Annotated in this window: 59 protein-coding genes and 1 tRNA gene (2 of these 60 cut by a window edge); 32 read left to right on the top strand and 28 right to left on the bottom strand. The window is 67.0% G+C overall.

The window, feature by feature from the left end:
* Positions 1-765, top strand: partial view of a dihydroorotase gene (locus tag QTH97_RS09525; protein WP_286567878.1) — the 3' portion only. Its footprint begins 510 nt before the window's first position; 765 of the gene's 1,275 nt are visible here — the last part of the coding sequence; its start codon lies off the left edge, out of view; its stop codon occupies positions 763-765.
* A 38-nt stretch (positions 766-803) separates the two neighbouring features.
* The gene (locus tag QTH97_RS09520) at positions 804-1,547 is read left to right on the top strand and encodes a lysophospholipid acyltransferase family protein (protein WP_286567877.1); all 744 of its coding nucleotides are present in this window, start codon (positions 804-806) and stop codon (positions 1,545-1,547) included.
* Positions 1,548-1,820: 273 nt separating this feature from the next.
* Here QTH97_RS09520 and QTH97_RS09515 read toward each other — a convergent pair whose 3' ends face one another.
* The 12 genes from QTH97_RS09515 to QTH97_RS09460 all read right to left on the bottom strand — a co-directional run bounded on the left by QTH97_RS09515 (position 1,821) and on the right by QTH97_RS09460 (position 15,271).
* Complete coding sequence (locus tag QTH97_RS09515) at positions 1,821-2,885, bottom strand: NUDIX domain-containing protein (protein WP_286567876.1); 1,065 nt, start codon at positions 2,883-2,885, stop codon at positions 1,821-1,823.
* Positions 2,886-2,956: 71 nt separating this feature from the next.
* Positions 2,957-3,493, bottom strand: a complete 537-nt coding sequence (locus QTH97_RS09510) for an Rrf2 family transcriptional regulator (protein WP_286567875.1) — start codon at positions 3,491-3,493, stop codon at positions 2,957-2,959.
* Positions 3,494-3,603: 110 nt separating this feature from the next.
* The gene (locus QTH97_RS09505; RefSeq protein ID WP_286567874.1) at positions 3,604-3,954 is read right to left on the bottom strand and encodes a hypothetical protein; all 351 of its coding nucleotides are present in this window, start codon (positions 3,952-3,954) and stop codon (positions 3,604-3,606) included.
* Between the two features lie 101 nt (positions 3,955-4,055).
* Complete coding sequence (locus QTH97_RS09500) at positions 4,056-5,072, bottom strand: Bug family tripartite tricarboxylate transporter substrate binding protein (protein ID WP_286567873.1); 1,017 nt, start codon at positions 5,070-5,072, stop codon at positions 4,056-4,058.
* A gap of 96 nt (positions 5,073-5,168) precedes the next feature.
* Positions 5,169-5,243, bottom strand: a tRNA-Arg gene (locus QTH97_RS09495).
* A 24-nt stretch (positions 5,244-5,267) separates the two neighbouring features.
* Positions 5,268-9,332 carry a translocation/assembly module TamB domain-containing protein gene (locus tag QTH97_RS09490; RefSeq protein ID WP_286567872.1) on the bottom strand — a complete coding sequence of 1,355 codons (4,065 nt, stop codon included), beginning with the start codon at positions 9,330-9,332 and terminating at the stop codon, positions 5,268-5,270.
* Positions 9,333-9,337: 5 nt separating this feature from the next.
* Positions 9,338-11,230 carry an autotransporter assembly complex protein TamA gene (locus tag QTH97_RS09485; protein ID WP_286567871.1) on the bottom strand — a complete coding sequence of 631 codons (1,893 nt, stop codon included), beginning with the start codon at positions 11,228-11,230 and terminating at the stop codon, positions 9,338-9,340.
* 64 nt (positions 11,231-11,294) lie between these two features.
* Entirely contained in the window at positions 11,295-12,164 is an 870-nt protein-coding gene (locus tag QTH97_RS09480; RefSeq protein WP_286567870.1) for a 2OG-Fe(II) oxygenase, read from the bottom strand.
* Positions 12,165-12,375: 211 nt separating this feature from the next.
* Positions 12,376-13,563, bottom strand: coding sequence for a vWA domain-containing protein (locus tag QTH97_RS09475; RefSeq protein WP_286567869.1), 1,188 nt, complete (start codon positions 13,561-13,563; stop codon positions 12,376-12,378).
* 6 nt (positions 13,564-13,569) lie between these two features.
* Positions 13,570-14,184 carry a GNAT family N-acetyltransferase gene (locus tag QTH97_RS09470; RefSeq protein WP_286567868.1) on the bottom strand — a complete coding sequence of 205 codons (615 nt, stop codon included), beginning with the start codon at positions 14,182-14,184 and terminating at the stop codon, positions 13,570-13,572.
* Positions 14,185-14,186: 2 nt separating this feature from the next.
* Positions 14,187-14,432, bottom strand: a complete 246-nt coding sequence (locus QTH97_RS09465) for a hypothetical protein (protein WP_286567867.1) — start codon at positions 14,430-14,432, stop codon at positions 14,187-14,189.
* On the bottom strand, positions 14,429-15,271 hold the full coding sequence (locus QTH97_RS09460) for an AAA family ATPase (RefSeq protein ID WP_286567866.1): 843 nt from the start codon (positions 15,269-15,271) through the stop codon (positions 14,429-14,431). Before QTH97_RS09460 ends, QTH97_RS09465 begins: the two co-directional genes overlap by 4 nt.
* A 150-nt stretch (positions 15,272-15,421) precedes the next feature.
* Between QTH97_RS09460 and QTH97_RS09455 the strand changes: the two genes are divergently transcribed.
* Positions 15,422-16,105 carry a c-type cytochrome gene (locus QTH97_RS09455; protein WP_286567865.1) on the top strand — a complete coding sequence of 228 codons (684 nt, stop codon included), beginning with the start codon at positions 15,422-15,424 and terminating at the stop codon, positions 16,103-16,105.
* Positions 16,106-16,177: 72 nt separating this feature from the next.
* On the opposite strand, the gene pcaG is transcribed toward QTH97_RS09455, so the two are convergent.
* Together pcaG and pcaH are read right to left on the bottom strand one after the other, a co-directional pair.
* Positions 16,178-16,783: a protocatechuate 3,4-dioxygenase subunit alpha gene (gene pcaG / locus QTH97_RS09450; protein ID WP_444813408.1), complete on the bottom strand. Its 606-nt coding sequence runs from the start codon at positions 16,781-16,783 to the stop codon at positions 16,178-16,180.
* A 14-nt stretch (positions 16,784-16,797) separates the two neighbouring features.
* A complete protein-coding gene (gene pcaH / locus QTH97_RS09445; RefSeq protein ID WP_286567864.1) occupies positions 16,798-17,529 on the bottom strand; it encodes a protocatechuate 3,4-dioxygenase subunit beta in 732 nt (243 codons plus the stop codon).
* A 102-nt stretch (positions 17,530-17,631) separates the two neighbouring features.
* Here pcaH and QTH97_RS09440 point away from each other — a divergent pair, with 102 nt between their 5' ends.
* Entirely contained in the window at positions 17,632-18,591 is a 960-nt protein-coding gene (locus QTH97_RS09440; protein ID WP_286567863.1) for a LysR substrate-binding domain-containing protein, read from the top strand.
* Here the strand turns inward: QTH97_RS09440 and QTH97_RS09435 are convergent.
* Positions 18,567-19,001, bottom strand: a complete 435-nt coding sequence (locus tag QTH97_RS09435; RefSeq protein ID WP_286567862.1) for a DUF1841 family protein — start codon at positions 18,999-19,001, stop codon at positions 18,567-18,569. The two genes, QTH97_RS09440 and QTH97_RS09435, sit on opposite strands and share 25 nt — an antisense overlap.
* A 61-nt stretch (positions 19,002-19,062) precedes the next feature.
* Here QTH97_RS09435 and QTH97_RS09430 point away from each other — a divergent pair, with 61 nt between their 5' ends.
* From QTH97_RS09430 to QTH97_RS09365, 14 genes are all read left to right on the top strand, one after another.
* Positions 19,063-20,013 carry a LysR family transcriptional regulator gene (locus tag QTH97_RS09430; RefSeq protein ID WP_286567861.1) on the top strand — a complete coding sequence of 317 codons (951 nt, stop codon included), beginning with the start codon at positions 19,063-19,065 and terminating at the stop codon, positions 20,011-20,013.
* Positions 20,014-20,088: 75 nt separating this feature from the next.
* Entirely contained in the window at positions 20,089-20,460 is a 372-nt protein-coding gene (locus tag QTH97_RS09425; RefSeq protein WP_286567860.1) for a hypothetical protein, read from the top strand.
* Between the two features lie 177 nt (positions 20,461-20,637).
* Positions 20,638-21,147, top strand: a complete 510-nt coding sequence (locus QTH97_RS09420) for a cupin domain-containing protein (RefSeq protein ID WP_286567859.1) — start codon at positions 20,638-20,640, stop codon at positions 21,145-21,147.
* 18 nt (positions 21,148-21,165) lie between these two features.
* Positions 21,166-22,173, top strand: a complete 1,008-nt coding sequence (locus QTH97_RS09415; protein ID WP_286567858.1) for a hydroxyquinol 1,2-dioxygenase — start codon at positions 21,166-21,168, stop codon at positions 22,171-22,173.
* A 144-nt stretch (positions 22,174-22,317) separates the two neighbouring features.
* A complete protein-coding gene (locus QTH97_RS09410) occupies positions 22,318-22,782 on the top strand; it encodes a nuclear transport factor 2 family protein (RefSeq protein WP_286567857.1) in 465 nt (154 codons plus the stop codon).
* A gap of 56 nt (positions 22,783-22,838) precedes the next feature.
* Complete coding sequence (locus tag QTH97_RS09405; RefSeq protein WP_286567966.1) at positions 22,839-24,302, top strand: aldehyde dehydrogenase family protein; 1,464 nt, start codon at positions 22,839-22,841, stop codon at positions 24,300-24,302.
* 5 nt (positions 24,303-24,307) lie between these two features.
* Positions 24,308-25,375: a maleylacetate reductase gene (locus QTH97_RS09400; protein ID WP_286567856.1), complete on the top strand. Its 1,068-nt coding sequence runs from the start codon at positions 24,308-24,310 to the stop codon at positions 25,373-25,375.
* A gap of 51 nt (positions 25,376-25,426) precedes the next feature.
* The gene (locus QTH97_RS09395) at positions 25,427-26,686 is read left to right on the top strand and encodes an ABC transporter substrate-binding protein (protein ID WP_286567855.1); all 1,260 of its coding nucleotides are present in this window, start codon (positions 25,427-25,429) and stop codon (positions 26,684-26,686) included.
* Between the two features lie 5 nt (positions 26,687-26,691).
* Positions 26,692-27,411, top strand: coding sequence for an ABC transporter ATP-binding protein (locus QTH97_RS09390; RefSeq protein ID WP_286567965.1), 720 nt, complete (start codon positions 26,692-26,694; stop codon positions 27,409-27,411).
* Positions 27,408-28,109: an ABC transporter ATP-binding protein gene (locus QTH97_RS09385; RefSeq protein WP_286567854.1), complete on the top strand. Its 702-nt coding sequence runs from the start codon at positions 27,408-27,410 to the stop codon at positions 28,107-28,109. The genes QTH97_RS09390 and QTH97_RS09385 overlap by 4 nt, the downstream gene beginning before the upstream one ends.
* 23 nt (positions 28,110-28,132) lie before the next feature.
* Entirely contained in the window at positions 28,133-28,993 is an 861-nt protein-coding gene (locus QTH97_RS09380; RefSeq protein WP_286567853.1) for a branched-chain amino acid ABC transporter permease, read from the top strand.
* 12 nt (positions 28,994-29,005) lie between these two features.
* On the top strand, positions 29,006-30,091 hold the full coding sequence (locus QTH97_RS09375; protein ID WP_286567852.1) for a branched-chain amino acid ABC transporter permease: 1,086 nt from the start codon (positions 29,006-29,008) through the stop codon (positions 30,089-30,091).
* Complete coding sequence (locus QTH97_RS09370) at positions 30,075-30,944, top strand: intradiol ring-cleavage dioxygenase (protein ID WP_286567851.1); 870 nt, start codon at positions 30,075-30,077, stop codon at positions 30,942-30,944. Before QTH97_RS09375 ends, QTH97_RS09370 begins: the two co-directional genes overlap by 17 nt.
* A 30-nt stretch (positions 30,945-30,974) precedes the next feature.
* A complete protein-coding gene (locus QTH97_RS09365) occupies positions 30,975-31,742 on the top strand; it encodes a class I SAM-dependent methyltransferase (RefSeq protein ID WP_286567850.1) in 768 nt (255 codons plus the stop codon).
* 5 nt (positions 31,743-31,747) lie between these two features.
* Here QTH97_RS09365 and QTH97_RS09360 read toward each other — a convergent pair whose 3' ends face one another.
* The 10 genes from QTH97_RS09360 to QTH97_RS09315 form a co-directional block, all read right to left on the bottom strand.
* The gene (locus tag QTH97_RS09360) at positions 31,748-32,038 is read right to left on the bottom strand and encodes a GYD domain-containing protein (protein ID WP_286567849.1); all 291 of its coding nucleotides are present in this window, start codon (positions 32,036-32,038) and stop codon (positions 31,748-31,750) included.
* Between the two features lie 61 nt (positions 32,039-32,099).
* The gene (gene rbsK / locus QTH97_RS09355; RefSeq protein ID WP_286567848.1) at positions 32,100-33,038 is read right to left on the bottom strand and encodes a ribokinase; all 939 of its coding nucleotides are present in this window, start codon (positions 33,036-33,038) and stop codon (positions 32,100-32,102) included.
* Between the two features lie 17 nt (positions 33,039-33,055).
* On the bottom strand, positions 33,056-33,505 hold the full coding sequence (gene rpiB, locus QTH97_RS09350; protein WP_286567847.1) for a ribose 5-phosphate isomerase B: 450 nt from the start codon (positions 33,503-33,505) through the stop codon (positions 33,056-33,058).
* A 26-nt stretch (positions 33,506-33,531) separates the two neighbouring features.
* Entirely contained in the window at positions 33,532-34,323 is a 792-nt protein-coding gene (locus QTH97_RS09345) for a transporter substrate-binding domain-containing protein (protein WP_286567846.1), read from the bottom strand.
* A gap of 37 nt (positions 34,324-34,360) precedes the next feature.
* Positions 34,361-35,122: an amino acid ABC transporter ATP-binding protein gene (locus tag QTH97_RS09340; RefSeq protein ID WP_286567845.1), complete on the bottom strand. Its 762-nt coding sequence runs from the start codon at positions 35,120-35,122 to the stop codon at positions 34,361-34,363.
* The gene (locus QTH97_RS09335; protein WP_286567844.1) at positions 35,097-35,798 is read right to left on the bottom strand and encodes an amino acid ABC transporter permease; all 702 of its coding nucleotides are present in this window, start codon (positions 35,796-35,798) and stop codon (positions 35,097-35,099) included. Before QTH97_RS09335 ends, QTH97_RS09340 begins: the two co-directional genes overlap by 26 nt.
* A complete protein-coding gene (locus QTH97_RS09330; protein ID WP_286567843.1) occupies positions 35,798-36,478 on the bottom strand; it encodes an amino acid ABC transporter permease in 681 nt (226 codons plus the stop codon). The genes QTH97_RS09335 and QTH97_RS09330 overlap by 1 nt, the downstream gene beginning before the upstream one ends.
* On the bottom strand, positions 36,475-37,230 hold the full coding sequence (locus tag QTH97_RS09325) for a FadR/GntR family transcriptional regulator (protein WP_286567842.1): 756 nt from the start codon (positions 37,228-37,230) through the stop codon (positions 36,475-36,477). The genes QTH97_RS09330 and QTH97_RS09325 overlap by 4 nt, the downstream gene beginning before the upstream one ends.
* A 97-nt stretch (positions 37,231-37,327) precedes the next feature.
* The gene (dhaK, locus tag QTH97_RS09320) at positions 37,328-38,314 is read right to left on the bottom strand and encodes a dihydroxyacetone kinase subunit DhaK (protein ID WP_286567841.1); all 987 of its coding nucleotides are present in this window, start codon (positions 38,312-38,314) and stop codon (positions 37,328-37,330) included.
* A 61-nt stretch (positions 38,315-38,375) separates the two neighbouring features.
* A complete protein-coding gene (locus QTH97_RS09315; protein WP_286567840.1) occupies positions 38,376-39,407 on the bottom strand; it encodes a LacI family DNA-binding transcriptional regulator in 1,032 nt (343 codons plus the stop codon).
* A 279-nt stretch (positions 39,408-39,686) separates the two neighbouring features.
* On the opposite strand from QTH97_RS09315, the gene QTH97_RS09310 reads away from it, so the two are divergent.
* The 9 genes from QTH97_RS09310 to QTH97_RS09270 all read left to right on the top strand — a co-directional run bounded on the left by QTH97_RS09310 (position 39,687) and on the right by QTH97_RS09270 (position 47,400).
* Positions 39,687-41,024: an ABC transporter substrate-binding protein gene (locus tag QTH97_RS09310; RefSeq protein WP_286567839.1), complete on the top strand. Its 1,338-nt coding sequence runs from the start codon at positions 39,687-39,689 to the stop codon at positions 41,022-41,024.
* A 16-nt stretch (positions 41,025-41,040) separates the two neighbouring features.
* Entirely contained in the window at positions 41,041-42,000 is a 960-nt protein-coding gene (locus QTH97_RS09305; RefSeq protein WP_286567838.1) for a carbohydrate ABC transporter permease, read from the top strand.
* Positions 41,997-42,944, top strand: a complete 948-nt coding sequence (locus QTH97_RS09300) for a carbohydrate ABC transporter permease (RefSeq protein WP_286567837.1) — start codon at positions 41,997-41,999, stop codon at positions 42,942-42,944. Before QTH97_RS09305 ends, QTH97_RS09300 begins: the two co-directional genes overlap by 4 nt.
* Positions 42,941-43,120, top strand: coding sequence for a hypothetical protein (locus tag QTH97_RS09295; protein WP_286567836.1), 180 nt, complete (start codon positions 42,941-42,943; stop codon positions 43,118-43,120). Before QTH97_RS09300 ends, QTH97_RS09295 begins: the two co-directional genes overlap by 4 nt.
* A gap of 9 nt (positions 43,121-43,129) precedes the next feature.
* Positions 43,130-44,242: an ABC transporter ATP-binding protein gene (locus tag QTH97_RS09290; RefSeq protein WP_286567835.1), complete on the top strand. Its 1,113-nt coding sequence runs from the start codon at positions 43,130-43,132 to the stop codon at positions 44,240-44,242.
* Entirely contained in the window at positions 44,229-45,242 is a 1,014-nt protein-coding gene (locus QTH97_RS09285; protein WP_286567834.1) for an ABC transporter ATP-binding protein, read from the top strand. Before QTH97_RS09290 ends, QTH97_RS09285 begins: the two co-directional genes overlap by 14 nt.
* Positions 45,239-45,871 carry a dihydroxyacetone kinase subunit DhaL gene (gene dhaL, locus QTH97_RS09280; protein WP_286567833.1) on the top strand — a complete coding sequence of 211 codons (633 nt, stop codon included), beginning with the start codon at positions 45,239-45,241 and terminating at the stop codon, positions 45,869-45,871. The genes QTH97_RS09285 and dhaL overlap by 4 nt, the downstream gene beginning before the upstream one ends.
* Entirely contained in the window at positions 45,868-46,851 is a 984-nt protein-coding gene (gene dhaK, locus QTH97_RS09275; protein WP_286567832.1) for a dihydroxyacetone kinase subunit DhaK, read from the top strand. Before dhaL ends, dhaK (QTH97_RS09275) begins: the two co-directional genes overlap by 4 nt.
* 87 nt (positions 46,852-46,938) lie before the next feature.
* Entirely contained in the window at positions 46,939-47,400 is a 462-nt protein-coding gene (locus QTH97_RS09270) for a DUF6790 family protein (protein ID WP_286567831.1), read from the top strand.
* A 7-nt stretch (positions 47,401-47,407) separates the two neighbouring features.
* Here QTH97_RS09270 and QTH97_RS09265 read toward each other — a convergent pair whose 3' ends face one another.
* Both QTH97_RS09265 and QTH97_RS09260 read right to left on the bottom strand, forming a co-directional pair.
* Positions 47,408-48,007, bottom strand: coding sequence for an NADPH-dependent F420 reductase (locus QTH97_RS09265; RefSeq protein ID WP_444813407.1), 600 nt, complete (start codon positions 48,005-48,007; stop codon positions 47,408-47,410).
* A gap of 27 nt (positions 48,008-48,034) precedes the next feature.
* Entirely contained in the window at positions 48,035-48,808 is a 774-nt protein-coding gene (locus tag QTH97_RS09260; RefSeq protein WP_286567830.1) for a 3-oxoacyl-ACP reductase family protein, read from the bottom strand.
* Positions 48,809-48,922: 114 nt separating this feature from the next.
* Here QTH97_RS09260 and QTH97_RS09255 point away from each other — a divergent pair, with 114 nt between their 5' ends.
* Complete coding sequence (locus QTH97_RS09255) at positions 48,923-49,846, top strand: LysR family transcriptional regulator (protein ID WP_286567829.1); 924 nt, start codon at positions 48,923-48,925, stop codon at positions 49,844-49,846.
* A gap of 94 nt (positions 49,847-49,940) precedes the next feature.
* Complete coding sequence (locus QTH97_RS09250) at positions 49,941-50,954, top strand: Bug family tripartite tricarboxylate transporter substrate binding protein (protein ID WP_286567828.1); 1,014 nt, start codon at positions 49,941-49,943, stop codon at positions 50,952-50,954.
* Between the two features lie 24 nt (positions 50,955-50,978).
* On the opposite strand, the gene QTH97_RS09245 is transcribed toward QTH97_RS09250, so the two are convergent.
* Positions 50,979-51,764, bottom strand: coding sequence for an IclR family transcriptional regulator domain-containing protein (locus QTH97_RS09245; RefSeq protein WP_286567827.1), 786 nt, complete (start codon positions 51,762-51,764; stop codon positions 50,979-50,981).
* A gap of 136 nt (positions 51,765-51,900) precedes the next feature.
* On the opposite strand from QTH97_RS09245, the gene QTH97_RS09240 reads away from it, so the two are divergent.
* From QTH97_RS09240 to pcaF, 3 genes are all read left to right on the top strand, one after another.
* The gene (locus QTH97_RS09240) at positions 51,901-52,596 is read left to right on the top strand and encodes a 3-oxoacid CoA-transferase subunit A (RefSeq protein ID WP_286567826.1); all 696 of its coding nucleotides are present in this window, start codon (positions 51,901-51,903) and stop codon (positions 52,594-52,596) included.
* 162 nt (positions 52,597-52,758) lie between these two features.
* Positions 52,759-53,406 carry a 3-oxoacid CoA-transferase subunit B gene (locus tag QTH97_RS09235; RefSeq protein WP_286567825.1) on the top strand — a complete coding sequence of 216 codons (648 nt, stop codon included), beginning with the start codon at positions 52,759-52,761 and terminating at the stop codon, positions 53,404-53,406.
* Between the two features lie 29 nt (positions 53,407-53,435).
* On the top strand, positions 53,436-54,006 hold the 5' portion of the coding sequence (gene pcaF, locus QTH97_RS09230) for a 3-oxoadipyl-CoA thiolase (RefSeq protein ID WP_286567824.1). 635 nt of this gene lie beyond the right edge of the window; the window shows 571 of its 1,206 coding nt (coding positions 1-571); it begins with the start codon at positions 53,436-53,438; its stop codon lies off the right edge, out of view.

Raw genomic sequence — 54,006 nt, 5'->3', positions numbered from 1 at the left:
GCCAGCACCTTCGGCTACACGGTGTGGCTGCGCCCGCAGGAGCGCGACCTGGGCAAAGGCGTCGCCGCCAGCGGCCCGCTCGCCACACGGCTGGGGCTCGCGGGCGTGCCGGCCGCGGCCGAGACGATCGCGGTCTTCACCATCATCGAACTCATGCGCAGCACCGGCGCGCGCGTGCACCTGTGCCGCCTGTCGAGCGCGGCGGGCGTGGCGCAAGTCCGCGCGGCCAAGGCCGAGGGCTTGCCGCTGACCTGCGACGTCAGCATCAACTCGCTGCACCTCGTGGACACCGACATCGGCTACTTCGACAGCCGTGCGCGCCTGAATCCGCCGCTGCGCCAGCAGCGCGACCGCGACGCGCTGTCTGCCGGGCTGGCGGACGGCACCATCGATGCGCTGGTGTCCGACCATACGCCGGTGGAGGCTGACGCCAAGACACTGCCCTTTGCCGAAGCCGAAGCCGGCGCGACCGGACTCGAACTCCTGCTGCCGCTCGCCTTGCAGTGGGGCGAGCAGAGCGGTGCGGGCCTCGCGCGCGCCATCGAGGTCGTGAGCGCTGCCCCTGCGAAGCTGCTCGGTGCCCAGGGCGTGGGCCGGCTTGCGAAGGGCGGTGCGGCGGATCTCTGCGTCGTCGATCCGGCCCTCGAATGGCAGGTGCAGCCCGACACGCTCCGGAGCCAGGGCAAGCACACGCCCTTCGGCGGCTACGCCATGCACGGCCGCGCCCGTTTCACGCTGGTAGGCGGACGCATCGTCCACGGCTAGCGCGGGCAGGCCAACGGGCAAATCGAGAAACCGACTGCATGCACGCCCTGTCCGCGAGCCTGAAGCTGTTGCGCGCGACTGTGCATGTGTTTGCAGGATGGTGGACCATCCGCGCGAAGTTCCCGCGCATGTCGCCGCCGGAGCGCGAGGAGTGCGTGCAACAGTGGTCCGAGCGCATGCTCAACCTGATGGGGATCAGCCTGACGGTGCAGGGCACGCCGCCCGACCGCGGTCCGCTGCTCCTTGTGTGCAACCACCTGTCGTGGCTGGACATCCTCACGATCCATGCGGCGCGCCATGTGCGCTTCGTCTCCAAGTCGGTGGTGCGGCACTGGCCGGTGATCGGCACCTTGTCGACCGGCGCCGGGACTCTCTATATAGAGCGTGAGCGGCGCCGCGACGCCGTGCGCGTGGTGCATCACATGACCGAGGCGCTGCGCGAGGGCGATGTGATGGCGGTCTTTCCCGAAGGCACGACCGGCGACGGCCACGGCTTGCTGCCTTTCCATGCCAATTTGCTGCAGGCGGCCATCTCATCCGGCGCGCCGGTTCAGCCGGCCGCGCTGCGCTTTGCGGACGCCGCAACGGGTGAAACGAGTCATGCGCCGCGTTACATCGGCGACGACAACCTGCTGGCCTCGGTATGGAACACGGTGAAGGCGCCACCGCTCCTGGCGATCGTGCGATTCGGCGAGCCCCAGTCCTCGCAGGGACGCGATCGCCGCACGTGGGCGAAGAGCCTGCATGCCGACGTCCAGGCGCTGCGCCGCGAACTCAAGTAATCCGGAGAGCCCAAAAAAACAGCGCCCCGAAAGGCGCTGTGTAACGGCGCCGGGTAGCGCCGGGAGGAGGAATCGTTGCTCCGTCGTTGCTCAGAGGACGCCGAAGACCTTCAGGCCGATGATCACCACGAGCGGAACGCCGCAGAGCCAAAGGATGATGCTTTTCATGGTGGGTCTCCGGTTGGTGTGTGTGAACTCACCTTAGTCAAGCGCCGTGGCGCCCGATGCCGGAGAAGGCAAGGGGACGGCGTGGTCCCCTGCCTACAGGCTGTCTCAGCGCTGGAGCAGTCCGAGATAGTGGTCGAGCATCTGGAAATGATCGTCCAGGAAGCGGTCTTCGCGACCACACAGATCGGAAACGGGTGTCCATTCGGCTGCTGCGGCATCGTCGTCCGCCTGCAGGCCAGGGAGGTCGCGCTCGCCCAGATCGAAGAAATGGCCGTGCGTGATGGTGCGTCCGCGCGCGCTGCGATCGGGCTGGTCGAACACGTCCGTGGCTTTCAGGCAGGCGCGCAGGGCGTCGGGCGGCAGCGCGAGGTGCGTTTCTTCCTCCAACTCGCGAAGGGCAGCCTGCAGCGTGGTTTCGCGCTGCTCGAGGAAGCCGCCCGGAACAGCCAGGAGGCCCTTGCCCGGCGTCTGTCCGCGCCGGATCAGCAACACCCTGTCCCGGCATTTCACGACGCAATCGACCGTGACCAGCACCGGCGGATAGGGCGCCGCGGCCCAGGAGGCCTCGTACTGCCTGAGCAGTTCGGCCTCCTGCGCGAGCGGCTCGAACTGGGGCAACGCGCTCCACCCGCGGAGAAACTCGACGGTGCCCGCCGGCAATTCGCCGGCAAGTTCGGTCAGGGCCGCTGCCGGCGCAGCGAAGAGTGCATCGCGCATCGCACTCGCGCGACGCAGCGGCACGCCGTCGGCGGCGAGCAGCGTCCAGTCCGGGAAGGCACGGAGATATTCCCGCGTCGCATCCCTGAAATGGCCGACGAGTGCGATCGAGCGCGAAGAGGGCGCGGCATGGTCGCCGGCCCACGCGTGCGCGACCTCGCGACGCACGGCGTCGACCCACCGCGTTTCGTCGAAATAGTCGCGGACCGGCGCAAAGCTCAAGCGCAGGCGATCGGCCTCGGGCACCGCGTTGCGGATCATTTCCGCCCGTTGCTGCCAGTTGAAGGGATGCTTGGGCGAAAGCGCCTGGAAGGCCGACCCGATCACCACCACCACGCGCGGCGCCGCCTCGAGTGCAAGCTTCAGCAATGACAGGTGCCCATTGTGAAAGGGCTGGAAACGACCGATGAGAACCGCGAGGCCGTGCGGTGGCGGGGTGTTGCGGGCGGTCATGCAGGGGTGCGTGTGCGGATGTTCAAGTCCACACGATACGCGCCCCGGCGCGCCGGAAACCCTTGCAGCGCTCAGGAACGCTTGGCCAGCATCGCCCCCAGGGCAAAGACGGAGTTCGGGGCGTTCACCCGAAGCGGCGGCCGGGTGGCCGGAGCGACGGCGGGCGCGCGCAGCGGCCGTTCGCGCTCGATCAGCATGCCCATCGCGATCTGCTCGTCGACCAGGCTCTGGAGCGTGACCGATTCCAGGAACTCGATCGCCCGGCGATTGACCGAGGCCCAGAGCTCGTCCGTGGTGCAGCGCTTCACGGCGCCCGGGACGTCGTCCAGCGGCCTGGACGCCTGATCGACGTCGCCGTCGATGGCCAGGACGATGTGCGCCACGGTGATATCGGCGGCCTTCCGGCCCAGCGAGTAGCCGCCGCCCGGCCCGCGCGTCGATTCGACCAGCTTGTCGCGGCGCAGCTTGGCGAAGAGTTGTTCCAGGTGCGACAGCGAAATACGCTGGCGCTGGCTGATGGAGGAGAGATTGACCGGGCCGGTACGGCCCCGGAGTGCCACATCGATCATGGCGGTGACGGCGAAGCGGCCCTTGGTGGTTAGACGCATCGGAGATTCTTTCAATTGGGACAGGGGGCGCATCGGGGCGCGCGGACGCGGCGATGCAGAGCGCTCGCATCGAGAGGCGGGGAGCCGAAGGGCTCTCGAGGCGGCGAGCCTTAGAGAATGAAGGCGTGGTCGCGCGGAGGCCGCTTGGGCTGCGCGAGGAAGGGTGAGGGCGTGGCGCTCATGGCCGGCTGCGGTACCGGCTGGGAGGCATGGATCGCGATAAAGGCGTGAAACCCGCCCGCTGCGGCCTCGGTGCAGCCGGAACTGACTTCGTCCTGCGCCGCCGATGCGTCCTCGGCGTCGTCCAGCGGCGTATCGCTGCTGGGCGACAAGTCGTGCTGTACCTGCGCCAGGCTGGCGCTGCAGTGATCGAGCGCATGCGTCGAACTGTGGGCAACGGCCGCGAAACCGAAGCAAGACAGTACGAAAGCGATGAAAGAGGCGGCGAGCCAGCGGGGCATGTGCCGACGATTTTAGGGCATGGCCCGTCCAGGCAACCGAAGAACGGCTCAGGAGCTTCCCGGAGCCGGAAAGGAATTCCCGCGCCTGCCGTGAATTGCGGTCAGTCCGGCTTGATGTTGGCCCGCGCGATCACCTTTTTCCAGCGCGCCTGTTCCGACGCGATGAACTGGGCAAACTGCTCCGGCGTTCCGCCGATGGCTTCGGCGGCGTCACCGCGAAGCCGCTCCATCGCAGCGGGCGAGCGGACGGCCTTCATCGTTTCGGCGGAAAGCTTCGCCACGTTCGCCGGCGCCATGCTCGCCGGGGCGAGCATCCCGTACCACTGCGTCATCTCGAAGCCGGGGAAGCCTTGTTCCGCCACGGTGGGGACATCGGGCAACTGCGGCAGCCGTTGGGCCGAACCGGTCGCGACGCAGCGCACCTTGCCCGACTTGATGAAGGGAATGATGGCCGCCGCCCCGATCGCCGAGGCATCCAGCCGGCCGGACAGCAGGTCGGTCAGCATGGGGCCCGTGCCCCGGTAGGGAACATGCAGCATGAAGATGCCCGAGGTCATCTTCAGATACTCGAAGGCAAGGTGGCCGGCGCTGCCGTTGCCTGCGGAGCCATAGCTCAGCTTGCCGGGCTTGGACTTGGCGTAGGCGATCAACTCGGTGAGATTCCTGGCCGGCACGTCGGGATGCACCACATACAGGCTCGGTACCTTCGCGAGCAGGCTGACGGGCTTGAAGTCCTTGTTGGGGTCGTACGGCAGCTTGTCGAAGATGTACGGATTGACCGCCAGCGTGCCGATGTGGCCGAGGATGATGGTGTGCTGGTCGTCGCTGCGTGCGACCTCCGCCATCGCGATGTTGCCCGCGGCGCCCGGCTTGTTGTCGACGTAGACGCTCTGGCCGAGGGTGTTGGACAGCTCTGCGGCGGTGGAGCGGGCGACGATCTCGGAGCTTCCGCCGGGGGCGAAGGGGACCACGAAACGCACGGACTTGGTCGGCCAGGTGGCCTGGGCCGATGCCAGTGTCGGGAGGAGCCCGGCAAGGCCGAAGGCGCCTCCGGCCTGGACGAGCCGACGTCGCGTGAAGCGGGCGCCGGTCAGTGAATCGTCGGGAACTGCGTGCATCGTCGTGTCTCCATGGCCCGCGTGAGATCGTCGTCTCTGCTTCAGGCTGGGGTGCGGGGTTTCTGCTGCTCGGTCAGACGCCGTGAATCGGGTCCTTGGTGCCCTCGACAGGAATCGAACCTGTATCTGAGTCTTAGGAGGACCCCGTTCTATCCATTGAACTACGAGGACGAGAGCGGCCGCAACTTTACCAGTTCAGTTGAAGTGCATCGTGTAGATGAGGTCGACGCCGCTGGGCTGGCCGGCCTGGGCGCGCAAGGTGAGGCGGCGGGTCAGGTCGTAGAAGATGAACAGCGTGCCCAAGGTGCCGGCCAGGCTGCGCTCGTAGGTGATGTAGAAGTCTCTCGCGAGGCGCTTGCCGACGGTGACGGCCGAGTCGCGCACTTCGCCGCTGCCACCCGGTCCCCTGAAACCGATTTCGTCGAGTCCGAAGCGGCTCGCCAGCCCGCCGCCGGTGCCGCCGCTGCCCAGGCCGCCGAGCAGCGCCAGCGCGGCCTGTTGCAGGATGATCGATTCGCCGCCACTGGTGGCCGATGCGCGGCCGAGCATGAGCCATGAGAGCGTTTCCTGGTCGGAGAGCTGCGGCGACGAGTACAGCCGCACGCGCGGCGATTGCGCGGTGCCGGTGATCGCGACGCCGGCCCGCTGGCTGATGTTGGGGCGGATCGCCAGGATGTCGAGCTGCGGGTTGTCGAAGGGGCCGTTGAAGCGGGCGATGCCGGTCTCGATGGTGAGCTGCTGCCCGTAGGCGCGGTACTGGCCGCTGACAGTGCGAACCTCGCCGGTGAGTCGGGGCGGCGCATTCAGCGCGGTGCTTCGGATGTCGAGCTTGCCTTCGAGCCGCGTGATGACGCCGCGACCCTGCACGGCGAAGTCGTTGCCGAGGTCGAAATTCACTGCGATGTCCGGCGGTTTCGCGGTCTGGGCCTTCGCCACTTCCGCCTGATTGGCCGCTGCGCTGCGCTCTGCTTCCTCGGCGGCCTCGCGGTCGATGGCGGCCGAGCGCACCACCACGTCGCTGCCAAGGCTGGGGGCGGTCTGCTCGGGCAGGATGATGACGGCGCGATCGGTTCGGAGGTCGCCGCGCACGGTGAACTGGCCGCTTTCGAGCCGTGCCTGTACGTCGCCCGAAAGCGTGACCTGGCGGTCGGCGCGCACGAGCACGCGCAGCGCGCGAAGCTGGGCCTGCACGGACATGCGGATTCCGGTGCCGGCGCCGGGGGCTGGGGCCGAACCCCAGGAGAGATCCCCGCGTGCGGAGACCGTGCCGCCGTCCCTCGACGCCTCGCTGGCGGCGGTGCTCAGATTGCCGCTCTGGCCCGGGATGCGGGTCTGGCTGCCGGCGCCGCCCTTGAGGGTGAATTCGCTGATCTCGACACGGTTGCCTTCGAGCTTGGCCCGCAGGCGCCCGTCGCGGAGGTCCAGGCCCTCGACCAGCGCGCGCACGGCGAGCTGGTCGGCGTTCAGCGTGCCGCTCCAGCGCGGCTCGGTGCGGCTGCCTGACAGCGTGGCATCGGTCTGCAGCGTGCCGGCGATTCGCCAGCCGGGCGGCGCGAGCATCGACCAGACGCCCAGGTTGGGCATGCGGGCCACGACGTGGCCGGCCAGCGGCGCATCGGACGCCCATTGCCAGCCGCCCTGGCGTTGCTGCACGCGCGTGCTGGCGTCGATGCGGATTTCGCCGGCGCGGTCGCTGTCCCAGGCGAGATTGGCGCGCACCGTGTCGCCTTCGGCATCGACCTTCAGTTCGGCCAGGCGCAAGCCGGCAGGGGTGCTGGCGCCGGGGCCGGCCGCGTCCATGGTGCGTTCGCTGGCCGTGCCGGTGCCGTGGCTGGTGATGCGCGTGACCAGCGCGGCTTCGCCGGCCTGCACGCGGAGGTCGCCGCTCTTGCGCGTGAGGCGGGCGCCGGCGCGCAGGGTGTCGCCGGCGTCGATGTCCCAGTCGCCGTCGAACACCAGGTCGCCGCTGAAGCCGACCTGGGCGAGCGCGTTGCCTTCACCGAAGGCTTCGGCCCACGCCATGGGCAAGCCTTGCATCCGGCCCTTCGACTGGACGCGGTATGCGGGGTTGGGCTCCGCGCCGCTGCGGCCGAAGCGCAGCGGCTCCCAGTCGACCTGGACCGTGCCGGGCAGTGGACCGCGCAGCGTGGCGGCCGCAGCGGAGGCTTCGACCTCGAGCCGTGGACTGGCGCCGGGGATGTTGCGGATCTTGGCACTGACGGCGCGGCTCAGTTCCACGGTCCAGGGGCCGGGGCGCGTGCTGTCGTGCGCCTGAAGGTGGAGGCTGGCGAGCGCGGCGCGCCACTGGTTCTCGCGTTCGATGCCGCCGCTGCCGCGCGTGTCGAGGGTGACCTTCCGCGTGCCGCTCGTCGCCTCGCCCTTCAGCGCCAGGGTGGCCTGCCCCAGGCTGCCCGACAACTCCGCGCGCACGCCGTTGAAGGCAATGGCGGTGGCACTCTCGGCGGCGGTGGCGGGCGGAAGCCGCAGGTCCAGCTTGGGCACGGTCAATGTCGCCTGGAGCGTCGGCTCGGCGGCGCCTCGCGCGGGTGGTTCGTTCGCGTTCTGGATGCGGCGCTGGACGGCCTGCCATCCGCCTTGCCAGGTGGCGTCGAGCCGCGCGTTGCCCTGCACGGTCGCGCCACCGAACGGGTTGCCCAACTCGGGCAGGGCTTCGATCCACGCCTGCATCGCGCCGGCGTCGTCGACCTGGGCCCGGATCTGCCCGTTGCCGGTGGCGGGCGCGATCCGTCCCTGGACCTGCACCGTGCCGCCCGGCACGACGAGGTTCAGGTTGCCGTTGCCGGCCTGTTCGTCGACAAGCACCTGCAGCCGTCCGTCGAGGCTGGCGCGCTGCGCCTCGATGCGCAGGGTGCGCAGGTCGAGCACCTTGTCTTTCCACTGGCCCTGCGCCTGGGCGCGTTCCAGCCGGAGTCCGTGCGACTCCCGGCTGCCGGCGCCGCCCTCCGCCCGCAGAGCGACATCGAAGCGCAGTGCCTCGCCTTGCTGGTCTGCCTTCACGGTGCCGGTCACCGGTGCGCCGGCGAGCTGCGTGTGCAGCGCGCCGAGCTGCACGCGGCGCACGGTGGCGCGCGCTTGCCAGGGGGCGGGCGCCGGGCTCCAGTTGCCTTCGGCCTCGATGCGTCCGCCGCCCAGATGGACGGTGGCCCCGGGCAGCGTCCAGTTCGTGCCGTCGAAAGTAGCGCGCGCCTCGACCTGCTCGACCGGCAGCTTTCCGGTGTCCCACGGGCCGGGCAGCGCGTTGCGGATGTCGGCGCTTGCCTTCCAGCCCAGTGCGCCGACCGTGGTGTCGGGGCCGGCTTCGATCTCGCCGGTGAGCTGCGTGGCCGGCGCTTCGGGCCAGAGGCGGGCGAGGTCGACGTTCTCGAGTTCGGCCTTGGCGTCGATCACGGGCTGCGCTTGCCATGGCGCGATGTTCGCCTGCACTTGCGCGCGCATCGGCGGTTCTGCGCTTTGCTCGACGGGCTGCAGGTGCGCAGCCACGGCAATGCGCGCATCGGCGCCCGCCAGGTTGCCTTTCACGCTGGCTTCGGCCAGCACGTCGATGTTGCGGTCCGTGGCGAGCGTCGCGCGCACGCGGCCGTTCATGGACGCGTCGATCGCCATCGGCGCCGGGCCCTGCAGCTTGAGCTTCGCGCCGTAGTGGCCGTCGGCGATGTCCACGCCCTCGATGTCGAGCAGGTGGTGCGAGTCGGCATAGCGGTAGCTGCCGGCGAGCATCGTCGCCTGCAAGGCCGGTGGACCGGCCCACCGCAGGTCGTCGATGCGGAACGGGACTTCGATCTCCACCGGCAGCACGATCTGCTCCAGCGGCTCGACCGGCTTGTCCTCGTGCTCGCCGCGTTGCTCGATCAGCACCTGGCCTGCGTGCACCTCGCCGAGTACGACCCTGCGCCGCAGCAATGGCGCGAGTTGCCAGCCGATGCGGACGTCGGTCACCTCGACCGCGAGGCTCTCGCTCTGCCATCGCAGCCAGCCGATGCGTCCGCCCGCGCGCAGCGAGCCGGAGACGTCGCGGCTCTCCAGCGTCTGGCTGGCGGGCAGATAGCGCGCGGTGCGCGCGAGGGCAAATGCCAGCGATTCGTTCGTACCCAGCCACCACCACGCGCCCGCCGCGAGCGCGAGCACCAGGATCACCAGTCCCGTCACGCCCCACGCGAAGGCCCGCAATGCGCGGCGGCCGAACGAGCGGCGAACCGGCGGCGCAGCGGGAGTCGGCTCGGTGGAAGCTTCCGTCGCCATGGGGATCAGAAGGTGAAGCCCAGGCGCAGGTGCAGCCTGAACCTCTGGACGTCAATGCCATAGGCCACATCGATCTGGACCGGCCCGATCGGACTGCGCCAGCGCGCACCGACGCCCACGCCCACCTTGGTCTCCATTTCGTTTGGATGGTCAGCCACCGCGCCGGCGTCGATGAAGACGGCACTCTCCCAGTCGGTCAGTTTTCCGTCGTAGACGATGGGGCGCTGCCATTCGATGCTGGCGACGCCGAGATAGCGCCCGGCGACGACGGTCCGATCGGGCCTCACGTCGCCGATCGAGCGATAGGCGTAGCCCCGGACCGTGGTGTCGCCGCCCGTGAGGAAATCCAAGGTGGCGGGAATCTGCGCGGTGTCGCTGGCGACCACCGCGCCGAGTTCGCCGCGCAACTGGATTCGACCGCTGCGCGCCTGCGAGCGATCGGCGTTTTCGACCATGCCGAAGGGAACGAACCCGACCCAGCGCAGATAGGTGCGTGTGAAGGGAGCGCGTTCGCCCGTCAGCGTGTAGCCCGCGCCCAGCTCCAGCGAAACGCCCTGGCCGCGGGTCGGTGCGGCGGCATTGTCGAAGTAGCGCCCGGTCCAGCCCCAGTTGATGCTCAGCGCCGAGGCCGAGGGCGGCGGATCGAACCCGTGGTTCTGGGCGTAGTCGTACTGCAGGAAATAACTGCGGTCGATATGGTCGCTGGCCTGGCTGCGGCCGCCGCGCAGGCGTCCGCTGTCGACCGTGTAGCTGCCCGAGACCTCGCTCTTGAGCTGCGCCGATCCGAACGAGCGCCAGCCGTTGTCGTCGGGGATGGCCGCCCATTCGGTGCCGATCGTCTGCTTGTCCCGGTCGAGGTAGAGGCCGGACACCGCGCGCCAGCCCAGGACCGGCATGCTGTTGTGGATGTGGTCCAGCGAAAGCCGTAGGCCGCTGTCGGTCGTGAAGCCCACGCCGCCCACGATCTTCTGCAGCGGTGCCTCCCGCACTTGCGCGATCACGGGTGCCAGGAGCGGGTCGGTGCCGTTGGTGTCGAGCGTGAGGAACACCGACTCGAAGTAGCCGCTGCCCGCCAGGCGCTGCTGCGCATCGAGCAACTGCTGCCGGTCGTAGTCGGCGCCGGAGGGAACGCGTGCGAGCCGGCGCACGCTGTCCGCGTCGAAGCGCTCGTTGCCTTGCACCATGACCGGACCGAAGCGGTAGGCCGGGCCGGAATCCAGGGTGACGCCCAGCCTTGCCTCGCTGCGATCGGCATCGATCTCGGCGCGGCTCGTGAGAATGCTGCCGGTGGCGTATCGCCTCGCCGTCAGGTTGCGCAGGGCGGCGGCCTTGGCATTGTCCCAGGCCTGCTGGTTGAAAGGCTGTCCGGCGCGCATCGGCCATTCGACGCGGATCGCATCGCGCCGAGGCTCGGCCGCCTTGTCCTCCGCGATGGGTCCGCTGAAGTCGATCTGCACGTTGCTCACACGCGTGAGTTCGCCGGGCACGACCGTGATCTTCACTTCGCGCGGCGCTTTTCCACCCGGCGTTTCGATCATTTCGAGCGTGAGGGTGGGCGTGAAGTAGCCAACGGTGTTGAGTAATTCGCGTGCGTTGGCCTCGGCGGCGACCATGAGCCGCGACAGCTCGATGGCGCCGAGGTCGTCGAGTTGGCGGTAGCGCTGGATTTCGAGGTTGTGCACGAGGTAGTCGCGCACCGACTCGGGGGCCTGCACGTCGACGGTGAACGCGTCGCCGCCCTTGGACTCGCGGGTTCCCCCGGCCACCGGGCTCGCGGCCGTGTCCGTCTCGGCCGCTTCCTTCGAGGGCAGCAGGCTGCAACCCTGCAAAAGAAGGATGCCTGCAAATAACAACGCCGGCATCCAAGCCGGCGTGAGTAGAGGGACCAACCCAAGCATGCGGGCATTTTGACAGACCCGCTTCCGCTTCCTCCCCCCGGCCTCCCGGGCGGCCCCGATGCGTTCAGCGCCCGGTGAGCCTTCGGCCCAGCGCCCAGATCACCGGCGGCACGATCATGCGGGCAAAGGTCTTGACCTGGTCGACCCGCGCCGGGCGCATGAACATCGATGCCGACTCGTCGCCATGCTGTTTTCCGGCGAGCGGGCTGGTGTAGTAGTACGCAGCCACCGAACGGCGGGGGCGGCCGTCGGGCGTCTGCAGGGGCTTGGTGTGTCCGTGGTAGCTCGCGGGGCCGTGCGGCATCAGGACGGTCCGGCCGAACTCGGGCTGGATGCTGGTCACGCAGTGATTGACCTTCTTGTCCCACAGCTCCAGCGCCGAACCCCATTCCGGATCCCATCCCTTGTTCAGGTAGGTGATGAACACCATTTCGTTCTTCAGCCCCAGGTGGCGGTGGCGGTTGAAGTCGCGGTGCACCGCAAAGGTCGCGCCGTTGCGGCTCTCGTGCAACCCGCCACCGAAGAGCTTGGGGTCCGGCAGGAGGTAGGGCACATCGGTGACGCAGGAGAGCCAATCGGTGAACCAGCCCGAATTGACGATGTTGAAGTAGAGCTGCATGGCCGAGCCCAGCGGCACACCGAGGACCGAGCGCCGCGTGGATTCGTACTTGCTCTTGATGTCCGCCCAGCCGGAGGCGGGAACCATGTCGAATTCCTCGGCGACCAGTTCCAGCAGCGCCGGATGAAAGATCCCTTCGAGCACCAGATGCGGAAATGGCTTGGCGTCGAGAAGCTGGTGTCTCAGGCGCTGGCGGAATTCGGGAGCAAAGAGCCTCCTGTCGACCAGTTCGTCGACGGGCAGGCGCACGCCGCGGATGCTCAGGAAGTCGGGCGGGGTTCTGAAAGAAGGCGTCGGGCTGGAATCTGCAGGCACGGGTTGTTCATGAACCGGGGGCTCTATCGCAAAGGACAGTAGGGCAGACACGGCAACACCTCCTCTGGGATTCAGGTGAACGTACTTTTTATGAATCCTTAAGTGTTAAATGTAATGGCAAAAGCGCGCCGTGTGACAAACTTTTGTCCTTTACTTCGATTTGTAAGCCGTTTGCTCCCCCCGATGTAGGAGGAGACGCTACCCGACTGCGCTATTTGGAGAGCAGCCGCATCGCGTCTTCCAGTCCGCGGAGAGTGAGCGGATACATGCGGTGCGATACGAGTTGTTGCATCACCGCGATGCTCTGGCGGTATTGCCAGACACCCTGGGGCTCGGGGTTGATCCAGGCGAATTTCGGGAAGGCGTGCGTGAGGCGCTGGATCCACTCGGCGCCGGCCTCCTCGTTGTTGTATTCGACACTGCCGCCCGGCTGCAGGATCTCGTAGGGGCTCATCGTCGCGTCGCCCACGAAGATCAGCTTGTAATCCTTGTTGTACTTGCGAATGATGTCCCAGGTCGCGAACTTCTCGGAGTAGCGGCGGCGGTTGTTCTTCCACATGAAGTCGTAGACGCAGTTGTGGAAGTAATAGAACTCCAGGTGCTTGAACTCGGTCTTGACGGCCGAGAACAGTTCCTCGACGCGCTGGATGTGTTCGTCCATCGTGCCGCCGACGTCCATCAGCAGCAGTACCTTCACGTTGTTGTGGCGCTCCGGCACCATCTTGATGTCGAGGTAGCCGGCGTTGGCCGCGGTCGAGCGGATGGTGTCATCGAGATCCAACTCCTCCTCGTGCCCCTCGCGCGCGAACTTGCGCAGACGCCGTAGCGCGATCTTGATGTTGCGGGTGCCGAGTTCCTGGCTGTCGTCGTAGTCCTTGTAGGCCCGCTGGTCCCAGACCTTGACCGCGCTCTTGTTCTTGCCGGCGCCGCCGATGCGCACGCCCTGCGGGTTGTAACCGCCATGACCGAAGGGCGAGGTGCCGCCCGTGCCGATCCACTTGTTGCCGCCCTCGTGCCGCTCCTTCTGCTCCTCGAAGCGCTTCTTGAGCGTTTCCATGAGCTCGTCCCAGCCCATCTTCTCGATCTTGGCCTTTTCCTCGGCCGTGAACTCGCGCTCCAGTGTCTTGCGCAGCCAGTCGAGCGGCACTTCCTTGGTGAAGTCGGCCAGCATCTCGACGCCCTTGAAGTAGGCGGCAAAGGCACGGTCGAACTTGTCGTAGTGCTTCTCGTCCTTCACCAGCGCGGTGCGCGACAGGTAATAGAAGTCGTCGAGGCTGAAGGCGCCATCGGAATTGGGGCCGACGACATCGGCCTGCAAGGCTTCGAGCAGGGTCAGGTATTCCTTGACCGATACCGGCAGCTTCGCGGAACGCAGGGTGTAGAAGAAGTCGATCAGCATGGCGAATCACTCCCGGGGCGAAGGGTTCGTGCGGGGCTTGTCCAGCAGGTAGAGCAACTGGGCGCGCACCTCGGGCCACTCGCCCGAGCGCAGGCTGTACATCACGGTGTCGCGGATGGTGCCGTCGCGGCGCAGCGCATGGCCGCGGATCACGCCGTCCTTCCGGGCGCCGAGCCGTTCGATGGCGCGCTGCGAGGCATGGTTGAAGTTGTCGGTGCGCCAGCCCACCACGTGGCAGTCCAGCGTATCGAAGGCGTGCGTGAGCATCAGCAGCTTGCAGGTGGTGTTGACGTGCGTGCGCTGGCAACGCCGGGCGTACCACGTGTAGCCGATCTCGACCCGCTTCACCGGGGGCAGGATGTCGTGGAAGCTCGTGGTGCCGAGCACCTCGCCGCTGGCCTCGTCGGTCACTGCGAAGGCGAAGCGGTTGCCGGCCTCGCGCATCTGCAGCGCGCTCTCGATGTAGCCGCGCGTCTGCTGCGGCTCGGGCACGGAGGTCACGCGGATGTTCCACAACTCGCCATCGGCCGCGGCTTCGCGCAGCCCTTCCTCATGATCCAGCGTCAGCGGAACCAGCGAGATGCCGCGCGACCTGAGCGTGACAGGCTCGACGAATGCCATCCTCAACTCCTCGGAGAACCGTATTTGCGTGTGTACCAGGCGCGTGCGAACTGCACGCCGCCACCGCCACCCAGGCCGATCAGCAGGATGCCGGCGATGGCACCGTTGCTGTAGCCGCCGGGCCCGAAAGCGTCGAAGCCCAGGGCGAGGCCGAGCCAGCGGCCCAGCAACGCGCCGGCGACGAACAGCACCGCCTGTGCCACGCCAAGCAGCAGCAACTGGCGGGGGGGATGGCGGCCTTCGCTCATCGGTTGTTGCGTTGCATGAAGACGAGCTTTTCGAACAAGGTCACGTCCTGCTCGTTCTTGAGCAGGGCACCCACCAGCGGCGGCACCGCGACCTTGTCGTCCTTGCTCTGCAGCGCCTCCAGGGGAATGTCCTCGGCGACCAGCAGCTTGAGCCAGTCGAGCAGTTCGGAGGTCGATGGCTTCTTCTTCAGGCCGGGCAGGTTGCGCACGTCGTAGAAGGTCTTCATCGCCGACGTCAGCAGTTCCTGCTTCAGGCCGGGGAAGTGCACCCCCACGATGCTCTTCATGGTGTCCGCATCGGGGAACTTGATGTAGTGGAAGAAGCAGCGGCGCAGGAAGGCATCAGGCAGTTCCTTCTCGTTGTTGGAGGTGATGAACACCACCGGCCGATGCTTGGCGCGGATCAGCTCGCGCGTCTCGTAGCAGTAGAACTCCATGCGGTCGATCTCGCGCAAGAGATCGTTCGGGAACTCGATGTCGGCCTTGTCGATCTCGTCGATGAGCAGCGCCACCGGTTCGTCCGAGGTGAAGGCCTGCCACAGCACGCCCTTGACGATGTAGTTGTGGATGTCCTTCACGCGCTCATCGCCCAGTTGCGAATCGCGCAGGCGGCTCACCGCGTCATATTCATAGAGGCCCTGCTGGGCCTTGGTCGTCGACTTGATGTGCCACTGGAGCAGCGGCAGGTCGAGCGCCTGGGCCACTTCTTCCGCCAGCATCGTCTTGCCGGTGCCTGGCTCGCCCTTGACGAGCAGCGGTCGTTTGAGCGTGATGGCGGCGTTGACCGCGAGCATCAGATCCTGTGTGGCGACGTAGTTGTCTGAACCCTTGAATTTCATGGATGACGGTGTGCAGGGTGGTTGAAAGAACACAACATTGATCAGCGTTGCCGAGCGTTCCGACCACCGCGCCCACGGGGGCCGCGGGGAGCCCCCATATAATCAAATGTTGATTTGAAACCTGTTTCTCCACGAGATTGTGCGCGCAAAATGAACAAGTTGTTGACCACGATGTTTGCCCTTGCTGTCGCTTGCGTGACGGTCTCGGCCCAGGCCCAGAAGATCACGGGCAATGCTGAAGCTGGAGCGAAGAAGACGGCGATGTGCGTGGGTTGCCACGGCATCATCGGCTACCAGGCCAGCTTTCCCGAGATCCACAAGGTCCCGATGATCGCGGGCCAGAGTGCGACGTACATCTCCTCGGCACTCACGCAGTACAAGGGCGGCGACCGCAAGCACCCGACGATGCGCGCCATCGCCGACACGCTGAGCGAACAGGACATCGCCGACCTCGCCGCCTACTACAGCCAGCTCGGCGTGAAGGAAGGCGGCGCCCCGCCGCTCACCGTCGCCAGCCATCCGAGCGAAAAAGTCCAGGCCCTGATCGCGCGCGACAAGGACAACGCCTGCACCAAGTGCCACGGCGCCAACTTCAACACGCCGAACGACGGCACGGTGCCGAAGCTCGCGGGCCAGCATGCCGACTACCTCTACGTCGCGCTCAAGTCGTACAAGGTGCAGAACCAGCACCAGCTCGGCCGCTCCAATGGCGTGATGAGCGGGCAGGCCAAGAAGTACACCAACCCCGAAATCAAGGAACTCGCCAGCTACATCAGCTCGCTGCCGGGCGAACTGAAGACGGTTCCCGAATCGCTGATCCACGATCCCAAGTAACAAGGCCCTCACCAACGACAAAGCCCGCTTGCAGCGGGCTTTGTCGTTTCTGGCGTGCTGCCTCGGGCGTGGTCAGACGTCGAAGAACACCGTCTCGGCGGGTCCTTGCATGTGGATGTCGAAGCGGTAGGTCACCGCACCGTCGGATTCGCTGCGCTTCGCGATCAAGGTGTCGCGGCGTTCCGCGGGCACGCTGTTCAGCACGGCGTCCTTGGCATTGGCCTCGGCCTCGTCGCTGAAATAGACGCGCGTGAAGGTATGCAGCAACAGACCGCGCATCAGCACGATCACGTTGATGTGCGGCGCTTCGCCGGGCGTCTCGGCGCCTGGCTTCACGGTGTGGAACACGAAGCGGTTCTGTGCATCCGTGCCCGTGCCCACCCGGCCGAAGGCGCGAAAGCCGATCTCGCGTGCATCGTCCACCGATTGCGGGTACTCGCCGGTGCCGTCGGGCTGGCTGATCTCGACCAGCGCGTCGTTGATCGCATTGCCGTCGCCGTCGATCACGCGACCTTCGAGCCGGATGCGCTCGCCGCGTGCGCCGTCGAGCGCGACGATGGCGTCGAATGGCTGGTCGAAGTCATAGCCGTACTGCGCGGCGGTGAGGCCGTAGGCGAAGTAGGGACCGACCGTCTGCGAAGGGGTCTGGCCGAAGTTGGTTTCGAGTGCGCTCATCATGATTCGGTGTCTCCTCAGCGGTTTTCGAAAGGCGTCTCGTCGGCGCCGCGCAGCACGATGTCGAACACGTAGCCGAGCGCGTAGCCGTCTTCCGTCACGTCCATGCTGAAGTCGGAGATCAGGCGGTTGCGCGTCTTCTCGGGGGTGCCGGTGACCATCGGGTCGTACTGCAGGAGCGGGTCGCCCGGGAAGTACATCTGCGTCACCAGACGGCTGCCGAAGTGCTCGCCGAACAGCGAGAGATGGATGTGTTGCGGCCGCCAGGCGTTGGGGTGGTTGCCCCATGGGTAGGCGCCCGGCTTGATGGTCAGGAAGCGGTAGCGGCCTTCGTTGTCGGTCAGGCAGCGGCCGGCGCCCAGGAAGTTGGGGTCGAGCGGCGCGTCGTGCTGGTCGACCTTGTGCACATAGCGGCCCGCCGAGTTGGCCTGCCAGATCTCGACCAGCGTGTTGCGCACGGGGCGGCGGCGCTCGTCGAGCACCTGTCCGGTCAGGATCATGCGTTCGCCGAGCGGCTCGCCATTGCGGCGCGCGTTGCGCGTGAGGTCGTGGTCCAGTTCGCCGATGCTGCTGTGGCCGTAGACCGGCTGGCGCAGTTCGCCCAGCGAAGCCTTGAGCGGGATCAGCGCCTGCGTCGGACCGCGCTTGGCCGTCGAACGGTAGCCCGAATAGAGGTACGAAGGATGGCTGGGCCAGTCGCGCGGCGACAACTTGGGCAGCGCGCCGGGCTTGGGGGTGGAAGAAGGCATTCGACTTGTCTCCGGAATCGTGAAGGTGTCCGGAACTGTATTCATGCGAAATGCTGATGTAAATTGACGGATCGACGATTTTTCATAACCAGTAGTAATTCAATGGCGTCCAGCTCCGAAGCCTTCGTTCGCAGCGTCCAGTTGCGGCATTTGCGCTGCCTCGTGGCGGTCGCGCAGGAGCGCCATCTGGCTCGCGCCGCCGAGCGACTGGCATTGAGCCAGCCGGCCATTTCAAAGACCCTGGCCGAATTGGAGGAACTGGCGGGTGCGCGACTGGTGGAGCGCGGCACCGCCGGGCGGCGCGGCATCCAGGGCTTCACCGCGGCGGGCGAGCATCTGCTGGCGCATGCGTTGCGCGTGCTGGAGGCGGTGGATGCCAGCGCGGAAGCAGTGATGCCTGCATCGGGCACGCGGCCGCAGCGACTTCGCATCGGCGCGCTTCCCAGCGTTGCCCCGTCTTTGCTGCCGCCAGCCCTGGCCGCTTTGCGCGAGCGGCTCCCGACGCTCCAGGTGCTGGTGCAGACAGGCGCCAATGCGCCCCTGCTCGATGCCTTGCGCGCCGGCGACCTGGACCTCGTGGCAGGCCGCATGAGCGATCCGCAGTTGATGACCGGGCTGACTTTCGAGCTGCTCTACACGGAGCCGCTCGCGATCGTCGCCCGCCCCGGCCATCCGCTGGCCAGCGGCTCGCCGTCGGTGCAGGACGTGCTGAGCCATCCGCTCGTGGTCTACGGCGAAGGCACGATCCCGCGCCATCACACCGAGAGCTTTCTCTCCGGCCTGGGGCTGCGGCTGCCCGCGCACGTCACGCAGACGCTGGACCTGTCGGTCGCCCGCGCGCTGCTGGTCCGCTCCGATGCCGTCTGGTTCACGCCGATCGGCGCCGCGTGGGACGACCTCGCGTCGGGCCATCTGGTGCGGCTCGCGATCGACACGGCGGGCACCGAGGAGCCCGTGGGCCTGCTGATGCGCAGCGATGCGGAGCCCTCGCCCGCGCGGCAGACGCTGATCGCCCTGCTGCGCGAAGCCGGCGCGGATCAGTCGCGCGTGGCGCGGCGCTGAACGCAGGCCACGTAGGCCTCGCCATCGGGTGGGCGGCCTGCGCGCTGGCTTTCCCACATCATCTGGCCGAGGCATTCCATCGCCTCGTGGTGCGCATCGAGCAGCGAGTCGCGCCGCGCGGCCAGCAGCTCGACCGCCTGACGGATGCCGCGCGGCTGGTCGATGGAGCATTGCTCGCTGATCGACAGATGCATCGACAGGTGCAGGAAGGGGTTCTCGCGCCCGTCCTTGCCGTCGTAGACGCGCGTCACCGCCGCGTCGGCGTCCGAGAGGTCTGCGTGGTATTCGGGGTGCTCGTCGATCCAGCGGCTGGCGATGACTTCGAGCGCTTCCATCGGCTCGCCGCGGCGGCTCTTGGCGAAGACGTCGCAGAAGAAACGACGCACTTCCTCTTGGGAGGGATTGAACATCCACCGAGGTTAGCACCGACCCTCAGAGCGGTTTGGGCAGCCCGCCGTACATTGCCAAGCCATGGACCGCCTCGAAAACATAGAGACATTCGTTCGCGTCGCGCAGACCCAGAGCTTCGCGGAGGCCGCGCGGCAGATGCGCGTGGCGAAGTCGGTGGTCACCAGCCGCGTGAAGCAACTCGAAGACCACGTCGGCGCACCGCTCTTTCATCGCAGCACGCGCGTCGTGCGGCTCAGCGACGTGGGGCAGGCTTTCCTGCGCGATTGCACCGAACTCGTCGGGCGGGCCAACGACATCATGGACCAGATGCGCGACGCGCGGGCCGGGCCCACGGGCACCTTGCGCATCCATGCATTGACCGGCTTCGTGCTCGGCCACTTCGCGACGTTGCTGCGCGCCTTCCAGGTGAACTTCCCGGACATCCACCTCGAACTGATCGTGAGCGATGCGGTGGTGGACCCGGTCAAGGCCGGCGTCGACTGTGCGCTGCAGATCTTCCCGGCGGCGTCGACCGAACTGGTCTCGCGCTCGCTCTTCCCCGTGCGCCGCGTGTTCTGCGCCACGCCCGAATACCTGCGCACGCACGGCACGCCGGAAAGTCCGCGCGACCTGCACAAGCACACGCTCGGTCTCTATTCGGGCTACCCGACCCGCGACCGATGGACCTTTCATCACGCGGGCGAGCAGGTGACGATGTACATGAGCGCCGCCCTGCTGACCAACAGCGTGCATTTGCTACGCGAATACGCGATGGAGCACGCTGGGGTGGTCTGCCTGCCGACGCTGGTCGCTGGCGATTCGATCCTGCGCGGCGACCTGCAGGTGGTGCTGCCGGAGCACCAACTCTCGTCGTTCTCGTTGAGTGCGGTCTACGCGGGCACCTCGCGCAACGCGTTCAAGCTCAGGCTCTTCATCGAGCACCTGACCGCGGCGTTCACACGCGTGCCGCCATGGGATGCGGCCATGATCGATCGGGGGCTTCTGCCGGAAGCGCTGATCGCGGACGCATGAACGCACCGCAGGCGTACAGCGCTACCATCGCGCTCATCCCATCCCCCTGCGCCGGGCGATCGGCGCTCCCGTCCCATGAGCGATTCACAGCCATCGCCTGAAAGCGCCGGCATCCCGTCACAGGCGGCCCGTTCGCGCTCGCCGCTGCCGCCGGGCTATCGCGAGGGCATGATCACCGCCATCACGGTGATCATCGGCTTCTCGCTTTCCTTCGTGCGGTACTGGGCCTTCGAGGCGCCCGGCGAGTGGACCTCGCGCTCGGTGATCGCGCTCGTTGCGCTGCTGATTCCGATCGTCGCTGAAATCTACACGCTCTACCGCGCGCTGCTCGTCGCGGACGACGACGAGGCCACCTACGGCATCACCGTGCGCTGGTTCATCGGTTCCGTGTGCGGGATGCTGGTTTCGGTGTCCCTGGCGGCGATGGTGTTCCCCGGCGGGCATTGAGTGGGGCCGGATCGGCGGCGCCGGCCCTCGGAAGACACCGGGTAAACCCTGTCGATTGACCGGATTCCGCGAACAATGCGGCCCGGTTTCGATGCCTACCGAAGGCGCACCCGGTTTCCTACAGTCCACTCACCGCAGCACGACGCTGCATTGTTTGGCACCCCGAGGAGACACACCATGACTGCCGCTTACCAGACCCGTTTCGGGTCCCTGAAGCACTACGAGAAGGGCCATGTCGAGCCCATTGCCGATGACGTGCGCCACTACGCGTTCTCGAACTGTTTCGACATTGCGAGCAAGAGCAAGCCTTACGAGAAGGTCGTGTTCGGCCAGAACCAGATCTACGTGCTGGAGACGCTTCGCGCCGAAGGCACATCGCCCTGGTACACCAGCGCCCACGACGAGTTCGCTCTGGTGATGGACGGCGAGGTCGAGGTGCACCTCGTCAAGCTCGACGCCGGCCAGACTGTCTCTGACGAAGAGAAGAACGGCGCCGTGCTCGTGAAGGGCGAACCCAAGGGCTCGAAGATGGGCTGGATGAAGCTCACGCGTGGCCACCAAGGCCTGCTGCCGAAGAACACCGCCTATCAATTCCGTACCGCCGGCGCCCCCGGCGTGATCGTCCTGCAGACATGCAAGGGCGATCTCTCCGTCGAGAAATGGGCAGACATCTGCCAGACGCACTGAGCCACGAGGAGCATCACGATGAACGCACCCGCTGAACTCGCCAAGGTCATCGCGTCGCAGCCCGACGCCACGCTCGGCTACAAGGACTTCTCGCTCGGCAGCTTCGGCTTCCGCCGCGACGAGTATTTCGCCCACATCACCTGGAAGACCCGCGACGGCCGCCCGATGAGCCACACGATGGACATCGGCAACTACCTGCGCGCGCTGATGCGCGACGTGGCCTGGGGCTTCTTCTATGGATGGGTCAACTTCGACGACGTGGTCGGCACGGTCAACCACTACCAGTCGGTCGACCTCTATGCGGGAAGCTTCAACGGCACGATGAAGGAAGCCGGCATCGACCTGCTCGAGAACTTCCCGACCGCGCAGATCCGCGCCACCTTCGAGGCCATGCTCGACGACTGGACCAACGAGAGCTTCGACCCCTTCTCGGCACCGCAGGAAACCGGCTCGCCCTACGGCCGCAAGAGCGGCAACAACACGGCCAAGATCACCCGGGCGCGTGAACTCGCCAAGCGCTGCGTCGGCCTGAAGGGCGACCTGGACCTGCGAAGCGACGAGCGGGGCGCACCCGTCAACCGCGCCTTCGCCGATGTGCCGCAGGGCCAGCCGGAGCTGCACCCCGAGCCGGGATTCGAGAACGAGGTGCATGCCTTCAATCTCTTCGGCTTCCTGAGCCGCTCGCAGGTCACGTGGAACCCGAGCTTCACCTCGGTCGTCAAGCACAGCTACATGTGCCCGACGACGGAAGAGCACATCCTGCCGATCATCCACGGCAACGACCGCGTCGAGTGGTTCTTCCAGATGACCGACGAGATCCACTGGGACTGCGGCGACAAGAACACCGGCAAGCCGATGGCGCGCGTGATCATGAAAGCCGGCGACATGGCCGCCATGCCCGCCTACTGCCGCCATCAGGGCTACAGCCCCAAGCGCTCGATGCTGCTGGTCTGGGAGAACGGCTCGCCGAGCCTGGTCTACGAGATCCAGAAGGGCGAGAGCCCTGAAATCCCGGTCGAGTTCTAGGACTACGCACAGAGCGCGGCGATCTGCGCCGCGCTCATCGCAAGGAGACAGATCCAGGGCAGGTCGCGGCCGGTTCCGCGCCGGCGCGGCGTCGTGCCGTCGATGACCCATCCGTATCGGCCCCAGCGAAGAAGGAGACACACCATGGCCCTCACCCGTCAATCCATGACCGACGAGCAACGCAAGTCGGTGGCACTCGAATACCTCAAGGCCTACGACAACGGCGGCGTGACGTCCACCGGCGGCTCGATCCTCGACCTGTTCGCGGACGACGCGCAGGTGTACTTCCCCAAGTGGGGCCTGGCCAACGGCAAGGATCAGATCGGCAAGCTGTTCGGCGAAGTCGGCAGCCGGGGCAAGTCCATCCGGCACGACTACGCGGGCTTCAACTGGATCTTCTCGGGCACCGACCTCTTCGCGTGCGAAGGCACGAGCTACGGCGAGCACGCGGACGGACCGTGGCGCGCCGGCGTTCCGGAATGGGGCGCCGGCCGATGGTGCGATGTGTTCGAGGTTCGCGACTGGCTGATCCAGCGCTGCTTCATCTACCTCGACCCGGACTATGCCGGCAAGGACACCGCCCGCTACCCATGGATCGCCCCCCATTGACATCGAACGATATGACCCTCGCAGACATCCAGCAGGCCGCCGGCCTCAAGACGCCCATCCGGCGCCAGCTCTTCATCGACGGGCGCTTCGTCGAAGCCGAATCCGGCGAGACGCTTGCGACGCTGAACCCGCATGACAACTCCACCATCGCCGACGTGGCGCTCGCGGGCAAGGCCGATGTGGACAAGGCCGTGGCCGCGGCGAAACGCGCCTTTCCGGCGTGGAGCCGCATGGCAGCGGCCGACCGAGGGCGCATCCTGCTCAGGCTTGCGGACCTCATCGAAGCCAACACGGAGGAACTCGCGCGGCTCGAATCGCTGGACACGGGCCATCCGCTGCGCGATTCGCGCAAGCTCGACGTACCGCGCACGGCGGCCTGCTTCCGCTACTTCGGCGGCATGGCCGACAAGTTCCAGGGCGAGACCATTCCGGTCGAAGCGGGCTTCCTCAACTACACCTTGCGTGAGCCGGTCGGCATCGTAGGACAGGTGGTGCCGTGGAACTTCCCGCTCATGTTCACGAGCTGGAAGATGGCGCCCGCGCTGGCGGCCGGCAACTGCATCGTGATGAAGCCGGCCGAGATCACGCCGCTCAGCTCGCTCAAGATCGTCGAGCTGATGGCCGAGGCCGGCATGCCGGACGGCGTGGTCAACATGGTGCCGGGGCTGGGCCACGTCGTGGGCCAGTACATCGCGGAGCATCCGGAGATCTCGAAGATCGCCTTCACCGGCAGCACGGCGACGGGCCGCCGCGTCGTGCAGGCGAGCGCGGGCAACCTGAAGAAGGTGCAGCTCGAACTGGGCGGCAAGGGGCCGAACATCGTGTTCGAGGATGCCTTCCTGCCCGCCGCGGTCAACGGCAGCGCCTGGGCCATCTTCCACAACCAGGGGCAGGCCTGCATCGCCGGCTCGCGGCTGATGCTGCACGAGAAGATCGCCGATGCGTTCCTCGACCAATTCATTCCGCTGGCGCAGTCCATCCGGCTCGGCAATCCGCTCGACGATGCGACCGAGATGGGCCCGCTCACCAGCGCCCAGCATCGGGAGCGCGTGCTGAGCTACGTCGAGGTGGCGAAGGGAGAGGGTGGCGAGGTGCTCGCGGGAGGCAAGTCGCCCGGCGGCGAGCTGGCGCGCGGCTGCTACGTCGAGCCCACCATCGTGCGCGCCAGGTCGTACCGCGACCGAGTGGCGCAGGAGGAGGTGTTCGGTCCCTTCGTCACCGTGCTCACCTTCAAGAACGACGAGGAGGCGATGGAGATCGCCAACGGCACCGACTACGGGCTCGGCAGCGGTCTGTGGACCAGCAACCTGCAGCGCGCCCACCGTGTGGCGCGCGACCTGCACGCAGGCATGGTCTGGATCAACAGCTACAAGCGCGTGAACCCGGGCTCGCCCTTCGGCGGCGTCGGGCAGAGCGGCTACGGGCGCGAGATGGGCTTCGACGCGATGCGCGAGTACACGCAGGTGAAGAGCGTCTGGGTCAACATCGACGCCCAGATCCCTCCCCACTTCCAACGCTGAACACCATGCGCGACTTCATCTACACCAGCCACCCCCAGCGTGTCGTCTTCGGCGCCGGGTCACTCCGCCATCTCGCCCGCGAAATCGACGCGCTGGGCGCGCAGCGCGCGCTGGTGCTGTCCACGCCCGAGCAGCGCGGGCAGGCCGAGCGCGTGGCCGACATGCTCGGCGCGCAGGCGGCAGGCATCTTCGACCGGGCAGTGATGCACGTGCCGATCGAGACGGCCCGCGAGGCCCGCGAAGTCGCGCGCAGACTCGATGCCGACTGCGCCGTAGCCATCGGCGGCGGCTCGACGACAGGGCTTGGCAAGGCCATCGCGCTCGACTCCGGCCTGCCGATCCTCGCGATCCCGACGACCTATGCCGGCAGCGAGATGACGCCGATCTACGGCCTGACCGAGGCCGGGCTCAAGAAGACGGGCAAGGATGCGCGCGTCCTGCCGCGTACGGTGATCTACGACCCGGAACTGTCCCGCACCCTTCCGGTGGGCCTCAGCGTGACCAGCGGCATCAACGCGATCGCGCACGCGGCCGAAGGACTCTACGCGCAGGACAGCAATCCGGTGATGGACCTGATGGCGCGCGAAGGCATCGCCGCGATTGCGCGCGCACTGCCGGTGATCCGGCTGCGGCCCGACGACATCGAAGCGCGCGGCGATGCGCTGTATGGCGCCTGGCTCTGCGGCAGCGTGCTCGGCAGTGTCGGCATGGCGCTGCACCACAAGCTGTGCCACACGCTGGGCGGCAGCTTCAACCTGCCGCATGCGGAAGTGCACACGGTGGTGCTGCCCCATGCGATCGCCTTCAACGCGGACGCGGCGCCGCGGGCCATGGACCGCATCGCGCAATCGCTCAACACCGAGTCGGCGGCCGCGGGGCTCTACGCGCTCGCCCGTGACAACGGCGCGCCCGTCGCGCTCAAGGACATCGGCATGCGCGCCGAAGACCTGGACCGCGCATCCGACCTCGCGGTGAGCAATCCCTACTGGAACCCGCGGCCCTTCGGGCTCGCCGAGCGCGACGCGATCCGCGCACTGCTCCAGAGGGCCTTCGACGGCGACCCGCCGCTCTGAAGCCGCCAGCGATTTGTGCAGGAAGAGAAGCAAAGAAAGAAGGAGACAGCCATGACATGGAACCGCAGACAGTTCACCCAGGCCGCCGCGGCACTCGCGGCCACCGGCGCGACACCGCTGGTCTTCGCGGCGGACACGCTCAAGATCGGCTACGTGTCGCCGCAGACCGGGCCGCTCGCGCCCTTCGGCGAGGCGGACAAGTGGGTCATCGACCAGATGAAGACCGCCTTCAAGGACGGCATCAGCGTCGGCGGCAAGAAGTACGACGTGCAGATCGTGCTGAAGGACAGCCAGTCCAACCCCAACCGGGCGGGGGAGGTCGCGAATGACCTGATCCTCAAGGACAAGGTCGCACTCGTGCTGACGGCCGGCACGCCCGAGACCGCCAATCCGGTAAGCGATGCCTGCGAACTCAACGAGGTGCCTTGTGTCTCCAGCGTGGTGCCGTGGCAGCCGTGGTTCTTCGGCCGCAAGGGCGATCCGGCGAAGGGCTTCAACTGGACCTATCACCTGTTCTGGGGCCTGGAAGACGTCATCGCCAACTTCACCAATGGCTGGAAGTCCATCCCGACCAACAAGAAGGTCGGCGGGCTCTTCCCCAACGACGGTGACGGCAACGCGTGGGGCGACAAGGAGCTGGGCTTTCCGAAGCCGCTGTCGCAAATGGGATTCACGCTCGTCGATCCCGGGCGCTTCCAGAACGGCACGCAGGATTTCAGCGCGCAGATCGCGGCCTTCAAGAAGGACGGCGTCGAGATCGTCACGGGCGTGGTGATCCCGCCCGACGCCAAGACCTTTCTCACTCAGGCGCGGCAGCAGGGCTTCCGGCCGAAGATCATCACCCTCGGCAAGGCGCTCTTGTTCCCCGGCGCGATCGATGCGCTCGGCGAACTGGGCGATGGGCTCTCGACGGAGGTGTGGTGGAGCCCGTCGCATCCCTTCACTTCCAGCCTCACGAAGCAGAGCGCCAAGTCGCTGGCCGAGGCCTATGAGGCCGGTGCGAAGAAGCAATGGACGCAGCCGATCGGCTTTGCGCATGCCCTGTTCGAGGTGGCGGCCGATGCGCTGTCGCGTTCCAAGTCGGTGAAGGCCTCGGACGTTCGCGATGCGGTGGCCGCGACCTCGCTCGCGACGGTGGTCGGCCCGGTGAAGTGGGGCGGTCAGGGGCCGTTCAAGAACGTCAGCAAGACGCCGCTGGTGCTCGGCCAGTGGGGCAAGGGACAGAAGTACAAGTACGAGCTGACGATCGTGAGCAATGAGGCCGCAACCAACATCCCCGTCGGCGGCAAGCTTCGGCCGATGCCTGCTTGAGCACCATGACGTTGCTCGCACTCCACGCCGTCAGCAAGTCCTACGGGGCGCTCAAGGTCACTGACGGCATCACGCTCGCCGTGACCGAGGGCGAGACGCTGGGCATCCTCGGGCCGAACGGCGCGGGCAAGACCACGCTGTTCAACCTGATCTCGGGCGACGTGCGCGTGGATGCGGGCCGTGTCGAGTACGAAGGCAGGGATGTGACCACGCTCAAGCCGCACCAGCGCTGCCACGCTGGCATCGGCCGCAGCTACCAGGTGCCGCAGCCCTTCGGCAATATGAGCGTGTTCGAGAACCTGGTGACCGCCGCGTGCTTCGGCGCACAGGAGCGCGAGCAGGAGGCGTGGCAGACGGCGCACGAGGTGCTGGTGCAGACGGGCCTGATGCCGCATGCGAACAAGCCGGCCGGTGGACTCACGCTGCTGGACCGCAAGCGCCTGGAACTCGCACGTGCGCTGGCCACGCGCCCGAAGCTGCTGCTGCTCGACGAGATCGCGGGCGGGCTGACCGAGCCCGAGGCGCGCCAACTCGTCGAGGAGCTTCAGGAGATCAAGGCGCGCGGCGTGACCATGATCTGGATCGAGCATGTGGTGCATGCGCTGCTGTCGCTGGCGGACAGGCTGTTCGTCATCAACTTCGGGCAGAAGCTGGCGGAAGGCGAGCCACGGGCGGTCATGAACGATCCCGAGGTGCGGCGCGTGTATATGGGGATGGAAGCATGACCGCCTTGCTGGAAGCCCGCGGCCTCAAGGCCTTCTACGGCGACGCGCAGGCGCTGTTCGGCGTCGACTTCTCGCTCTCGCAAGGCGAACTGGTTGCCGTCATCGGATCGAACGGTGCCGGCAAGTCGACCTTGCTCAAGTGCCTGACGGGCCTGGTCCGCGCGCCGCGCGATGCCGTTCACTTCAAGGGCGAGGCGATCGGCGGCCTGCCGCCCGGCGAGATCGTGAAGCGCGGGCTCGCGATGGTGCCGGAAGGGCGCCGCCTTTTCCCCAGCCTCAGCGTCGAGGATAACCTGCGGATCGGCGGCCTGACCGGACGCAAGGGGCCGTGGAACCTGGATCGCCTCTTCGCGCTGTTCCCGATCCTGGCCGAGAAGCGCCACAACCCCGGCACGGCGCTGTCCGGCGGCCAGCAGCAGATGGTGGCACTCGGCCGTGCGCTGATGAGCAATCCCGACGTTCTGCTGTGCGACGAGCTCTCGCTGGGCCTTGCGCCGATCGTGATCCGCGAGATCTACGCCGCGATGCCTGATATCACCCGCGAAGGCATGACGGTGGTGATCGTGGAACAGGACGTGACCATGGCGCAGCGTGTGTCGCAACGCATCTATTGCCTGCAGGAAGGGCGCGTGTCGCTGCAGGGGCGCTCGAACACCCTCACGCGCGAGCAGATCTCCCAAGCCTACTTCGGCCTCTGAGCGACGAGACAAGGACACCCAACGTGCTTGAAACCTTTCTCCAGGGCATCCTGCTCGGCGGCCTCTACACGCTCTTCGCGCTCGGGCAGTCGCTGATGTTCGGCGTGATGCGCCTCACCAACACCGCGCAGGGCGACTTCATCATCCTCGGCGCCTTCGCGGTGATCGCGGGCACCACGCTGTTCGGCGACGCGCCGCTGCTCATCACGCTCGCGGTGCTGCCGGTCGCCTTCGGCTTCGGCTACGCGCTGCAGCGCTATGTGCTCAACGGCACGCTGGGCAAGGACCCGCTGCCGTCGCTGGTCGTAACTTTCGGCCTCTCGATCGTGATCCAGAACCTGCTGCTCGAAGTGTTCTCGGCCGATCCGCGGTCGATCGAGACCGGTGGGCTCAACACGCAGGGTCTGCGCATCGGCGAGTCCTTGTCGCTCGGCGTGCTGCCGCTCATCGTGCTGGCGATTGCGCTGGTGGCGACCGGCGCGCTGCAATGGCTGTTCGCGAACACGGCGCTCGGGCGTTCATTCCGCGCCGTGTCGGACGACCGCGAGATCGCCGAGCTGATGGGACTCAACGCGAAGAAGGTCTACGCGCTGGCCACCGCCATCGCCTTCGTGCTGATCGCGGTGGCGGGTGCGCTGCAGGGCATGCGCACGACGGTGTCGCCATCGGACGGGCCGCTGCTGCTGCTCTTCGCCTTCGAGGCCGTGATCATCGGCGGCATGGGCTCCTTCTGGGGCACGCTGGCCGGCGCGATGATCCTGGGCATCACGCAGCAGATCGGCTTCCGGCTCGATCCCGGGTGGGGCATCTGGATGGGCCACCTGGTGTTCCTGCTCGTGCTGGTCCTGCGGCCGCAGGGCCTCTTTCCCAAGACACGTGGATGACGAGATGACGAGATGACGAGTTCTCCAACCTTCAACGTCGTGCGCAGCACGGCCACGAGCCGCTCCGCCCTGTGGATGGCGATCGCACTCGTCTTGCTCGCCGCGAGCCTGCCCTTCTGGGGCGAATCGAGCTGGATGCGCGAGTTCGTCGAGATCGCCTGCTATTTCATCTTCGCGATGATGTGGAACCTGCTCGCGGGTTACGGCGGCATGGTGAGCATCGGGCAGCAGGCCTTCTTCGGCTTCGGCGGCTACGTGATGCTGATGCTCGGCAACTTCGCCGGGGTCAATCCCTTCATCGCGATTCCGCTGGGCGCGCTGGCGGCCGGTGCGATCGCAGTGCCGGTGTCCTTCGTGGCCTTCCGGCTGTCGGGCGGCTACTTCGCGATCGGCACCTGGGTGATCGCCGAGGTGTTCCGCCTGAGCTTTGCCAACGTGTCTGCCGTGGGTGGCGGCTCGGGCACCACGCTGACCGCCTTGCGCGGCATCGAGAAGGCGACCCGCGAAAGCGTCACCTACTGGATGGCGCTGGCCTGCGTGGTGGCGGCGATTGCGCTGGTCTATCTGTTCCTGCGCAGCAAGCGCGGCCTGGCGCTGCTCGCGATCCGCGACAACGAGGTCGCGGCCGAATCGCAAGGCATTCCCGTCGCACGCATGAAGCTCGCGGTGTACGTCGTCGCGGCCTTCGGTGCCGGCCTGGCGGGTGCGCTCTACTTCGTCGGCAACCTGCGCATCAGCCCGGATGCGGCCTTCAGCGTCAACTGGACCGCGTTCGCGATCTTCATGGTGGTCATCGGCGGCATCGGCCGGATCGAGGGGCCGTTGGTGGGGGCGCTCATCTTCTGGGCGCTCAACAAGTTCCTGAGCGACTACGGCACCTGGTACTTGCTCGGCTTGGGCTTGCTGGCGATCGTGGTCACCATCTTCTTCAAGCAGGGCCTGTGGGGCTTCGCACAGCAGCGCTGGGGCTGGTCGCTGTTCCCGACGCAGCGGCGCCTGGTATCGGGCAGCCCGGCCAGCCCGGCCAGCCTCAAGAGAAGTGCACCTTCGGCCCATCCTTCCGACCTGGAGTTCCATCCCCATGCGAAACATCAATGAACACACCATCACCGCCGCCGTGCTCGACCGCATGGCGCAGTGCGAGGACCCGCGGCTGAAGGAGATCATGTCGGCGCTCGTTCGCCACATGCACGACTTCGCGCGCGAGGTGAAGCTGACCGAGGCCGAATGGGCGGCGGGCATCGAGTTCCTCACGGCGACGGGGCAGAAGTGCAGCGACAAGCGGCAGGAGTTCATCCTGCTGTCGGACACGCTCGGCCTCTCGATGCTCACGGTGGCGCTCAATCACGCGAAGAGCGCGCAGGCGACGGAGGCGACCGTGTTCGGTCCCTTCCACGTCCTGGGCGCGCCGAAGCTCCCGCTCGGCGGCGATATCTCCGGCGGTGCCAAGGGCGAGCCGCTGTTCGTCGATGCGACCGTGCGCGGGCGTGACGGCGAGCCGGTGGCGGACGCGGAGGTCGACGTGTGGGAGGCCGACGCGGAAGGCTTCTACGATGTGCAGCGGGCTGGGCTGGACCGCCCGCAGGGCCGCGCCGTATTCCGCACCGATGCCGAGGGGCGGCTGTGGTTCCGGGGCGTGATGCCGGTCGCCTACCCGATCCCGACCGACGGGCCGGTGGGCGTGATGCTGCGGGCCACCAAGCGGCATCCGTGGCGGCCTGCGCACGTCCACTTCATGATCAAGGCGCCGGGCTACGAGACGCTCATCACGCACGTGTTCCGCGATGGCGACGAGTACCTCGACAGCGATGCGGTCTTCGGCGTCCGCAATTCGCTGATCGGCGACTTTGCGTCGCATCGCGACGGCATCGCGCCGGACGGCAGCGTGCAGGCCGGGCCGTTCCACACTCTCAAGTTCGACTTTGTGCTGGAGCCTGAAGCCGCTGCGTGAACGCCCTGGCAGACCGTCATAATCGCTGCGATGCAGGACACCCGCTCGCCTATCACACCGCCCGAGGTACTGGCCCCTCACACGCCATTGCCCGACTACTACGGCAACGAAGCGGAGCATGAGAGCTTCCTGCGCCGGATCTTCGACGAGACGGCACCCGACTACGACCGCATCGAGCGGGTGCTCGCGCTGGGGTCGGGCCCGTGGTATCGGCGCTCCGCGCTGCGGCGCGCAGGGCTTGCGGCCGGCGCACAAGTGCTCGACGTGGGCATCGGCACCGGGCTGGTCGCGCGCGAGGCGCTGACGCTCATCGGCCCGGGCGGCCATCTGGTCGGCGTCGACCCGAGCCCCGGGATGATGGGTGAAGTCGCTTTGCCTGATGTCGAACTCGTCCGTGGCCGCGCCGAAGCGCTGCCGCGGCCGGACGCCAGCAGCGATTTCGTGAGCATGGGCTATGCGCTGCGCCACATTGCCGATGTGAACGCGGCGTTCGCGGAGTTCCACCGCGTGCTGCGCCCGGGCGGGCGCCTGGTGGTGCTCGAGATCACCAAGCCGGCCGGACGCGTGGGCACCGCCGTGCTCAAGGCGTACATGCGCACCTTCGTCCCGCTGATCGCCAAGGCCGTGGCGCGGCGCCACGACACCTCCGAACTGTGGCGCTTCTACTGGGACACGATCGAGGCCTGCATTCCGCCGGAATCGGTCATGGGCGCGCTGCGCGCAGCCGGCTTCGCCGACGTGCAGCGGCACGTCGAACTCGGCGTCTTCTCCGAGTACACCGCCGTCAAGCCGGCCTGAGCCGTTCAGGGCATCAGGGTGATGATCTTCTTGATCTCGTCGGCCGAGTAGGCCCGCAGCGTCTGCGAGCGGACGTTGCCGAGCGAGCCGACGCTGAGCAGCGCGGCCATCGTCGCCTCGTCGCCGCCTTCGGTGATGACCACCATGTCGTAGGCGCCGGAGGTCCAGTGGATGCTCTTGATCGTCAACCCCAGCTTGCTTGCCAGGCCCTTGAACGCCTCCGCCCGGTTGGGCGACTCCTTCACGCTGCGAATGCCCTGTTCGGTGAAGTTGAGAAGAGAGATGAAGGTGGACATGGAGTGGCCCTCGTTGCGGCTTGGCAAGCCGGGGCGAAGGAGTCTAGACCTCCGGATCGATTCAGGCGAACGTCACAACGGTGGGACACCCCACAGCGGGCAGCGCCGACAGGTCTTCGCGACGGGGGATCGACGCCTGCGCGCCTGCGCGCGTGACGCACACCGCTGCGGCCTGGATGCCCAGCGCGATGCCGTCGTCGATCGCTACGCCTCTGGCGAGCGCGGCGCACAGGGCGCCGATGAAGGTGTCGCCGGCCGCGGTGGTGTCGATGGCCTTCACCTTCAATGCATCGAAGTGGCGACAGCCGGCTGCGTCGCAGGCCATCACGCCGTCGCTGCCCATCGTCAGGATCACGTGGGCCGGTCCCCGGCGGCGCAATGCGTCGGCTGCGCGGGCGGCACCGTCCCGGTCGTGAACCGCGATGCCGCTCAGCATCGACGCCTCTGTTTCGTTCAGGACGAGGATGTCCACGAGCTTCCACAGCGCGTCCGGGAGCGCTTCGGCCGGCGCGGGGTTCATCGCGACCGTGCAGCCGCGCGAATGGGCAAGCTCCGCCGCATCCACGACGGCCTGCATGGGAACTTCGAGCTGCAACAGCAGCAGACGCGCCGTTGCCAGATCGCTCTGCAGGCGCTGCGTGTCCTCGGCGCCCACGAAGGCGTTGGCGCCGGGGATCAGCGCGATGCGGTTCTGGGCGCTGTCGTCGACCATGATCAACGCCACGCCGGTCGACGCTTCTGCCAGCGCAACGTGTTCGACCTCGACGCCATCGCCCACGAGCGATGCCTTCAGCGCCAGCCCGAAAGCATCGTCGCCGACCCGGCCGACCATCGCCACCCGGGCGCCCTGGCGCGCACAGGCCACCGCCTGGTTCGCGCCCTTGCCGCCCGGGTTGTTCATGAACGAGTGGGCCTGCAGGGTCTCGCCCGCGCCCGGCACGCGCGGCACACGGACCACGAGGTCCATGTTGAGGCTGCCGAACACGACGATCTCGGGCATGGGCGCTGCTCCCGGATTCAAGCCTCGGCGTCCATCGCGTGGAGCTTTTCCACGCGGCGGCGGAAGTCCTCGTCCTCGATGGCGAAGCGTGCCTGCAGGTAGGAGGTGATCAGGTCCGCTGCCAGCCACGGGCCGACGATCTGCGCGCCGATGCACATCACGTTCACGTCGTCGTGCTCCACCGACTGGTGCGCCGAGTGCACGTCATGGCAGACGGCGGCGCGGATGCCCTTCATCTTGTTGGCCGCGATCGATGCGCCGACGCCAGTGCCGCACACCATGATGCCGCGCTCGACTTCGCCGGCGACGATCTTCGCCGCCACGGCGCGCGCGACATCCGGGAAGTCGACCGGCTGGTCGTCATGGCTGCCGACGTCGACGACCTCGTGGCCGAGCTTCTGGATGTGGTCGACGATGGCGCCTTTGAGCGCCCAACCGGCGTGGTCCGATCCGATGACGAGACGCATGGAATTCTTTCTTCAGTAGTGGTGGGTCAGTTGATCATGGCCGCCGGCAGATCGCTGCCGTGGAACTTCTTGTAGATGGCGTTGAGCTTGCCGTTCTTCAGGTTGGCTGTCACCCATTCGTTGAGCTTGGCTACCATGCGCTCTTCGCCCTTCTTCACGCCGACGGCGAGGTCGAGGTTTCGCAGCACGATCTTCTGCTCGAACGGGCGTTGCGGGTTCTTCGCGGTGATCTGGTTCATGATCGTCACCGATGTCGAGACGATGTCGGCCTGGCCGCTGACGCCCGCGGTGACCATCGTCGCGTCGTCGTCATAGCGCACGACCTTGAAGTCCTTCTCCTTCGCCATGGCGGTGAGCTCGGTGTCCTGCGTCGTGCCGCGCGTCACGGTGACGGACTTGCCTTTCAGGTCCGCCCAGTCCTTGATCGGGAGATCCTTGCGGGCGCCGATCATCGACACCAGCGCGGCGTAGGGCTTCGAGAAGTCGATGACCTTCTGGCGTTCCGGCGTCACGGAGAGCGTCGAGACGACGATGTCGGCCTTGCCGGTCTGCAGGTTCGGGATGCGCGTGGCGCCGGTGGTCTGCACGAACTCCAGCTCCAGGCCCCAGTCCTTCGCCAGCAATTGCGCGGTCTCGACGTCGGAGCCGGTCGGCTTGAGGTCCTTGTCGAGCATGCCCGATGGCGGGATCGAGAGGTCGGTCGCGATGCGGATCTTCTTGGCCTTCATGACGTCGTCGAGCAGGTCCGCGTGGGCGGCACTGGCGAAGGTCAGGCAGGCGGCAGCCAGCATCGTGATCAGGGAACGGGGGGTCTTCATCGGTTTGTCTCCAGGGTCTTGGGTGGGGTGCGAGCCTTCAGAGCTCGCTGGCTACGAACTGCCGAAGCTCGGCGGTTTGGGGTGATGACAGGATCTCCGGGCCGCCACGCTCCCAGACCCTGCCGCGGTTCATGAAGAGGATCTGGTCCGCGACCTTTCGCGCGAAGGCCATCTCGTGCGTGACCATCACCATGGTCATGCCGCCGGCCGCGAGGTCCTCGATGACGCGCAGGACTTCGCCGGTGAGCTCGGGGTCGAGGGCAGAGGTCACCTCGTCGAACAGCATGACCTTGGGCTGCATCGCCAGCGAACGGGCGATCGCGACGCGCTGCTGCTGGCCGCCGGACAACTGCTCGGGGTAGCTGGCTGCCTTGTCCGCGAGCCCGACCTTGGCAAGCACCTCGTGCGCGATGGCGCGCGCCTCGCTCCTGGAGATGCCCTTGGCCGAGCGGGGCGCGAGCGTGATGTTCTGCTCGATCGTCAGGTGCGGAAAGAGGTTGTAGCTCTGGAAGACGATGCCCACGTCGAGCCGCAGCGCCTTGAGGTCGATGTCCGGCGCGTCGACGCGGTGGCCGCAGACGACGATCTCGCCGCTGTCGATGCGTTCGAGCCGGTCGATGCAGCGCAGCGCCGTGCTCTTCCCGGAGCCGCTGCGTCCGATGATGGCCGTGACCTGCCCGCGGTCGACCTCGAAGCCGACGCCTTCGAGCACCTTGAGTGCGCCGAAGCTCTTGTGGACGTCGTGCAGGCGAACGACCGGCGCCGAAGCGCCATCAGGGTTGCGTGAGGATGGGTTCATGGGAAGACAGTGAAGTCGACGCGGCCGATGCAGGACCGGCGCGGCGTTCGAGTCGGCGGCTCCAGACCGACAGCGGATAGCACAGCGCGAAGTAGAGCCCCGCGATCACGAGGTACACGATGAAGGGCTCGAAGATCGAGTTGTTGATGATCTGCCCCGAGCGGGCGAGTTCGACGAAGCCGACCACCGAGGCGAGCGAGGTGTTTTTGATGATCTGCACCATGAAGCCGACCGTGGGCGGCGTCGCCAGCCGCACCGCCTGCGGCAGCACGACCTTGACCATGCGCTGGGTCCGGCTCAGCGCCAGGCATTCGGCGGCTTCCCACTGCGGTCGCGGCACCGCCTGGATCGCGGCGCGCCAGATCTCGCCGAGGTAGGCGGACACGTAGATCGTCAGCGATGCGCCGGCCGCGGCCAGTGCCGACACCTTGATGCCCAGGGTCGGCAGGCCGAAGTAGGCGAGGAACATGATCACCAGCAGCGGCGAGCCCTGCACGAGCTGCACCCACAGGCCCATCCCTACGCGCACGGGCCGTCGCGGCGAGACCCGCGCCAGCGCAACGACGAAGGCGCAGATGCCGCCGCCGACGAAGGCGATGAGGGAGAGGACCAGCGTCCACATCGCGCCCTGCAGCAGGAACCCGAAGTGATTGGCGTTGAAGGCGGTGGCGGTCATCACAGCGCGGTGCCCAGCCTGCGACGCCGCGGAAACAGCATGGCGCCCACGCCCCAGAAGCCGAGCCGCATGAGCAGCGACAGCAGGATGTAGCCCGCGCCGATGATCACGAAAGTCTCCAGTGGCCGGTAGGTGTCGGACTGCACGTGGTTGGCGACCGCGGTGAGTTCCTCGACCGAGATCTGCGAGCAGATGGAGGAGGCGAGCATCAGCAGCACGAACTGGCTGGTCAGTGCCGGATAGACGCGCTCCATGGCCGGCAGCAGCACGACGTGCCAGTAGACCTGGATGCGCGAGAGCGCGAGGCACTCGGCGGCTTCGATCTGGCTGCGGTTCACCGAGTCGAAGCCGGCGCGCATGATCTCCGTCGCGTAGGCGCCGGCATTGACGGCCAGCGCGATGACCGCCACCGTGAAGGCGGACAGCGACAGGCCCAGGCTCGACAGCCCGAAATAGACGAGGAAGATCTGCACCAGCAGCGGCGTGTTGCGGATCAGTTCCACGTAGGCGCCGCAGATGCGCGCCACCGTGGCATTGCGGCCCCTGCGGCCGACGGCGCACAGCGTGCCGGTGGCGAAGCCCGCGAGCGTCGCGACCAGCGCCAGTTGAATGGTGAGCCAGGCGCCTTCGACGAACAGCGGCCAACGCTCGAGGACGACCCCGAAGTCGAGGTTGCTCACGCCGGTTCCTTGCGTGCGGGCGGGCGGCCACGCATCGCGGGCTCGGCCGCTGCCTTGCGGCGGTATTCGTCGCCGATGCTGAAGTGCTTGCGCAGCACCTGGTCGGCGCGATCCTCGTCGCGCGAGACCAGTGCCTGGAAGATGCGCGCGTGGTCTTCGACGAGGTATTGCTTGACCGCGGGGTCGCCGCCCACCACGTCGCGGCGCTCATGGTGCGAGCGCATCAGCAGCGTCGCCATCGCCGCGTAGAGCTGCATCAGCGTCTCCGACCGGCTGGCGCGCACCAGGGCCGTGTGGAACTCGTAGTCGGCGCGGCTGCCTTCGTCGGAGTCGTGGACCGTGGCCTCGATGTGGTCGACCGCCGATGCGATGCGTTCGAGGTCCGAGGTCGTCGCGTGCCGGCACGCCAGGCGGATGGCCTGCACCTCGATCGCGATGCGGGCCTGCATGACGTCGTCGACGATGTCCGCCTGCTGCGCCATCGAGAAGGCGAAGAAGTCGCCGAGCACCGACACGTCGGGCTTGCGCACGACAGTGCCCACGCGCTCGCGGATCTCGACCACGCCCAGCATTGCGAGCGCGCGCAATGCCTCGCGCACGATGGGGCGGCTCACGCCCAGTTGCAGCGCCAGTTCGCGCTCCGGGATCAGGCGGTCTCCCGAGCGGATGCTCCCTTCGAGAAGCCGGTCGCGCAGGAAGGCGAACACCTTGGAGAAGCCGGTTCCTTCGGCTTCGGGCGTTCGTGTGATCAAGGGTTGTGGAGGCCTTGTTGTCATGCCGTGGTTTTACCAGTGGGTAAACCAGATGGCATCCGGGAAAGTCCTTTAGGTGGAAACCCTTGGCGGAGGCCTACCAGCGCAAGGCGGTGGTGTGCACGGGTGCGTCCCACAGGCGCTTGGCTTCGTCGTCCAGCGCGGTCACGGTGAGCGAAGCACCGGCCATTTCCAGCGAGGTCGTGTAGTTGCCGACCAGCGTGCGCACCACGTCCAGCCCTTCTTCCGCGAGCCGCTGGCGCGCGTGGTGGTGCAGAAGGTAAAGCTCCATCAGGGGCGTGCCGCCGAGTCCGTTGACCAGCAGCAGCACCTCGCGGCCGCGCGCGAGCGACAGGTCCTTGAGGATCGGGTCGAGTAGCAGGTCGACGATGCCCGCCGCCGGCGCGAAAGGCATGCGCTGCCGGCCGGGCTCGCCGTGGATGCCCACGCCCAGCTCCATTTCCTGCTCGCCGATCTCGAAGGTCGCCACGCCCGAGGCCGGCACGATGCAGCTGTTGAACGCCACGCCCATCGATGCCGTGCCGCCGTTGATGCGGTCGCCGAGCGCCTTGCAGTCGAACAAGTCCGCGCCGGCTTCGGCGGCGGCGCCGACGATCTTCTCGACGACGATCGTGCCGGCCACGCCGCGGCGGCCGCTGGCATGCATCGAATGCTCGATGGCGACGTCGTCGTCGACCACCACCATCAGGTGGTCGAGGTCGACCAGCATGTCGCTCGCCATCTGGAAGTTGAGGCGATCGCCCGCGTAGTTCTTGACGATGAAGAGCACGCCGCGGCCGGCGTTCACGCGGTGCGCCGCGGCCAGCCACTGGTCGGGCGTGGGCGACGTGAACACCTGGCCCGGACAGGCGGCATCGAGCATGCCGAAGCCCACGTAGCCGGTGTGCAGCGGCTCATGGCCGGAGCCGCCGCCGGACACGACGGCGACCGCGTCGCGCTTGGGCACGCGCCGCGACACGAAGGTCGGGTCGAACTCGACGCGCAGCAGGTCCGGATGCGCCGAAGCCAGGCCCGACAGGCTTTCGACGATGGCATCGTCGACGTAGTTGATGAATTTCTTCATCGTGTGTCCTCGAAGGAAGCTCGTCCAGGGAGAGGCATCGTGAGGCCGTCGCGCACGGCTGTCATGCGAGGTTCTCCGCAGTCAGGATGTCGACCCGCGGGTTGCTGACCGCCAGCGCGCCGCGCACGCCTTCGCACAGGGCGCGCAGCACGCGCGCCGCGGTGGTGACTGCGTAGTGCACGTCCTGGTGCAGCACGAAGCTCAGCGCGCCGGAGATCAGCATCGACCGGTGCACATCCAGCAAGTCGTGCGCCACCATGCCGAGCGATGCGTCGTAGCCGTGCTCGGCCAGTGCGCGGTGCACGCCGTGGCTGCCGGGGCCGACGTTGTAGACGGCCGTGAGGCGGCCACCCGTCGCCTGCGGATCGAGCGCCTCGCGGGCACGCCGGTACGCCTCGTCTTCCGACTCGGGCATGTCGTCCACGCGCAGCAGCTTCGCGCCGGAGAAGCGCTCCTCCAGCACCTGTGCGAAGCCGATGCCGCGATCGATCTCGGCCGCATAGCGCGTGGCGGGCGAGAGCAGGGCGCAATGGCCCTGGCCGGCCGGTGCCTCGCGCCCGAGCAGCAGGCCGGCGGTGCGACCGGCGGCGCGGTTGTCCGCGCCGATGAAGGTCTCGCGCATCGAGCCCGCGACGTCGGAGAACAGGGTGACGACGTGCACGCCGGAGCGCACCAGTTCGTTCACGGCGAGCTTCACGGCGGGGGTGTCCGGCGCGAGCAGCGCGATGCCGTCCATGTCCGAGAGGCGTGCCAGTTCATCGGCGAAGGCCGTCGGCTCGGTGGCCGGCAGGCGGCGCGTGACCTCGGTGATGTGCTGGTGGCGGAAGTCGCCCGCCGCCTGGGCGATGACGCGGTCCACCAGATCGAAGAAGCCGCGTCGCGCGGAGGGCAGCACGAAGGCGAAGCGGTAGCTGTCGGTGGAGCGCGGCCGTCCGCGCATCGGCGCGGCGGCGCCGAGGCCTTTCATCGCCTCGCGCACGCGCTGCACGGTGGCGGGATTGACGCCGGGGCGGTTGTTCAGCACGCGGTCGACGGTGGCGGTGCTGACGCCGGCCGTCTCGGCGATCTGGGTGATGGTGACGGAAGTAGCCAAACCTGGAAAGAGCCTCAATAAATCAATCAGCAGTGTCGCCTAACACCGGGGAGCTGCTTCTTCGGGCTATCCCGCAGCGGCCAACGCCCGCGGCCGCAGAGGTTGATGTCCTAGGGTTTGCATTGATTGATTTATTTATTGCTCTTTTTATTCTTCCATCAAGCCGAACCGCTGTCGCCAAGGGGTGAGCGGGCGCAGGCCGGTAGGCGCCGCACCGACGAATGGCGCATCCCTCTTCGCGGCGCGAGCCGTCTGTCCTCACACACAGGAGATGAGCAAATGAAGTGGTTGAACAAGCGATCGACTGTCGGCACTGCGCTCGTCGCGGCGCTGGCCCTGGCTTCGGGTGCGGCGCAGGCCCAGGCCAAGCAGCTCACCCTGTGCTGGGCGGCATGGGACCCGGCCAACGCGCTGGTCGAACTATCCAAGGACTTCACCGCGCAGACCGGCGTGCAGATGAAGTACGAGTTCGTGCCCTGGCCCAACTTCGCGCAGCGCATGCTCAACGAGCTCAACTCCAAGGGCAAGCTGTGCGACCTGCTGATCGGCGACAGCCAGTGGATCGGCTCCGCCGCCACCGAAGGCCACTACATCCAGCTCAACGAGTTCTTCGACAAGAACGGGATCAAGATGAGCGACTTCATGCCGGCCACCGTCGAGGGCTATTCGACCTGGCCCAAGGGCACGAAGAACTACTGGGCGCTGCCGGCGATGGGCGATGCGGTGGCCTTCACCTACCGCAAGGACTGGTTCGCCAAGCCCGAGCTGCAGGCCGAGTTCAAGGCCAAGTACAACCGCGAACTCGCGCCGCCCACGACCTGGGACGAGCTGAAGCAGGTCGGCCAGTTCTTCCAGAACCGCACCATCGACGGCAAGAAGGTCTACGGCGCCGCCATCTACACGGAGCGCGGCTCCGAAGGCATCACCATGGGCGTGACGAACACCATGTACGCCTACGGCATGCAGTACGACAACCCCAAGAAGCCGTACGACATGAAGGGCTACATCAACGGGCCGGAGGCCGTGGCCGGACTCAAGTTCTACAAGGAACTCTTCGACTGCTGCACACCGCCCGGGCATTCCAACGCCTACATGACCGAAGACCTCGACTCCTACAAGTCGGGCCAGGTCGCGATGCAGATGAACTTCATCGCCTTCTTCCCGGGCATCGCCAAGGACCCGAACGTGGGCGGCGACAAGACCGGCTTCTTCACCATGCCCAAGGCCAAGATCGCCGCGGCCCAACTGGGCGGGCAGGGCATCTCGGTCGTGAAGTATTCGGACAAGAAGGACCTGGCGCTCGACTACATCAAGTGGTTTGCGCAGCCTGCGGTGCAGCAGAAATGGTGGGACGCCGGGGGCTTCTCCTGCCACAACGCGGTGCTGTCCAAGCCGGGCTTCGACAAGAGCACCTCGTACGCGCCCGTGTTCCTCGACTCGATGAAGATCGTCAAGGACTTCTGGCAGGAACCGAGCTACGCGCAATTGCTGCTCGCAATGCAGAAGCGAACGCATGACTACGTGGTCGCCGGCAAGGGCACGCCGCAGGAGGCGCTCGACGGCCTGCTCAAGGACTGGACCGAAGTGTTCCGGGAAGACGGAAAGATCAAGCCTTGATCCGCGGCGCCGTCCCATGTCATTCGTCCACGTCGACAACACCGTGATGCGCGGTGCGGAGAGCGAGAGCCGCCGGCTCCCCGGCCAGGGCCTCTCCGACCGCGCGCTGGCATGGCTCTTCGTCGGCCCGACGATCCTGCTGCTGCTGGCGTTCAACATCTTTCCGCTGATCTGGACGATCTGGCTGTCCTTCACCAACTTCCGCGCCAACCGGCCGGGCGCGGACGTGCTGTGGGTCGGCATCAGCAACTACTCGCGGGTGCTCAACGACGAATCGATCTGGGAGAACATGCGCGCCACCGCGCACTTCCTGACCTGGTCGATCACGCTGCAGCTCCTGCTGGGCTTCGGGCTTGCGCTGATGCTGAACCGGCGTTTTCGCACGCACAGCTTCTGGAGCACCGCGATCCTGCTGCCCATGATGCTGGCGCCGGCCGTGGTCGGGACCTTCTGGAAGTACTTCTTCGAGCCGCAGTACGGCATCTTCAACTACATCGTCAACTTCTTCCGCGCGCCCTTCGGGCTGGCAGGGAGCTTCACGATGCTGGGCGATACGACGCTTTCGCCCTGGGCCATCGTGCTGGTCGATACCTGGATGTGGACGCCCTACGTGATGCTGTTGCTGCTGGCCGGGTTGCGCTCCATTCCGCCCTATCTCTACGAGGCCGCCGAGATCGACCGCGCGAGCGAATGGACCAAGTTCTGGCGCATCACGCTGCCGATGGTGATGCCCTTCATCATCCTGGCCGTGCTGTTTCGCGTGATCGAGAACTTCAAGATGTTCGACCTCGTGGACCAGCTCACCAACGGCGGGCCGGGCTCGGTCACCGAACTTGCGTCGATCAAGCTCAAGCGCGAGGCCTTCGAGAAATGGCGCACGGGCTACAGCTCGGCGCTGGCCATCATCCTCTTCGTGTCGATCTACGGGCTCTCGCTCGTGACGGTGCGATTCCTCGACCGGGTGAAGCAGAGATGAAGAACACCGTTCACTCGCCGCTCGATCCGACGCCGCGTGCGAAGACCTTTGCGGGTTTTGTCGTCGTCACCTACGCGCTGATCTCGCTGATCCCGCTGGTGTGGATCCTCATGACCAGCTTTCGCACGCCGCAGGATTCGATCGCCTATCCGCCCCGCGTCATTACGCAGCCTTCGCTGATCGGCTACGTCAATCTCTTCACCACGCGTTCGCGCGTCAGCTCGCAGGAGCTTGCGGCCCTTCCGCCGCCCGCGACCTGGTACGAAGGGCTGGTGCGCGAGCAGCAGATGATCCTCGCCGGGCCGTCGCGCTTCTCGGACCGCTACCTGAACTCGGTGCTGATCGGCTTCGGCTCGACCCTGCTCTCGGTCGTGCTGGGCACGCTGGCCGCCTATGCCTTCTCGCGCTTCAGGGTGCCGGGCAAGGACGACCTGCTGTTTTTCATCCTCTCGACGCGGATGATGCCGCCCATCGCCGTGGCGATACCGATCTACCTGATGTACCGCGCGGTCGGGTTCTCCGACACGCACCTCGGCTTGATCCTGCTCTACACGGTCGTGAATCTCTCGCTCGCGGTGTGGCTGCTCAAGGGCTTCATGGACGAGATCCCGCGCGAGTACGAGGAGGCCGCCATGGTCGATGGCTACACGCGCTTCCAGGCCTTCATCAAGGTGGTACTGCCGCAGGCGGCCACGGGCATCGCGACGACCGCCATCTTCTGCCTGATCTTCGCGTGGAACGAATACGCCTTCGCGCTGCTGCTCACCAGCGGCACGGCGCAGACCTCGCCGCCCTTCATCCCGACGATCATCGGCGAGGGCGGGCTCGACTGGCCGGCGATGGCGGCGGGCACCACGCTGTTCCTGCTGCCGGTGCTGGTGTTCACCATCCTGCTGCGCAAGCACCTGCTGCGCGGCATTACCTTCGGAGCGATCCGCAAATGAAGCCGTCGACAAGGAACTGGCTGCGCCGCTCGCGCTGGGAACCGGCCAGCATGGTGCTCATCGGCCTCGGGCTGGTCATGCTCATGCAGCCCTGGTCGCTGGATATCTACAGCTACTCCTTCGCCGTGCTGCTCGCCGGTGTGGCGGGCTACACCGTCGCGGGCAAGCTGCCCTGAGAGAACCGCATGGCCGAGATCCGTATCGAGAAACTGCACAAGCGCTTCAGCGATTTCGTCGCGGTGCGCGATTCGACGCTGACGCTGGAGGACGGCAAGTTCGTCGTGCTGCTCGGCCCTTCGGGCTGCGGCAAGACGACCACGCTGCGCATGCTGGCGGGCCTCGAATTCCCGACCTCGGGCTCGATCACGCTCGCGGGCCAGGACGTGACCTACCTGCGACCGCGCGAGCGCGACATCGCGATGGTGTTCCAGCTCTTCGCGCTCTACCCGCACCTGGGCGTGCGCGGCAACCTGGAATTTCCGTTGCGCAACGAGGGCCTGAAGCGCGCCGAGATCGATCGGCGCGTGGCCGACGCGGCGTCGATCCTGCGCATCGAGCATTTGCTCGGCTCGCGGGTCGGCGGGCTCTCGGGTGGGGACCGGCAGCGCGTTGCGCTCGGCCGCGCCATCGTGCGCCAGCCGCAGGCCTTCCTGATGGACGAGCCGCTGGGCACGCTCGACGCCGAGTTCCGCGAGCTGATGTGCGTGGAATTGCGCAAGCTGCATGAACGCCTGAAGACCACCACCGTCTTCGTCACGCACGACCAGAACGAGGCGATGGCGCTGGCCGATCACATCGTGGTGATGAACCAGGGCGAGATCCTCCAGGCCGACGAGCCAGGGGCGATCTACAACTTTCCGAGTTGCATGTTCGTGGCGCGCTTCATCGGCCGGCCGCCGATGAACTTCGTGCCGGTTGCGGGCGCGGCGCGCAGGGGCGATGTGTCGGTGTCGCTGGCAGGCGCCGCCGTGGACGTGCCGCGTATCGAAGCCGACTCGGCCGCTGCGGTGCTCGGCGTGCGGCCCGAGCATGTCAGCGTGGGCGTGGAAGGCGGCGGGCTGCCTGCGGAAGTACGGCACGTGGAGTACTTCGGATCGCACTGGGTCGCCGATCTCGCGACCGCTGCCGGCGTGCTCAAGGCGGTGATCGACAAGGCGCAGCGCCCGGTGCCGGGCGACCGCGTCGCCATCGGTTTCAACGCCGACCGGCTGGTGCTCTTCGACGCCGCCAGCGAACAACTGCTCCCCAGCGCGACAACGCGCCTGCACCTGGAGGCGAAGCGCCATGGCCAGCATTGAACTCGCGGGCATCAGCCGTTCCTTCGGCGAGGTCAAGGCAGTTGCGGACCTCAACATCGCCGTTGCCGATGGCGAATTCCTCGTGCTGCTCGGGCCGAGTGGCGCGGGCAAGACCACCACGCTGCGGCTCATCGCCGGTCTGGAACGGCCCGATGCGGGGCGCATCCGCATGGACGGGCGCGACATCACCGACAACCTGCCGGCGAGCCGCGACTGCGCCTTCGTGTTCCAGCAGTACTCCCTGTATCCGCACCTTTCGGTGTTCGACAACCTGGCGTTCCCGTTGCGCTCGCCGCTGCGGCGCAGCGAGCCGGCCGAAGTGAAGCGCCGCGTGGAGGAAGTGGCGGCGATGCTGCACATCGAGAACAAGCTCGCGCGCCGCGCCACCGAACTCTCCGGTGGCGAGATGCAGCGGGTGGCGATCGGCCGCGCGCTGGTGCGGCGTCCCCGGGTCTTCCTCATGGACGAACCGCTGTCTTCCCTCGACGCCCAGCTGCGCGAAGAGCTTCGCGTCGAGCTGCGGCGCCTGCAGCGCGGCACCGGCGCGACCGTGATCTACGTGACGCACGACCACGTGGAAGCCACCACCATGGCCGACCGCATCGGCATCCTGGAGCGCGGTGTGCTGCAGCAGGTGGGGACGCCGCTGGAGGTCTACGGCGATCCGCGCACGCTGCCGGTGGCGCAGCGCCTGGGTTCGCCGGCCATCAACGTTCTGCCCGCGCAGTGGTTCGACGGGCGCGCGCCCGTCGGCACGGCGCATGTCGCGATCCGCCCGGAGGACGTGCGCCTGTCTCCCGACGGCGAGGCGCCGGGCTTCCAGGTCATCGAGTGCTCTCTCGTCAAGCACCAGCTCGTGGCCGAGCGGCAGGGCGTGGAGGTGCATGCGCGCGTGATGCTCGACGAGCCGCTCGCACCGGGTTCCCAGGCGCGCTTCGGCTTTCCGGCCGAGCACTGTCTCTTCTTCGACGCGGCCGGTCGCCGCATTGGAATGCCATGAACACGCAACACATCATCGGGGCGCTGGAGGCGGTTCAAGCGTCGATCCTCGCCAATGAAAGCCAGATCGAATCGCTGGACCGCGCCATCGGCGACGGAGACCACTTCATCAACGTGCGCCGCGGTTGCGACGTGCTGATGGCGATACGCGACGAGCTGGCGCCACTGCCCCCTGCAGCGGCCTTCGGCAAGATCGGCATCAAGCTGCTGTCCACCATTGGCGGCGCGTCCGGCCCGCTGATATCGAGCTTCTTCATCGCGATGGGCAAGAGCCTGAACGGTGTCGCGGAGCCCGATCGCCGGCAGTTCGCGACTGCCTTCGTGGCGGGCGTGGAAGCCATCAAGAGCCGCGGCAAGGCCGACCTGGGCGAGAAGACGATGCTCGATGTGCTGATCCCCGTTTCGCGGATGCTGCAGCGGCTGGCCGACGAGGGCGCGCCGCTGGCCGAGTTGTGCGAGCAGCTCACGGCCGAGGCGCACCGCAACATGCTCGCCACGCGCGACATGACGGCCACCAAGGGGCGAGCGTCCTTCCTCGGCGAGCGCGCGCTGGGCCACATCGATCCCGGTTCGAAGACCTGCGAAGTCGCCATCACCGCCGTGTGCGAAACGCTCAAGGAGACCGCATGAAGAAATTCGTCAACGACGTGGACACCATGCTGCGCGAGTCGCTCGGCGGCATGGTGGAGGCGCACCCGGAGTTGCTGCGCGTCGAGTTCGAGCCGACCTTCGTCGCGCGGCGCGAAGCCGCGACGAACAAGGTCGCATTGATCTCGGGTGGAGGCTCGGGCCACGAGCCGCTGCATGCCGGCTTCGTCGGCCGGGGCATGCTCGACGCGGCCTGTCCTGGCCAGGTCTTCACCAGCCCGACGCCCGACCAGATGCTGGCCGCAGCGGCCGCCACCGATGCGGGCAAGGGCGTGCTGTTCATCGTGAAGAACTACGCCGGCGACGGCATGAACTTCCAGATGGCGAGCGAGATGCTGGAGATCGACAACGCCACCGTGCTCGTCAACGACGATGTGGCGGTGGAAAACTCCACCCACACCACCGGGCGGCGCGGCGTGGCCGGCACGCTGGTGGTCGAGAAGGCTGTCGGCGCCGCGGCGGAGCAGGGCGCGACGCTGGCCGAATGCAAGTCCCTCGGCGATCGCGTGAACGCAGCGACCGCCTCGATGGGCGTCGCCTTCACGAGCTGCACGGTGCCTGCGGCGGGACGGCCGACCTTCGACATCGGGCCGGACGAGATCGAGATCGGCGTCGGCATCCACGGCGAGCCGGGCCGGCGCCGCGCGACGCACATGCCGGCCAACGAGATCGTGCGGCTGCTGATGGATGCGATCCTCGGCGACCTGAAGCCCAAGGCAGGGCGTGAAGTGCTGCTGCACGTCAACGGCTTCGGCGGCACCCCGCTGATGGAGCTCTACCTGCTGCACCATGCGGCCAGCACGCGGCTGAAGGCCGATGGGCTCGCGCCGGTGCGCTCGCTGGTCGGCAACTACACGACCTCGCTCGACATGGCGGGCGCATCGCTGACCGTGACGCTGCTCGATGACGAACTCAAGGCCTTGTGGGGCGCGCCGGTGCACACGGCAGCCTTGCGCTGGTAGCAACCCGGCCTCGCTGCCGCGGCCCGGCAATGTGGAGAATCGCTCCCCAATCCGATCGGCCGAAGCGCCGCTGGAGCAAGGACGACCATGTACTACGCCATCGTTGCCGCACTGATGCTTGTCTTTCCGCTGGCGTCGATCCTTGTCGATGCTTCCGTCCATCAGGTGCAGCCCGGCTGGTTCCTGGTCGGCAAGTGGTTCGTCTTCTGGGCCGTGGGCGTGCGGCTGTTCCTGGCCGGGCTGCGGCAGATACTGCAGCCGCGGTACACGGCCGAAAAGATTCTCGGCATCCGGGGCGACGACGTCCTGCTCGTGGTCCGGGAACTGGGCTTCGCGAACGCGTCCATCGGCATCGTGGGGATTCTCAGCATCGTTGCCACGGGATGGGTCGTCGCGGCGGCCCTTGCGGGCGGGGTCTTCTATGGGCTGGCCGGCATCAACCACGCCTTGCAGGGCCATCGCAACAGGCTTGAAAACGTGGCGATGGCCTCTGACCTCTTCGCGGCGGTGGTCCTGCTCGGCTATTGCATCTGGGTGGCGACGCGATAGCGCGTCGTCAACCCAGCTTCACCAGGTTCTGTGCCGGCAGCGGCCCGCCGGGAAACTGCTGCATGCGGCCGCCCGCAGCGAGCGTGCCGAGATCGATCACTGCGAAGCCCATCGTCTCGAACAGGCGGGCGACCTGTGACTTCGATGGCGCGTCGTCGCCGGACATGAACAGCACGCGGCGCCCGCCAGCCACATGGGGGTCAGCGCCGAGGACCGCTGGCGTCAGGGTGTTCGCGATCTTGACCACACGGGCGCCGGGTACATGCCTTGCCAGCACTTCGCTCGACGTGAGGGCCCCGAGGTCGGCCAGCCTGAATCCCGGCTGCATCACGGGATTCATGGTGTCGATGACGATGCGGTCCCGTAGCGCGGGCAGGTCCGCCGTCGCAGCTTCGAGGTGCTGCCAGGGCACCGCGAGCACAAGCAACTCGGCCTGTGCTGCATCTGCCCTCGTGCCTGCGCTGGCCTTGGCGCCGAGACGGCGCGCGATCTCGGCGAGCGATGCCGGGCCGCGGCTGTTGCTCATGACGACTTCGTGGCCCGTCCTGGTGAACTGGACGGCCAGTGCCTGCGCGATGTCGCCGGCTCCGATGAATCCGATCTTCATGGTGTGTTCCTTCGTCGACGCGATGGATCAGGCTGCGTAGCCGCCGTCGATGGCGAGGTTCGCGCCGCTGATGAAGCTGGCACCCGGGCTGGCGACATAGGCCACGAAGTCCGCGATCTCGTCGGGCTGCGCGTAGCGCTGCAGGGCGACGTAGGTTCGCGCCTGTTGGGCGAAGTCGCTGGTGGCAGGGTTCATGTCGGTGTCGGTCGGACCGGGCATCACGTTGTTGATCGTGATGCCGCGCGGGCCGAGGTCTCTCGCCAGCGCCTTCGTCAGCCCGGCCACGGCGGCCTTGGTCATCACGTAGAGGCTGCCGCCCGCGTAGGGCACGTACTCGCTGTTGATGCTGCCGATGTTGATGACGCGGCCGCCTTCGCGCATGTGGCGAACCGATTCCTGTGTCGCGATGAACAGGCCCTTGACGTTGACATCGATGATGCGGTCGAAGTCTTCCAGTGCCACGTCGTCCACCGGCTTGCCGATGGCGACGCCGGCGTTATTGACGAGGATGTCGAGGCTGCCGAAGGTCTTCACCGTTTCGGCGACTGCGGCGCGAACGGCGGCCGGACTGGCGGCATCGGCACGGATGGCGAGCGCCGTGCCGCCCGCGGCTTCAATGGCGTGCACCAGCGCGTCGGCCTGTTCGGCGGCGGCGCTGTAGGTCAGCGCGACAGCAGCGCCGTCGGCGGCGAGCCGCCGCGCGATGGCCGCACCGATGCTGCGCGATCCGCCGGTGACGAGCGCCACCTTGCCAGCCAGCGGACGGTGGGCAACAGTGGAGGGGGTGGAAGAAATGGTCATCGAAGTTCCTTTGTGTTGGTTGGACATGAGCCCTTACTTTGGGCTTTTCACTCCTGTTCCAGTAGTAGGCAATGCATAGAATCATCTTCAAGCAATGCTTGAAAGTTGAAGTTGATGGAAACGCTCGCCAACCTCGAATCCTTCGTGCGCAGCGCGGAGTCGCGCAGCTTCTCCGAGGCGGCGCGCCGACTAGGGCTCACGCCCGCGGCGGTGAGCCGCAACGTTGCGAGGCTGGAGGCCAATCTGGGCGTGCGGCTGTTCCAGCGAAGCACGCGGCGGCTCACGCTCACGGAATCCGGCGAGCGCTTCTTGCAGGCCGTCGCGAGCGGGCTCGAAGACATCCAGGCGGCAATCGCGGCAGTCGCGACGGATGCGGGGCAACCGGCCGGCGTCCTCAAGGTCAGCATGGCGCCGGGCTTCGGCATCGACTACATCCTGCCGATGCTCCCCGCCTTTCTTGCGCGGCATCCGCTGGTGCAACCCGACTGGCATCTCGACAACCGCAAGGTTGACCTGATCGCCGATGGCTTCGACGCCGCGGTCGGTGGCGGCATCGAACTGTCCGCCGGTGTCGTGGCGAGGGAACTGGCACGTGCGCACCTGGTGGTCATCGCGTCGCCGGCGTACCTCGAGGGCAAGCCGATGCCGCGCGAGCCTGGCGATCTGGCTGCGCACGACGGAATCGTCATGCGCTCGACCCAGAGCGGGCGGCTGCGCGATCGGGTCATGCGCAACCGCGCGGGTGCCGAGGCGGCCGTTGCGCTGAAGCCGCGCATCGTCCTGAACGACCCGGACGCGATCTGCCGGGCGGCGCTGATGGGGCTCGGCGTCGGCGTGCTCGCCATGCCCCATGCCTTGCCGCATCTGGAGCGTGGCACGCTCGTGCGCGTGCTGCCGCGCTGGTATGCCGATGCGGGGCCGATCTCGCTCTATTTCGCGGGGCAGCGGTTGCTCCCCGCGAAGACGCGGGCCTTCGTGGATTTCGTGGTCGAGCAGTTCCGGCTGGATCGGTTGGCGGAGCGTTTCCTGGCGGTCTGATCCAGGCAATGAATCATTTGGGCTGACTTGTGCGGCATTGGCTGGTCACGTAACGTCTTGTCACTTCACGTTCGCTCATCGACCGCTCGTTTTCATGATCACTACACGCCGCTTCATCCAGACCCTCGCCGCCACGCTCTGCACGTCCGGCGCCTGGGCCCAGGATGCAACGCGTGGCCGCGTCCCGCGCGCTTTCACGGTGCCGGGCGCCTGGCCGACCAAGCCCGTTCGCCTGCTCGTCGGCTTCCCGGCTGGCGCTTCGCCGGATCTTGCTGCGCGTGCCATCGCGGCGCCGCTCGCCAGGCTGCTGGGGCAGCCCGTCGTTGTCGAGAACCGCCCCGGCGCGAGCGGCAATCTCGCGGCCGACCAGGTGGCCAAGGCGCAGGACGACCACACGATCGGCGCCTTGATCAACGGCAATCTCACGATCGCCAGGCTGCTCAACCCCAACACGCCTTTTGATCCGGAGAAGGACTTCGCGCCGGTGAGCCTGATCGGCACCGCACCGCTCGTGTTGGCCGTGTCAGGCGATGCCGTCGGCGAAGATCCTGTCGAACTTCTGCTGTGGGCTCGCAACCTCAACGATTCGGGCAAATACGGCACGCCGGGCGTGGGGACGGTCGGGCATCTCGGCATGGAACTGCTGAAGAGCCGCACCAACATCACCGCGAAGCACGTGCCGTTCACGGGCAATCCGCAGGTCATCAACGCGATGCTGGCAGGACAGATCCAGTTGGCGCTGTTGCCGCCCGGGCTCGCGAAGCCTCATGTGAAGTCGGGCAAGCTGAAGGCCGTGGGGGTCACTTCTCCGATGCGCAGTCCCTTGTTCGATCAGCTTCCGACGTTGCGCGAAGCCAATGTGCGGGGCGCCGACCTGGAGATCTGGACCGCGCTGGCTGCGCCTTCGAGCTTGCCGGCGGCGGCAGTGGCGAAGCTCAATGCTGCCTTGGTGGAGGTGGTTCGTTCCCCTGAGGTGCAGCAGAACCTGCTCGCGGCGGGTTGGCAGGCGCAAGCCGGAACACCGCAGGCGCTGGGTTACCGGATGCGCAACGACACGTCGCAACTCGGCGGCGTCATCCTCATGCGAGGCATCCGCTCCGAAACTTGAGGCGGCTGCATCGGAACGTGCCCGTCAGAGCAACCGGGAGATCTCGCTCGCCGAGGCGAGCAGCGCGGGCAGCATCGTCTCCTGCATCACCTTCGCGCTGGTGCGGTTGGCCTGGCCGCTGATATTGAGTGCGGCCACCGCACGGCCGGCGCGGTCCACGATCGGCGCGGCGATCGAGACCAGGCCTTCTTCCAGTTCCTGGTTGACGAGGCACCACCCCTGCCGCCGCGCCTGCACCACCTTCGCGAAAAGCGCGTCGACGTCGGTCACCGTGTGCTTGGTGAGGGCTTCGCGGTTCGATGCCGCCAGCCGCGCGTGGATCTCCTCGTCCTTGAGTTCGGCCAGCAGCAGGCGGCCCATCGACGTGCAGTACGCCGGAAGGCGCGAGCCCACACCGAGGCTGATGCTCATGATCTTGTGCGTCGGCACGCGCATCACATAGACGATGTCGGTGGCTTCGAGCACGGCCGCCGAGCACGACTCCTGCACTTGCCGTACGAGCGCTTCCATCACCGGTTCGGCGCGGTTCCAGATCGGCATCGACGAGAGGTACGCGAAGCCCAGGTCGAGGATGCGCGCCGTGAGGCTGAAGAGCCTGCCATCGCTCTCCACGTAACCCAGCGTCTGCAGGGTCAGCAGGATGCGGCGCGCGCCGGCGCGCGTGAGTCCGCTCGCGGCGGCGACCTCGCTGAGCGTCTGGCGTGGGGCGTTTGCGCTGAATGACCGGATCACCTGCAGGCCGCGCGCGAAGGACTGCACGTAGCTGTCGCCGGGCGCGGGTGAAACGGGGTGTGTTTCTTGGGTTGCCATGAGGAGTATTCTTGTCTAGAATTCATTATACGAACAATTGTTCGGTATGCGAACATATCGCAGCGGGCATTTCCAGTCGGACAATCTGCAAGCCAAGGCGTTCGGCTTTCCCTCTTCCTTCCCGGAGACAGATTTCATGATCAACAAGATCGCGCGTTCGGTCGCTGATGCCATGGCCGGCATCCAGGACGGCTCCACGGTGCTGATCGGCGGCTTCGGCACCGCCGGCATTCCCAACGAACTGATCGACGGCCTGATCGAACAGGGCGCCAAGGACCTCACTGTCGTCAACAACAACGCCGGCAATGCGGAGACCGGCCTCGCCGCGCTGCTCAAGGCCGGCCGGGTGCGCAAGATCATCTGCAGCTTTCCCCGGCAGGCGGACAGCCAGGTGTTCGACGGCCTCTACCGCTCCGGCAATCTCGAACTCGAACTGGTGCCCCAGGGCAACCTCGCCGAGCGCATTCGCGCGGCGGGTGCCGGCATCGGCGCCTTCTTCTGCCCGACCGGTTTCGGCACGCAGCTGGCGGGCGACCGCGAAACGCGCGAGATCGACGGCAAGCAGTACGTGCTGGAGTACCCGATCCGCGGCGATATCGCGCTGATCAAGGCCGAGCAGGGCGACCGCTGGGGCAACCTGACCTACCGCAAGGCCGCGCGCAACTTCGGTCCCGTCATGGCGATGGCAGCCGATCGCACGATCGCCACGGTGCACGAGATCGTCGAATTGGGCGAGATGGACCCCGAGACCATCGTGACGCCCGGCATCTTCGTCAACAAGATCGTCAAGATCGACCGCGTCGCCACGCAGGCCGGCGGCTTCAAGAAATGACTCGCCCCCAGGCTTCGCGCACTGTGTGTCGCTTCGCCCACCCCCTGCCGGGGGCAACACCGGCGGCCCGGCGAAGCCGGTTCCCCGGCGTTTCCCGAACGGCCTTCGCTTCGCTTGCCGCGGTGTTCGCGGCGCGTCACTCGAATTCGATGGAGAACTGAAATGGCTTCAACCTACCAGCGCCGCACCAAGGACCAGCTCGCAGCGCGCGTCGCGCAGGACATCTTCGACGGCGCCGTCGTCAACCTCGGCATCGGCCAGCCTACGCTGGTGGCCAACCACCTGCCGGCCGGCCGCGAAGTCATCCTGCACAGCGAGAACGGCATTCTCGGCATGGGCGCTGCGCCCGCCGAAGGCCAGGAGGACTACGACCTCATCAACGCCGGCAAGCAGCCCGTCACGCTGCTGCCGGGCGGTGCGTTCTTCCATCATGCCGACAGCTTCGCGATGATGCGCGGCGGCCACCTCGACATCTGCGTGCTCGGCGCCTTCCAGGTCTCCGCCACCGGCGACCTCGCGAACTGGAGCACGGGCGAGGAAGGCGCCATCCCTGCCGTCGGCGGTGCGATGGACCTGGCGATCGGCGCCAAGCAGACCTGGGTCATGATGGATTTGCTCACCAAGAAGGGCGAGAGCAAGATCGTCGCCGAATGCACCTATCCGCTGACCGGCATCGGCTGCGTGAAGCGTGTGTATTCCGACCTCGCGACCATCGAATGCACGCCGTCGGGGCTGAAGCTGATCGACAAGGTCGAGGGCCTCGAGCATGCCGAACTCGAAAAACTGATCGGCCTGCCGATCGCCATCTGACAACGGAAAACGGAACCGAGAGACACACCATGACGAACCAAGCCTTCATCTGCGACGCCGTTCGCACCCCCTTCGGCCGCTACGGCGGTTCGCTCTCCAGCGTGCGCGCCGACGACCTGGGCGCCGTGCCGCTCAAGGCCTTGATGGAGCGCAACAAGAACGTCGACTGGCAAGCGGTGAGCGACGTGCTCTACGGCTGCGCCAACCAGGCCGGCGAAGACAACCGCAACGTCGCGCGCATGTCGGCGCTGCTCGCGGGGCTGCCGCTCGAAGTCGGCGGCGGCACGATCAACCGCCTGTGCGGTTCGGGGCTGGACGCGGTCGGCACAGCGGCCCGCGCCATCAAGGCCGGCGAGACCGGACTGATGATCGCCGGCGGCGTGGAGAGCATGAGCCGTGCACCTTTCGTGATGCCCAAGGCCGAGAGCGCCTTCGGCCGCGCGAACGCCGTGTACGACACCACGATCGGCTGGCGCTTCGTCAACAAGCTGATGAAGGCGCAATACGGCGTCGACTCGATGCCCGAGACGGCCGAGAACGTCGCGACCGACTACAAGATCGAGCGCGAGGCGCAGGACCGCATGGCGCTGGCGTCGCAGC

Origin of the sequence: Variovorax gracilis, from assembly GCF_030317115.1 — a bacterium.
Lineage (GTDB): Bacteria > Pseudomonadota > Gammaproteobacteria > Burkholderiales > Burkholderiaceae_C > Variovorax > Variovorax gracilis.
This window is presented reverse-complemented; position numbering and strand designations above follow the sequence as displayed.

What these genes read in the sequence shown, in the direction of transcription:
- QTH97_RS09460 (WP_286567866.1), bottom strand. Translation starts at nt 15,271, where the DNA reads ATGAAATTCAAGGGTTCAGACAACTACGTCGCCACACAGGATCTGATG.
- QTH97_RS09250 (WP_286567828.1), top strand. Translation starts at nt 49,941, where the DNA reads ATGATCACTACACGCCGCTTCATCCAGACCCTCGCCGCCACGCTCTGC.
- QTH97_RS09285 (WP_286567834.1), top strand. Translation starts at nt 44,229, where the DNA reads ATGGCCAGCATTGAACTCGCGGGCATCAGCCGTTCCTTCGGCGAGGTC.
- QTH97_RS09260 (WP_286567830.1), bottom strand. Translation starts at nt 48,808, where the DNA reads ATGACCATTTCTTCCACCCCCTCCACTGTTGCCCACCGTCCGCTGGCT.
- QTH97_RS09490 (WP_286567872.1), bottom strand. Translation starts at nt 9,332, where the DNA reads ATGGCGACGGAAGCTTCCACCGAGCCGACTCCCGCTGCGCCGCCGGTT.
- QTH97_RS09245 (WP_286567827.1), bottom strand. Translation starts at nt 51,764, where the DNA reads ATGGCAACCCAAGAAACACACCCCGTTTCACCCGCGCCCGGCGACAGC.
- QTH97_RS09415 (WP_286567858.1), top strand. Translation starts at nt 21,166, where the DNA reads ATGAACGCACCCGCTGAACTCGCCAAGGTCATCGCGTCGCAGCCCGAC.
- QTH97_RS09290 (WP_286567835.1), top strand. Translation starts at nt 43,130, where the DNA reads ATGGCCGAGATCCGTATCGAGAAACTGCACAAGCGCTTCAGCGATTTC.
- QTH97_RS09235 (WP_286567825.1), top strand. Translation starts at nt 52,759, where the DNA reads ATGGCTTCAACCTACCAGCGCCGCACCAAGGACCAGCTCGCAGCGCGC.
- QTH97_RS09440 (WP_286567863.1), top strand. Translation starts at nt 17,632, where the DNA reads ATGGCGTCCAGCTCCGAAGCCTTCGTTCGCAGCGTCCAGTTGCGGCAT.
- QTH97_RS09410 (WP_286567857.1), top strand. Translation starts at nt 22,318, where the DNA reads ATGGCCCTCACCCGTCAATCCATGACCGACGAGCAACGCAAGTCGGTG.
- QTH97_RS09435 (WP_286567862.1), bottom strand. Translation starts at nt 19,001, where the DNA reads ATGTTCAATCCCTCCCAAGAGGAAGTGCGTCGTTTCTTCTGCGACGTC.
- QTH97_RS09335 (WP_286567844.1), bottom strand. Translation starts at nt 35,798, where the DNA reads ATGACCGCCACCGCCTTCAACGCCAATCACTTCGGGTTCCTGCTGCAG.
- QTH97_RS09470 (WP_286567868.1), bottom strand. Translation starts at nt 14,184, where the DNA reads ATGGCATTCGTCGAGCCTGTCACGCTCAGGTCGCGCGGCATCTCGCTG.
- QTH97_RS09465 (WP_286567867.1), bottom strand. Translation starts at nt 14,432, where the DNA reads ATGAGCGAAGGCCGCCATCCCCCCCGCCAGTTGCTGCTGCTTGGCGTG.
- dhaL (WP_286567833.1), top strand. Translation starts at nt 45,239, where the DNA reads ATGAACACGCAACACATCATCGGGGCGCTGGAGGCGGTTCAAGCGTCG.
- QTH97_RS09425 (WP_286567860.1), top strand. Translation starts at nt 20,089, where the DNA reads ATGAGCGATTCACAGCCATCGCCTGAAAGCGCCGGCATCCCGTCACAG.
- QTH97_RS09455 (WP_286567865.1), top strand. Translation starts at nt 15,422, where the DNA reads ATGAACAAGTTGTTGACCACGATGTTTGCCCTTGCTGTCGCTTGCGTG.
- pcaH (WP_286567864.1), bottom strand. Translation starts at nt 17,529, where the DNA reads ATGCCTTCTTCCACCCCCAAGCCCGGCGCGCTGCCCAAGTTGTCGCCG.
- QTH97_RS09310 (WP_286567839.1), top strand. Translation starts at nt 39,687, where the DNA reads ATGAAGTGGTTGAACAAGCGATCGACTGTCGGCACTGCGCTCGTCGCG.
- QTH97_RS09510 (WP_286567875.1), bottom strand. Translation starts at nt 3,493, where the DNA reads ATGCGTCTAACCACCAAGGGCCGCTTCGCCGTCACCGCCATGATCGAT.
- QTH97_RS09475 (WP_286567869.1), bottom strand. Translation starts at nt 13,563, where the DNA reads ATGCTGATCGACTTCTTCTACACCCTGCGTTCCGCGAAGCTGCCGGTA.
- QTH97_RS09265 (WP_444813407.1), bottom strand. Translation starts at nt 48,007, where the DNA reads ATGAAGATCGGATTCATCGGAGCCGGCGACATCGCGCAGGCACTGGCC.
- QTH97_RS09240 (WP_286567826.1), top strand. Translation starts at nt 51,901, where the DNA reads ATGATCAACAAGATCGCGCGTTCGGTCGCTGATGCCATGGCCGGCATC.
- QTH97_RS09365 (WP_286567850.1), top strand. Translation starts at nt 30,975, where the DNA reads ATGCAGGACACCCGCTCGCCTATCACACCGCCCGAGGTACTGGCCCCT.
- QTH97_RS09400 (WP_286567856.1), top strand. Translation starts at nt 24,308, where the DNA reads ATGCGCGACTTCATCTACACCAGCCACCCCCAGCGTGTCGTCTTCGGC.
- QTH97_RS09340 (WP_286567845.1), bottom strand. Translation starts at nt 35,122, where the DNA reads ATGAACCCATCCTCACGCAACCCTGATGGCGCTTCGGCGCCGGTCGTT.
- QTH97_RS09395 (WP_286567855.1), top strand. Translation starts at nt 25,427, where the DNA reads ATGACATGGAACCGCAGACAGTTCACCCAGGCCGCCGCGGCACTCGCG.
- QTH97_RS09300 (WP_286567837.1), top strand. Translation starts at nt 41,997, where the DNA reads ATGAAGAACACCGTTCACTCGCCGCTCGATCCGACGCCGCGTGCGAAG.
- QTH97_RS09390 (WP_286567965.1), top strand. Translation starts at nt 26,692, where the DNA reads ATGACGTTGCTCGCACTCCACGCCGTCAGCAAGTCCTACGGGGCGCTC.
- QTH97_RS09385 (WP_286567854.1), top strand. Translation starts at nt 27,408, where the DNA reads ATGACCGCCTTGCTGGAAGCCCGCGGCCTCAAGGCCTTCTACGGCGAC.
- dhaK (WP_286567832.1), top strand. Translation starts at nt 45,868, where the DNA reads ATGAAGAAATTCGTCAACGACGTGGACACCATGCTGCGCGAGTCGCTC.
- QTH97_RS09255 (WP_286567829.1), top strand. Translation starts at nt 48,923, where the DNA reads ATGGAAACGCTCGCCAACCTCGAATCCTTCGTGCGCAGCGCGGAGTCG.
- rbsK (WP_286567848.1), bottom strand. Translation starts at nt 33,038, where the DNA reads ATGCCCGAGATCGTCGTGTTCGGCAGCCTCAACATGGACCTCGTGGTC.
- rpiB (WP_286567847.1), bottom strand. Translation starts at nt 33,505, where the DNA reads ATGCGTCTCGTCATCGGATCGGACCACGCCGGTTGGGCGCTCAAAGGC.
- QTH97_RS09485 (WP_286567871.1), bottom strand. Translation starts at nt 11,230, where the DNA reads ATGCTTGGGTTGGTCCCTCTACTCACGCCGGCTTGGATGCCGGCGTTG.
- QTH97_RS09370 (WP_286567851.1), top strand. Translation starts at nt 30,075, where the DNA reads ATGCGAAACATCAATGAACACACCATCACCGCCGCCGTGCTCGACCGC.
- QTH97_RS09345 (WP_286567846.1), bottom strand. Translation starts at nt 34,323, where the DNA reads ATGAAGACCCCCCGTTCCCTGATCACGATGCTGGCTGCCGCCTGCCTG.
- QTH97_RS09500 (WP_286567873.1), bottom strand. Translation starts at nt 5,072, where the DNA reads ATGCACGCAGTTCCCGACGATTCACTGACCGGCGCCCGCTTCACGCGA.
- QTH97_RS09420 (WP_286567859.1), top strand. Translation starts at nt 20,638, where the DNA reads ATGACTGCCGCTTACCAGACCCGTTTCGGGTCCCTGAAGCACTACGAG.
- QTH97_RS09375 (WP_286567852.1), top strand. Translation starts at nt 29,006, where the DNA reads ATGACGAGTTCTCCAACCTTCAACGTCGTGCGCAGCACGGCCACGAGC.
- QTH97_RS09505 (WP_286567874.1), bottom strand. Translation starts at nt 3,954, where the DNA reads ATGCCCCGCTGGCTCGCCGCCTCTTTCATCGCTTTCGTACTGTCTTGC.
- QTH97_RS09515 (WP_286567876.1), bottom strand. Translation starts at nt 2,885, where the DNA reads ATGACCGCCCGCAACACCCCGCCACCGCACGGCCTCGCGGTTCTCATC.
- QTH97_RS09295 (WP_286567836.1), top strand. Translation starts at nt 42,941, where the DNA reads ATGAAGCCGTCGACAAGGAACTGGCTGCGCCGCTCGCGCTGGGAACCG.
- QTH97_RS09305 (WP_286567838.1), top strand. Translation starts at nt 41,041, where the DNA reads ATGTCATTCGTCCACGTCGACAACACCGTGATGCGCGGTGCGGAGAGC.
- QTH97_RS09520 (WP_286567877.1), top strand. Translation starts at nt 804, where the DNA reads ATGCACGCCCTGTCCGCGAGCCTGAAGCTGTTGCGCGCGACTGTGCAT.
- QTH97_RS09360 (WP_286567849.1), bottom strand. Translation starts at nt 32,038, where the DNA reads ATGTCCACCTTCATCTCTCTTCTCAACTTCACCGAACAGGGCATTCGC.
- QTH97_RS09430 (WP_286567861.1), top strand. Translation starts at nt 19,063, where the DNA reads ATGGACCGCCTCGAAAACATAGAGACATTCGTTCGCGTCGCGCAGACC.
- QTH97_RS09270 (WP_286567831.1), top strand. Translation starts at nt 46,939, where the DNA reads ATGTACTACGCCATCGTTGCCGCACTGATGCTTGTCTTTCCGCTGGCG.
- dhaK (WP_286567841.1), bottom strand. Translation starts at nt 38,314, where the DNA reads ATGAAGAAATTCATCAACTACGTCGACGATGCCATCGTCGAAAGCCTG.
- pcaG (WP_444813408.1), bottom strand. Translation starts at nt 16,783, where the DNA reads ATGATGAGCGCACTCGAAACCAACTTCGGCCAGACCCCTTCGCAGACG.